We start from the raw sequence: 53,790 nt of genomic DNA, 5'->3' as shown, positions 1-53,790 counted from the left end.
ATGTATTAGGCACGCCGCCAGCGTTCGTCCTGAGCCAGGATCAAACTCTCAATAAAAGTTTGGTTCGCTGACTCGAATCGATCTTCATCTATCACTCGTTTAGTTTTCAAGGATCAATCGTGTCGCTCAGCGGCGACGTCACTTAGACTATCACGAAGCCTGTCCATCTGTCAACACTTATTTTCAAACCGCATCTCGCGGCGACAAGAGCAATCTTAGCATGCCCACTCGCCCAACTCAACAACTTCCCTGAAACAAACCGCGACAAATCAACTCCTCTGCACACCGACTCCCGCTTTTTTCGCCTGTATAAAGGATATTGCTCCTCCATGTTGAATTGGGAGTTATAACCATATAAACGAAGGAGCAACTTTCTCTATGAAAAAAGTTCTGCCCGGCCTCCTCCTCGGCTCTCTGCTGCTTGCCACCACGCCGAATCTCAACGTCTACGCCGCTGCTCCAGATGCGATCGGCCTGACGATTAACAACAAAATCGTGCACCTCAACACCATGCCCGTTCAACAAAACGGCCGCGTCCTCGTCCCGCTTCGTGCAATCTGCGAAGCGATCGGCGCCACCGTCGAATGGGATGCCGCCATGCAAACGGCCACAATCACCCGCGACCGCGACAAAGTCCAAATGACCCTCGACAGCACCACCGCCAAGAAAAACGACCAAGCCATCCTCCTCGACATCGCCCCGCAACTGATCAACGACGTCACCATGATCCCGGTGCGCGCCCTGGTCGAAGGCCTCAACCTGCAAGCCAAGTGGGACGAAACCACCCAAACGGTCTCCATCGATACCCACCCGGCGATCGACCACACCCTGCCGCCGACTCCCAAACCGGAACCGTCTCTCTCCATTAAGGAGATCGCCAAAAACTTCGACCGCGTCGTCATGATCAACATCTATGACAAAAAAGGCGAACTGCTCGGCTCCGGCTCCGGCATGGTCGTCACCGCCGACGGCAAGATCCTCACCAACCACCACGTGCTCGCAGAAGGCACGACGGCAAAGGTTGTATTTGACGACGGCACGATGTTCCCGGCAACCAAAGTTCTGCTCGACGATCCGGACCGCGACCTCGCGCTGATGCAAATCAACGTCTCCAACCTGCAAACCGTCACATTCGGCAACTCCGACGCGCTCGAAATCGGAGACAACGTCGTCGCCATCGGGTCGCCGCTCGGCATGCAAAACACCCTGTCCGCCGGCCTCATCTCCGGACTTCATCGCAAACTCTCCACCAAAAAGGAAGACACCAAAAACATTGAGTTCCTCCAAACCAACGCTCCCTACACATTCGGCTCTTCCGGCGGCGCTCTGTTCGACATGCACGGCGATGTCATCGGCGTCACCTCCAACGCGGCGTCCTACATGGGCGGCGAACTGAACTTCGCCATCCCTTCCAAAGACGTCACCGTATTCCTGCAACAACCGCAAACTCCAATGACCTTCACCGAGTTCACGAAGTATATCGCCGACTCCAAAACGCACAAGCCAAACCCGAATCCGAACCCGGATGACGAAGACCAAAACGACATGGCCGCTTACGACGCTGCCGACCAAGTTGCAGAAACTCTCACCCAGAACCACCCGGAACTCACCGACCCGGCCACGGGCAAAAAAGTCACCGTCCGCTACGTGGGATTCCCGTCCTTCGAAGGTCCGGGCCAAGACATCGAAGTCCGCCTGAAAGACTTCAACCCCTACAAAGCAAACGGCGAAATCGACGCCCAATCCATGAGCGATCTTCTTCAGCAACTCACCCGTTGGGCACACGAAGCCGGCGCCGTCGATCCGCTGATCAACGTATCCGTCACGTTCGATGCGAAAACCTACAACGAGAACATCCTCGCCAAGAACCAATACTACTCTCCGCGAGAGGACTCCTACAGCGTTGATCTCGACATGGGCTGGGCCCTGCTCGACGACGCAACCGGCACGATCACCTACCAAGTCGACCCGGACCACAACCACACCAAACAAACGGCGAAACTGAACTAGTAAACACCCGTTTAGAAAAACTCCTCCCTGTGCATGCTGTTGAGAGAATCGCAGCACAAGGAGGAGTTTTTTCATGCTTCACAAAAAAGCGACGGCCCTGTTCGCCGTCCTCGCACTGAGCACCGCGCTTCTGGGATGCTCCAAAGACTCATCCCCGCAAAACCGAGATGACATGGGCAACATCGACGACATGGCGGGCATGGACATGCAGAACCACGAAGCGTCGGCCACCACCGCGAAACCGGCCGACGTCGATTCGGTCGCCGCAACCCCCAAACCGACGCTCGACTTGAACGTCGACGTCAACGGCCACAACGCCACCATCCACTTCAACGTCACCAACTTCAAGATTTCGCCGGAGCACTACTCCCAAGCAGCGGTCCCGGGCGAAGGCCACATCCACCTGTTCGTCGACGGCTCCCCGACCAAAGTCGCGGTCAAGGACAAAGTCTACCAACTGGACAACCTCACCCCCGGCCACCACACGCTCAAAGCCTCGCTCCACACGAACAATCACCAACCCTACAACGTCGAAGACACCACCGAATTCGACGTCAAGTAAAAAAAGAACCCGACCACCTCAAGTGGCCGGGTTCTTTTTTTGAACGCCTGTAAAAAGCCGTACTTCTGTCACGACAATCCCGAGCAGAATCAGCAAGATCCCGACCCATTGCACGCCGACCACTTCCTCGTGCAAGATCAAGAACGCCGACACCACCGCCACCGGCAACTCGATCGCTCCGAGCACCGCGGCGAGGGCACCGCCGATTTTCGGAATCCCGATGTTGAAGAAAATCGGCGGGATGACTTGTCCCAAGCCGCCGATGATCAGCGCCCAGTACCACAGCCCCTCGCCCAAACTCCCGTTCCAGAGGAACTTCGGCGGGAAGATCAAGAACGCCACAGCCGTCGACGCCACCGCGATCACCGCCGAGTTGGCAAACGGCGAACTGCCCTGCCGCACATACCCCGTGAAATACAGAAACGCCCCGTATGTAATCGAAGACAGGAACCCAAGTCCCAGCCCCAGCATCGACACGTCCCCCCACTGGGCATGAAGCAAATCGACCGCCAACAGCGTGCCCAAGAAAATCATCCCAAGCGCCACCCACTTCACGCGCGATGGCTTGGCACGCGCGACGAGGAAGTCGATCACCATCACAATCCACGTAAATTGAAACAGCAAGACAATCGCCAAAGAAGCGGGCAAATACGAGAGCGAAAGATAATAAAACACAGAAGTTCCCGTCGAAAGCACCCCGAGGAACACCAACAGCCCGAGGTCGCGCCCCGTCATCCCGCGCAGATGGCGCACTTGGAACAGCGCAATCAGCACGAGGACGGCCATCGCGGCAAAATACTGCGAGCTCGTCACGTCCGCCGGAGTAAAACCGGCGTCATACGCCATCTTCACCGCCGGGGAAATCAAGCCATACGAGGCGCCCCCGAGCAGGACGAAGAGAATTGCGAGTGTGCGGTTCATGGTTCGACCACCTTTACTTGTCTTTTGAGAACACGCATGCGACAATCGGTAGTATACCCACCTAGAGAGGAGACGCACGCCGTGCCTTGGGTTGTACTTTGGATGGCCCTGATTTTCCTGATGTCGGCCACGCCGGACCTCATAATCACGCAACTTTTCGACTACTTCGATACGCCGCACCATTATTTGATCGACCTGCACAAAATCAACTGGCATCTGGTCTGGTCCACGAACAATCCCTTTTTCCATCTCCCCACGATCTTCAACGCAGACTTCTGGCTGCACAAAGTGGGGCATTGCATCGTCTATTCCGTGCTCGGCATCCTCTGCTACCGATGGACCCGCCGCGTGCTGCCCTCGTTTTGGATCTGCTTTGCCTATGCGTGCTTCGACGAACTGCACCAAGCGTTTACGCCCGGACGCAGTTCGCGTTGGACCGACGTCGTGCTCGATTCGGTCATGGCCTTGCTCTTCATCTGGCTCTACCATCGACTGCAGAAACCCAAACGCTCCTGATGCAAAAAAAGGAAACCCGTTCCTCCAAGGAGGTCGGGTTTCTTTTTCATAAAAGACCCAGATTGGCGGCGGCGTGGTTGCCGATGCGACGTTTGATGTACAATTCCGCGAGATCGTACGGGTCATCGACCCAGACGGACTGGTTGTTTTGTTTGACAGCGACTCGTCGGCGATGCTGTCCGCTTCCGAGTGATTCTAGCACAGCATGCATGGTATTGCCAACCGGAACCCAGATGTGTACGACTTTTTTGCCCCCGACGGTGACGACGCGCATCTCGGGAAACGGCGAGAGCAGCGGGTAGATGCGGTTGTGCAACAGGGACGCAATCGCCAGCAGATATTTGTCTTCGTTGCCGTAGCGGGCCACCTCGTGGGCGATGCCGACGATTTTTTTGTCGTTGGAGACGCCGAGATAGAGGTTGCCGTTGTTGGTGTTGGCGAAGGCGACGACCGATTTGAGGATTTTTTCCTTGGAGTTGAGAAAGTCTTGCTTGAATTCGATCTCGTGGTTCTCATCCACGGAGATGGCGCGAAACACGTTGTCCTCCCGACCCAAGTACAGATAACGGGAGATCGCTTGCAAGCGGTACGTGTACGCTTCAAACACATCTTCGTCGAGCATCAAAGCTTCAATCCGAACGTTGCTCTCCTGCCAAAACGCTTCCAACTTGGTGTGGAAACACAGGTCAAACTGGACGCGACGACCGAGTGAATGGATGTCAAACCCGACGACGCACGGGGCGTCACCCGGTTCATACCCCACCATCTGCGGATCTTCAAGCGTCAGCACCCCGGTGCGGATCAGGTGGTCGAAACATGGGCGCGGCAGGGAGCATCTCTTGCGAATGCGCTCTCGAAACAGAGGCAGGTCCTCCCGTTCCACTTCATGAAAGAGACGGATCTGAACTTCCTCGTCCTCGAAGCGCTGAACTGCGGCGACAAATCGACAATCGATCAGCCGGTTCATGAGCGCCCTCCTTGTTCCTCCTGACTCTTCCCCTTTATGATACGCCGCACCTCCGCAATTGGGAAGCAAAAAAAGACCTCTCCGCCCGTGCGGTCGAGGTCTCTTTTTCTGAAAAAAGGGACGTCCTACTTCGAAGGTTTTCCGAGCAGGCGGAACATGTTTTTCTTGTACGCTTCGACGCCCGGTTGGTCGAACGGGTTGACGTCGAGCAAGTAGCCGGAGATTGCGCAGGCTTTTTCAAAGAAATAGAACAGGTGGCCGACGTTGTGGGCGGTGAGTTCCGGGATGTGCAGGACGAAGTTCGGCACTTCGCCGTCTTGGTGCGCTTCGAGCGTCCCGAGCATCGCTTGTTGGTTCACGAAGTTCACCGATTTGCCCGTCAGGTAGTTCAAGCCGTCGAGGTCGCCCTCTTGGTGCGGAACTTTCAGTTCATCGTGACCCGCTTCGTCTACCCACAGCACCGTTTCAAACAGGTGGCGCGGGCCTTCTTGGATGTATTGGCCCATCGAGTGCAGGTCGGTGGTGAATTGCACGGACGCCGGGTAGATGCCCTTGTGTTCCTTGCCTTCCGATTCACCGAACAGCTGTTTCCACCACTCGGCAAACGTGATGAAGCGCGGGTCGTAGGAGACCAGCAGTTCAATTCCTTTGCCCTTGCGGTAGAGGTCGTTGCGGTAGGCCGCGTATTGGTAGCAGGAGTTCTCCGCGAGGTTCCCGTTGGAGTAGACTTCCTTGGCTTCGTGCGCACCTCGAAGCATCGCTTCGATGTCGATGCCCGCCGCCGCCATCGGGAGCAGACCGACCGGCGTCAGGACGGAGTAGCGGCCGCCGACATCGTCCGGGATGACGAATGTGGTGTAGCCTTCGGAGTCGGAGAGCGTGCGCAGCGCGCCTTTCTTCTCATCGGTGGTCGCGTAGATGCGCTCGCCGGCTTTGACTCCGTACTTGTTCACCATCCAGTCGCGCACGAGTCGGAACGCCAGCGCCGGTTCGGTGGTCGTCCCCGACTTCGAGATCACGTTGACGGAGACGTCCTTGCCTTCGATCAGTTGGAACAGTTGGGTTATGTACGTCGCGCTCAAGTTGTGGCCGATGAAATACACTTCCGGGCCTTGACGCTCTGCCGCAAATTGATTGCGGAACGCGTGGGTCAACATCTCGATGCCCGCACGCGCGCCCGCATACGAACCGCCGATACCGATCACCAGCAGAACATCCGAATTCGCGCGGATGCGTTTGGCTGCGGCGAGGACGTTCTGGACGATCTCGCCGTCCACGTCCAGCGGTTCGACCCAGCCGAGGAAGTCACTGCCACGGCCTGTCCCGTTGTGGACGGTCTCATGAGCTCGTTTCACTTCGAGTGCCCAGTCCGTTTGTTCTCCTTCGTTCAACCATTTGTCTGCTGCTTTTGTATCCAGTTGGAAGTGCGACATGTGGTTCTCTCCTTTTTTTCTACTGTTTAAAAGTAGTCTGCCCAGTCCTTCCCAAATTGTACCCTCTTTCCTTATACGTCACAACTGGCATTCATATGAACAGTCTTATGATTACCATAGCAAAAAATAGTCAGTTAAATCGTAGTTTTGGCTTGACTTTAATACATATTGTTGGGAAAATTTGAATGGGGAGAAGTAACTTGTTAGGGGGCAATCAGAATGAGGAAAAAAGGTTGGATGCTGGCTCTGACCTCGTTCGTCGTCGGCGGGTTCCTGCTGTTCTCGGGCAGCACGAACGCATTTGCCGGGAACGGGAACAGCGAGTACAGCAACGGAGTACCGGGGGACATTGCAACGTTGGCCGCTTCTGTACAAGCGTTGACCAACACTGTGAATTCCATGCAAACGAACAACACGTCTTTGCAAAAAACGGTGGATGAGTTGACGACCAAAGTCAACGCACAGGCTGTCACGATCACGAAATTGCAAGCGGACAACGCAGCTCTGCAAACGCAAGTGAACGCACACGAACAGAAATTCGTAACGCTTGGCGCAAGCATCACCGACCACGCGGCGAAATTAGAAAAATTAGCGGCTGCCGACGCAGCGGCTGCCGGCACGGTGAAAACTCTCTCCGATTCGGTCACCGCTCTGCAAACGCAAGTCCAAGTCAACACGGACAAGTTCACGTCGCTTGGCGGCACTCTCGCCGATCATACCGCGAAGTTGGAGAAACTGGCGGCCGACAACGAAACCAACAAATCCAAGTTGGCGACCGTTGACACCCTGAGCGCGTCGGTTGCCACGATGAACGCTACCATCGAGGCAGGCAAGATCACGGCAGAAGCTGTGGCAACGAAGCTCAATGACAAAATCAACGCGCTCGACGCTCGCGTCACCGCTCTCCAAGGCGGCGCGAATTCTCTCGTCGCAGCTCCGGCCGCACCGGCGACCCCGGAACCGACTCCGACCGCGAACAGCTCGCAATCGTCTGCAGAAGTCGCCGCTCTCAACGCGACCATCGCGGCACTGAAAGCGGATGTCGCTTCGATCAAGACCGCGATTGCAGACCTGCAAACGAAAACGGTCGCCGCATCGAGCGGCACGACTCCCGCTCCGGCTGCTACTGCTCCGGCTGCCCCGATCACGGGCGGCGCAACAGTCGAAGAAAACAACGCCGCCATCACCTACACCGGCACTTGGTCGGACGGCGCGAACGCCGCTTTCTCGTCCGGCAAAGCGAAGTACTCCGGAACGGCAAACGCCTCGCTTTCGTTCACGTTCAAAGGCACTTCGATCCAAGTCGGCGGCTACAAGTCGGCGTACATGGGCATCGCAGACGTGATGATCGACGGGCAGAAGGTCGGCACGATCGACTACTACAACAGCGCCAACCTGTACAAGCAAATCTTGTTCTCCGCAAGCGGACTGGCTGCAGGCGATCACACGATCTCCATCGTGCGCACCGGCACCAAGAACGCGGCGGCTCTGGGCACGAACATCAACATCGACTACGTCATCACGAAGTAAGCAGATAGAAAAAGAAGAACCGACCTCTCGCGAGGCCGGTTCTTTTTTTTATAATTTCATGAGTTCGGGAATCAAGCGTTCGATCTGCACACGCTTGTCGGCGTCACACTTGTAGGTCGGAACCAACACGCCGAGGTAGTAGCGAATGTAGAGATCGTTGCGCTCCTGTTCGTTCTCCGCGAAGGAGAGTTCCTTCAACTGCTCCATGCGCTGGTGCAGGTTGTGTACGTCGAAGTCGACAGGATTGCCGTAGAAGATCCGATCATGACGGGTCGGGTTCAAGCCCTCCTCGTTCATCAACAGCTCTTCGAACAGTTTCTCACCCGGACGAATGCCTGTGAACTCCACCGGGATGTCGACGTCCGGCTTGAGTCCGGACAGTTGGATGACGGCGCGTGCCAAATCGACGATCTTGACCGGCTGGCCCATGTCGAGGATGAAAATCTCACCGCCCTCGGCAAAAGCGCCCGCTTGGATGACCAATTGCGAAGCTTCCGGAATCGTCATGAAGTAGCGCACCATCTCCGGATGCGTGACGGTGACCGGGCCGCCCTCGCGAATCTGGCGTTGGAAGATCGGGATGACCGACCCCCGGCTGCCCAACACGTTGCCGAAGCGGACGGCGACGAACTTCGTGTCGCTGACACGATCCAAGCTTTGGATGATCATCTCGGCGACACGCTTGGTGACGCCCATGACCGACGTCGGGTTGACCGCTTTGTCGGACGAGATCAGGACGAATTTCGAGACGCCGAACAGATGCGAGCACTCGGCGACATTTTGCGTGCCGAGGACGTTGTTCTTGATCGCTTCGGCCGGGTTGCGCTCCATCAGCGGAACGTGCTTGTGAGCGGCGGCATGGAAGACGACCGAGGGTTCGAACGTTTGGAACACTTGCTCGATGCGCTTGCGGTCTTGGATGTCGGCGATCAACGTCTCCAGGTGAATCTCGGGATGGTTGTTGCGCAGCTCCAACTCGATCTCGTAGATCGAATTCTCGCCATGTCCGAGCAAGAGCAGTTTCGCCGGAGCAAACTTCACGATCTGCCGGCAGAGCTCCGACCCGATGGAGCCGCCCGCGCCGGTGACCAGCACGACTTGCCCGCGCAAGTATTCCGCGATGCCGGCGAGATCGACTTTGACCGGTTCGCGGCCCAAGAGGTCCTCCAAGCGAATGTCGCGCACTTGGTGAATCGGCGCTTTGTCGCTCAGGAAGTCGGAGATGCGCGGCAAGGTCTTCACTTTTGCCGACGTCTCGCGGCAGATGTTGATGATCTTCGCGATCTCCTCCGAGTGCAGAGACGGCATCGCGATGATAATCTGCTGGATGTTGCGCTTCTCCACAACCGCCGGAATCGAGTGGCGGTCGCCGACGACCGGCACGCCCATGACGTGCAAGCCGTGTTTGGAACGATCATCGTCGATGAACGCGACCGGATGGCCCTTGACATGGTGAACCTGTTTCAATTCGCGTGCCAACAACGCCCCACCGCTGCCGGCCCCCACGATCAAGATCCGGTCGCCTTCGTTTGTTTTGAGCAAAGACGTGCGCAGCAGACGCCAGCCGATGCGCATCCCAAGCAAGGCAATCGTCGCCAAGACCCAAATGAACAGGTAGATCGGACGGGGCACCACGTAGAGTGCCCACAAGTTGGAGATGATGCTGTTGATCGCAAAGACCACCGCTCCGACGACGGTCGTCGCCGAGAACAGCAGGTAGAACTCCCCGATCGAGGCATACTCCCAAATTTTTCGGTAGACTCCAAACGCAGAGAAGGCTACCAGCGTGACGAGAATGTACAAGCCGCACACATACGGCAGACTGCGCAGCAGTTCGTGATCCGACTCCGCGACCGAAAAATCAAGCAAGTTGAAATACACCAATACGATAACGGTTGATACGACAAAGGCGTCCAACACCCCCAGCAGACACCACCGCATTCTGTAGCTCATGTCCGGACTCCCCCCCACCCTACACGGGACTTTCGATATCTATCTACTTAAAGTACGTGTCTCTTCAACGCTTCCACGACGCCGTCGACTTGCGCTTCCGTCATGTTGGTGAAGAACGGAATGGCAAGCGTTCCTTTGGCGACATGCTCCGTTACCGGGAAGTCCCCTTCTTGGAACCCGAACTGTTCCTTGTAGAACGGTTGCAGGTGGATCGGCGTGAAGTACGGACGGCACCCGATGCCTTCCTTGGACAGCGAAACCATGATCTCATCGCGGTTGAGATGCTCCGCGAAACGAATGACATACACGAACCACGACACGTCGGCGTCCGCCACCGACTGCGGCAAGATGATGCCCGGCACCTCGCGCAATTTCTCAAAGTAGAGATCCGCGACTTTGGCACGGCGGCTCAGAATTTCATCCACACGTTCCATTTGCGCCACGCCGAGCGCGGCACTCAATTCGTCCATGCGGTAGTTGTAGCCCAGACGAACATGATCCAGCCAAAGACCGTTTTCACCGCGACCTTGGTTGCGCAACGAGAAGCAAAGGTTGGCCAACTCCTCGTCATCGGTGACGACGATTCCGCCCTCGCCGGTCGTCAGTTGCTTGTTCGGATAAAAAGCGAAGACACCCGCGTCGCCCAGAGAACCGGCCGACTTGCCCTTCCACTTGGCCCCGATTGCTTCACAAGAGTCCTCGATGATCCGCAGATTGTACTTGTCGGCGATGCGGCGAATTTCCGTCATGTTCGCCGGTTGACCAAATACATGAACCGGCAAAATCGCCTTGGTGCGTTCCGTGATCTTCGCTTCAATCTGCGAGACGTCCATGTTGTACGTCGCTTCGTCAATGTCGACAAAAACGGGCTTCGCACGCTCGAACAACACGCAGTTCGACGAAGCAACGAAGGAGAACGGAGTCGTGATGACTTCATCTCCGTCCGAAATGCCCATCGCACGAACCAGCATGTGCAGACCGCTCGTCCCGCTGTTGCAGGAAATCGCGTACTTCGTCCCCGCGTACGCTGCCATCATGCGCTCGAACTCGACCGCTTTCGGACCTAAGCCCAAGTGACCGGATTGCAAAACTTCCAGCACCAATTCTTTCTCACGTTCCCCAATATCAGGTCCCGACAACGGAATCATATGTGTACCCCACCCTCAGATGTTGTTTTTGACTTTCTTGACCACAGCCGGCACCCCGACCGCTGTCGTCGAATCCGGAATCTCGCCGATCACCGTCGCACCGGCCCCGATCGTCACCCACGATCCGACGCGAACGCCAGGAATCGCGAGAGCTCCCGTTCCAAAGTGCGTGCCCTCGCCCACCGTCACGGTGCCCGCCAGATGGACGCCCGGCGACAGATGCGCATAGTCGCCGATTCGGCAGTCATGATCGACCGTCGCCGCCGTGTTGACGATCGCATGTCGTCCGACCTTCGCATCGGCGTTGAGAATGGCGCCCGGCATGATGACCGTGCCGACTCCAATCTCCACGTGCGACCCGAGGATGACGCTTGGATCGATCAGGGTCGCGAATTGAATTCCCCCCTGCTGTTCCAACGACTCTGCAAGTTTGCGGCGCACTTCGTTCACGCCGATCGCGATGACCAGTTGACGATCTTCACCTTGACAAAACTCGGCAGCCTGTCCGACCCGCCCCAGATAGAGCGGATTCGGCACCGCAGGCTCGCGGTCGTCGAGAAATCCCACGACGCGATGCCCGCACCGTCGCGCGATGTCGGCGACCACTTTGCTGTGACCGCCCATGCCGATCAGAATCACATTCGCCATGCTTACAGCCCCTTCGAATGCTGGCGACCCGTCGGCGCAGTTGAGCCTGTGAATCGCGTAACCGTCGCTTGACCGTCTTGGTTGATGTCAACGGGACGAACCACGCGCAAGACCGTCATGTAGAGAATCTTCATGTCCAACCAAAACGAGCGGTTGTCCACATACCAAACATCGAGCGAGAACTTGTCTTCCCAAGAGATGTTGTTGCGCCCGTTCACCTGCGCCCATCCCGTGATGCCGGGACGCACGTCGTGTCGGCGGGCTTGCTCCGGGGTGTAGAGTTCCAAGTATTCCGGCAGCAACGGTCGCGGGCCGACCAAGGAAATGTCGCCTCTGAGCACGTTGAACAACTGCGGGAGTTCATCCAAGCTCCAATTGCGAAGCCATTTGCCAAACGGAGTCAACCGGACATCATCGGGCAACAAGTAGCCTTGCTCATCGCGCTTGTCGGTCATCGTCCGAAACTTCATCACGTTAAAAATTTTGCCGTGCAAGCCCGGACGCGCCTGTGTGAAAAGTACCGGGCTCCCCAAAAACACGCGTACCAGTACAAACAAGACCAAGATCAAAGGCAAGAACACAAGTAAAAGTGCAAGTGCAACCGAAACATCAAACAATCGCTTCATGAAGAAAGTCCCCCTCTCCCCACTGCTGCTTCCCCTTGGGTGTGGCTCTGCTTTTTGCGCAACACGTCGGCGTAGATGCCTTGCAACTCCCGCACGACGTTCTCCGTTCGATACGGTGCGACCCGCTCGCGAATCGTACGGCCCATCTCGCCCCGCAATTCCTCATCGGCGAGCAACCTCTCCAACGCGTTCGCCGTCGCCAACGAATCTCCCACCGGCACCAGATACCCCGTCTCTCCGTCCTGCACGAGATCGCGGCTCCCGCGAATGTTCGTCGCGAGAATCGGACGCCCCGTCGCCATCGCTTCTAATAAAAAGCGGGGCAACCCTTCGCGCTTCGAAAGCAACGTGCAGACATCGGACGCCGCAATCAAATCCGGCACATCCAACCGGTATCCCAGCAGGTGAAGAGAATCCGCGACACCGAGCTCCTCGGCTCTTTTTTTCAAAAGGACGTCGTGCTCGCCCACGCCGACCAGCAGACAGCGGACTTTGAGGTGAGACGGCAGGTGCGGCAGTGCTTCGATCAGTTGCATCTGGTTTTTGTTGTCGTTGAGTTCGGCCACGCAGACGACGAGGTGCTCGTCCTCGGCGATGTTCAACTCGGCACGGATGCGGGCTTTCGCAACGCTTGTGTTCTCCGGGGCGAAGCGTTCGATGTCCACGCCGACACCCGGTACGTAGAGAACTTCGTCGGCCGAGAATTCATTCGACGCGCGGTCGAAGTCTTCGCGGTTGATCGTAATCAACGCATCAGTCCACGACGACATCACGCGCTCCACCGGATAGTAGAGCATCCAAAACGGCAGAGGTGCTCCCTTGTAAAAGTGAAATCCGTGCGCCGTATACAACACGGCCGGCACGTTTGCCACGCGGCCGGCGATTCTCCCCAGAATCGACGCAACCGGCGTGTGGACGTGGAGAAGTTGGAACTGCTCTCGTTTGAAGTGCGAGATCAAAAGCCGAGCGGCGCTGATGTTCGACCACTTCAACGGAGAGCGGGCAATCGGGATGTCGTGGCAGATGATGCCGCGCTCTTGGAGGCGTACTTTGGCATAGTCGTCCTCGGCAAAGGCGTGAACTTCGTAGCCTTCGCGCTGCAACATCTCCATGACGGGCACGTGGAACAAATCAAAGTGTCTGTAGACAGACGCGACGAACGCGGCTTTACGGGTCATCTGAACTCCCTCGCTCTCTACAGTCTCCACAGCGTGACGCCGGTCGGGCAGTCCTGCGGAGGAAGTTGATGCTTGATGTCCACGAGAATTCCGCGACCGTTCTTGAGCAGACCCGAGAGTCCGTTCCAGCCCAGTTCGCGGTAAAACGCATGCGGCACCGCGTAGACGATCGCGTCTGCGGGCGGGAGGTCTTGAAGCGCCGTGAGTTTCACGCCGTACTCATGCTCGGCAATCGACGGGTCGCCCAGCGGATCATGGACGGTGACGTTGACGCCGAACTCTTGCAGTTCGTCGATGATGTCGACGACTTTGGAGTTGCGCAGGTCGGTGACGTTCTCTTTGAACGTCAGGCCGAGCACCGTGACGTTGGCGTTTTGCAGCGTCATGCCTTGCAACGCCATCTGCTTGACGAGCGAAGTCGCGATAAAATGGCCCATGTTGTCATTGATCCGACGGCCCGCGAGGATGACTTGCGGGTGGTAGCCGATGCTCTCCGCTTTGTGCGTGAGATAGTACGGATCAACCCCGATGCAGTGCCCGCCGACCAAACCCGGTGTGAAGGGCAGGAAGTTCCATTTCGTGCCCGCCGCTTCCAGCACGTCTTTTGTGTCGATGCCCATGCGGTCGAAGATCATCGCCAACTCGTTCATCAGGGCGATGTTCAAGTCGCGCTGGGTGTTCTCGATGACTTTCGCCGCTTCGGCGACTTTGATCGAACCTGCACGAAAAACTCCGGCGTCCACGACGCTTCCGTACATGTCGGCGACGAGGTTCAGCGTGTTCTCATCTTGACCGGAGACGACTTTCACGATGTTCTTGAACGTGTGCTCGTGGTCGCCCGGATTGATGCGCTCCGGCGAATACCCGACGAAAAAGTCGACGCCGCAGCGCAGTCCCGACGTTCGCTCCAGAACCGGCACGCAGTATTCCTCCGTCGCGCCCGGATACACGGTCGATTCGTACACGATGACCGTGCCTTTCGCCATGTTTTGGCCGACCGTTTCCGACGACTTGCGAAGTGCGGTCAAGTCCGGTTTCTTCGCGTCGTCAATCGGAGTCGGCACCGCCACGATGATGAAGTGGCACTCGCCGAGTCGCGCTCCGTCGGTGGTGTATTCCAAAAGCGCCGATTGACGCAACTCCTCGGCACTCAGTTCGCCCGTTTCGTCGACGGCGTTCTGCAGTGCGTTCACCCGACGCTCGTTGATGTCAAAGCCGATCGTCGGCCATTTTTCCCCAAAAGCAAGTGCAACCGGCAGTCCTACGTACCCTAACCCTACGACCCCTACTTTTTTCTCTGTCACTGTCTACACCCCATAATAGTTTCTGTACCACGCCACGAAATTGCCAATGCCCGTCTTCAAGCTCGTTGACGGTTTGAAATCAACATCGCGCCAGAGATCGTCCACGTCTGCAAACGTCGCCGGGACATCGCCCGGTTGCATCGGCAGGTATTCTTTGATCGCTTTGATCCCCAGTGCATCCTCCAGCGTCGAAACGTACTCGCCCAGTTTGACCGGGTTGTGGGAGCCAATGTTGTACAGACGGTACGGTGCGTAACTCGTCCCCGGGTCCGGGTTGTTGCCGTCCCACGTCGGGTCGGGCACGGCCGGTTTCTCCGCGAGACGCACGATTCCTTCGACGATATCGTCCACGTACGTGAAGTCGCGTTGCATATCGCCGTTGTTGAACAGTTGAATCGGCTTGCCTTCGAGAATCGCTTTGGTGAACAAGAACAACGCCATATCCGGCCGCCCCCAAGGACCGTACACGGTGAAAAATCGCAACCCCGTCGTCGGCAATCCGAACAGATGGCTGTAGGTATGGGCCATCATCTCGTTGGATTTCTTGGACGCCGCGTACAAACTCAGCGGATGGTTGACGCCCCGGTGAACGGAGAACGGCATGTCGGTGTTGGCTCCGTACACCGACGAGGACGATGCGTAGAGCAGATGCTTCACCCCGCCGTGACGGCAGCCTTCCAAAATGTTGAGAAACCCGACAATGTTCGAATCGATGTACGCGCGGGGGTTGGTCAAGGAGTAGCGCACGCCCGCTTGTGCCGCGAGATGGATCACCGTGTGGAACTCATGCTCGGCGAACATCGCATCCATCGCCGCCGTGTCTTGCAGCGAAATTTTGCAGTGCGTGAAGTTCTCGTGCGGCGTCAGTTGCGCGAGGCGGGCTTCTTTTAACGTCGGGTCGTAGTAGTCGTTGACCTCGTCGAGGCCGACGACGGTGACACCCGCTTCCAACAGGCGTTGCGAGACATGAAAGCCGATAAAACCGGCCGCGCCGGTGACCAGCACTTTTTTCATCATGAGTTACAGAGCTCCCTTCAGAACATCGCCGTAGAGGTTCTCATAGCGATTGACGATGAATTCCAGCGAAAAATTGTCCTGCACGCGTTGCCGAGACAAACGACCCATCTCTTGCAACTTCGCCGGATTCATATTGAGCACAGACTGCCACGCGACCGCCAGCGACGCCGGGTCGCGCGGCGGTACGACGAGTCCGTGCTTGCCGACGATCCACGCCGAGTCTCCCACATCGGTCACGACACAAGGCGTGCCGCAAGCCATCGCCTCGCCGATCACGTTCGAGAAACCCTCGCTGTACGAAGACGAGGTCAAGATATCGAACGCAGACATCAATCTCGGCGTGTCATTGCGCTCGCCCAGCAGATGCACATGATCTTGCAAGCCGAACTCTTGCACCCATCCGGCAAAGTCCGGATTCTCCATCGTCACCCCGCGACCCGCGCAGACGAAATGCACGTGCGGATTCGCCTGTACGAAGTGGTGCGCCGCTTCCAGAAACGTCCGATGGTCTTTCATCGGATCATAGCGTCCGATCAGCCCGATCAGAAACGCATCTTCGGGAACGCCGAGTTCCGCCCGAACCGTTTGGTACGCATCGGGAGACGGCGCGAACAGGTCAAGATCAAAACCGTTGGGCAACACGTGGGTATGTTTCGAGCTGTAGCCAAGCCCTTCGTGCTGACCCGCTCCCGTGCGCGTGTTGTAGATGATCGCGCGCGGCTTCTTGGAGAACCAGCGACTGCCTGCGATCAGCAGGGCAGTCGATCTTTTCTCATACTTGAGCGAGTAGACACAATGGCGGATGTTCCACAGCACCGGAACCTTGCCTTTCAAAAAAACGCCTGCCAGCTGCGCCGCGAGGTTGCCGTGATACATCCAGCCTTGCAAGAGGTGAGGCTGAATCTCGCGGACTTTGCGCACGAGGCGGGCCAGAGCGCCCGGCGTCGGGCGGCCCGGACTCATGTTGATCGTGTGAACTTCGACGCCGCTTTTGCGAAGTCGTTCGCCGATCGGTCCGTCGCCCATCAGCGAGAGCACGACCGGTTGAAACTTCGTACGGTCGATGCGGTCACACAGTTTCCACAGCATCATCTCGGCACCGCCGACGTGCAAGCCGGTGATGACGAACAGGATTTTTCTCATGAAGGTTCCTCCTTAGGGTCGCCCACCCGTTTCTGCTCTTTTTTCTCCAGATACTGAATGCCCAGAATCGTGAAGACCAGCAGACCGATGATGAACGCGACCTCCTGCACGAAAGCCGCCGCGTTGATGCGGTTCATGTTCATCGCTTCCGGCGTCAGAACGGCACTGAGCAACATCCCGTTGCTCGAACCGCCCTTCGCCCTCGCCAAGCGGATAAACGCATACGCCAGACCCATGAACACGAGGAACACCCCCGCATAACCCAAGTTGACGTACGCTTCCGACAACGGCGAATATCCCCATCCAATCGCCGAATTGCGGTCGGAGTAATACAAATACTGAATCTGTTTCGCAAACGATTGCGCGACGGTCAGCGGCTTCTCTCCTATATAGAGCATCCGCGGCAAGATCATCGGGACCGCCAGCAAGTACGTCAACCCGTACTGCCAGCCCCCCGGATGTTCCAAGTTGTACAACAAGGTAAAATACGGCCCGGACGCTTCCCCGCCGGCCGGCGAGAACCACTCCACGTCAAAGTTGCGGTTGAGATAGTCCATCATATCGCCGAACGTAAACGTCCCGTCGAACAGAAACGGGATGAAGAAGCGAATCTGGTTGAAGATCTGGAAGAAAATATACACCGGCGCGAGAATCACCGACACCCGCATCATGTTGATCCGCCGCCCCGCAAAGTACACCGTGGAAAAAATGATGACCGAGTACGTCATCATCCGCCGGTCCCCTTGCATCATCATCAGCAGCGACCACATGCCGATCGCCCCCATCGTCAACAGCGGACGAATCTGCAGCGGCGGCACGTTGCGAATCGAGAACGCCAGCATTGCGATGCCGACGAAAACAAACGTGGTATACGGGAGCCCGAGGCCCCCTTGCGCTTGGGCGAGCATTTCGATGCGCACCCCGCGGTCGAGTTTCAACGCATAGAGCAAACCGCCGATGCGCTGGAAGTCGAGCAGCAGCAGGACGAGCCCGAGCAGGAACAGCGACAGCCCGAACCAGAAGTGCCGCATGTTGCCGACGATCTTCTGCACATCTTCCGGATTCAGGACTTTGCCCGACCCTTTTTTCGGTGAAAAAATTGCTTGTCCGGCCACCAAGCCGAGGACGCCGAGCATCCCGCAGTTGCACGCCTTGAGATAGGTGGCGGTGCTGAACTGGATCGGATAGGCGTTGTCCAAAAATCCAAAATCGATAAAGTGCGAGGCGTTGCTGATCAGCAACACCGGGTTGTAACTGAGAAAAAACGCGGCGAACAAAATGCCGAAATCGAACATGTCCTGCGTCTGCCGAAAGCGGGCGCGAATGTACACGCACAGCAGAAACGAATTGAAAATCGAAACGAGGGTGATGACCCGCCAGATGCCGTTCTCTCCGTCGGTCAGCTTCTCGCTGGCGGAGACGGAGTAATAGCCGATCAGGACGGCGACCAAGATGAGCAAGATCATAGAGGGCAGTCGCTTCCCAAGCGTCTGAACCATTCGTCTCCCCCTTTCTATCTGGAACTCTTAGAATCCGAACAGGCGAAGGTACTGCTGCGTCGCATACTCCCAGGTATAGGGCGTCAAGTCGGGCAACTCCTCGCTTGATGTCTCCTTGCGCAACGTTCGCAGAATCGCGTCTGCCAACGCGGGTGAATCGCCGACCGGCACCAATTCCCCGTACCGGCCCTGCTGCAAGATCTCGGCAGGGCCGCTTTTGCAATCGGTGGAGACGGCGGGCGTGCCGCAAGCCAACGCTTCGACGAGCACGGTCGGCAAACCCTCCGTTTTGGAGGAGAGCACGAACAGCGCGGATTGGCGAATGTACGCGTAGGGGTTGCCGACAAAGCCCGGCATCCACACGTCGTCGCCCACGCCCAACTCTTCGACCAACGCTTCCAGATGCGCTCGTTCGTCGCCTTCACCCAAAATCATCAGGCGACTTCGCTCTTGCTTGCGAACCAATGCGAACGCGCGCAGGAGGTTGGAGAAATCCTTGACCCCTGTCAGCCGACCCACGCCGATGAGTACGGGAGGTTCACTCTCCCCAAACCACGAATGAAAGACATTCTCTTGTGCTAATTCAGTCATTCTTTCATTCAAGATCGGATTGTAAATTACCTTTAGGGAGTGTTCTCCAATTTTTATGATGCGGTGCAGATCTTCCGCCACGCCTTCCGAAACGCAGACGACGCGGGCGGCTTTTTTGTATAAAATGCGCATCAGCCCGACCATCACGCGAATCGCGGGGCTTTTGCTACCCATCGTGCGCGAGATCGACGTGTGTTCGGCAACGAAAACTTGGGTGTCCACACGCGCCAATCGAACGGCGAGCAACGCGATGACGTTGGCGTAATTCAAAGCGGAGAGCAGCACGGCGGGCCGCTCCTTTTTCAAAAAGCGCACCAGTGCGGGCAGAGCCCGCGTGACGCGCCCCGCTTGCAAATCGACCAAGGTGACTCCGGCGGGAATCTCATTGCGAAAAGAACCGCTGGCATCCGGGACTACGAGCTTCACCTCATGCCCGGCCTTGGCGAATCCGGCCGCCAAGTTCAGCGTCACTCGTTCTGCGCCGCCCCCTTGGAGCGTGGGAATGAACAGAGCGATGGAGTTGTTCGTCGGTCTGCTCATGAATTTCTCCTCCTGCGAAGTAGTTGGCGAACACCGCCAAGATTCAAACCAAACGCGAGTAACGCGTAGAGCACGCCCCCGATGAGAGCTTGTCCAAGCAGTGCGACGATCCCCGACCAGCCGTTGACGAGCAGCAGCACGAGGGCGAGTATCACGACGGCACCGAGCGTTTTGCCGAATTCAGCGAGCGGCAACGAGATCGGGAACACGCGACGTCCGAGCGTCCAACTCGTCAAGCAGGCGAATCCGTACGCCACACAGGCGGCGTAGGCGGAACCTTGCACGCCCCAGAGCGGAATCCACCAGAGATTGAGCAACAAATTGATCACCAATGCGCCGAGCACCGGCCAAATTTGCTGCGACGTCTTGCGCCCCAGTTGGAAGGCTTGGTCGAGGAAGTACGACTTAAACCCTTGCAAGAACGCAGACAGCGCAATCCACGGCATGATCTGTGTCGCCACACCGCGATACTCGATACCGAACAGCACCGTCGAGATGTTGCCCGCCAAACAGATGAACACCACCGTCAGCGGCAATGCGACCGCCATCAGCAACGACGCCGCACTGCGCAGAGCTTTGCCCGCCTCGTCCACGCCTTGGTTCTCCAACGTTCGAACGACCAGCGGATACGAGGCGAGGTTGACGACGACCATGACCAACACCAACGTCTGCTGGGTGAGATCGTACGCGACCGCATACGTCCCGGTCATGCCTTCTCCGAGGAAGTAGCCGAGCAAGAATCGGTCGGACGAATAGATGAGATAACCGAGCGAAAACGTGAGCGTCAGCGGCAACCCGTACTTCCACAGTTGCAGGAGAATGGCACGGTCTGTCAGCTTCGGCTTGATCTGGCGCAAAATCGTGCGTCCGAAGAAAAGCAACGGCACGACCATCCCGATCATCAACCCGTAGACGAGCCCCTGTCCGCCAAAACCGCCGTACGCAAACAGCACGCCGGAGAGGACGGTGAGCACCGCTTTGGAGATCGAGAGAATTCCGTAGCGCATCGGACTCAACCCCGAGCGCGCCGCTTCTAAAAACAGCTCGAAAAATGCAAAAATCCACAGCGAGCCCAACACCAGTTCCCAAGGCAGATTGTCCGGAAACCACCCCAACAACCCGGCGGACAAGACCCCGACGCCGGTGACTCCCATGATCAACAAGCATCCCGTCCAGACGGTGCTGAGAAACACGTCCTTGCGGTCCTTCTCATACATAGGCAGATAGCGAAGAAGTCCGACACGCAACCATTGAAAACAAACGACATTCAGCAGGCTAGCCGTGGATAGGAGCAACGTGTACCGGCCGTATTCACCGGGCACGAGCAGCCTCGTATAAAATGCGATCGCGATGAAGTTAATGGCTCCAGGCAATGCTCGGGCTAAAAAATAAAAAAGAGTGTGGCGTAGTAGCATTGACTGTTCAGACTCCTCATCTAAATCGAGCAAATTCGACACCTTTCTTCCTATTTTAAATGTGACGGGTCACGTAAGCAATACACAATTTCACAGTCATACGATTGTAGTTCTAGAACGTTTGTAAAAAAAGCTCCTGCCCACGTTATCGTGGGCAGGAGCTTTTTTTCTAGCCTTGCGGTTGAAGTGCTTTGTCTGCAATGTCTCGGCGGTAGTGAGCACCGGCGAACGAGACGCGGTTGACCGCTTCGTATGCGTTTTGCTGTGCGCTACGCAGGTCGGCGCCAAAACCGCTGATGCCGAGCACGCGACCTCCGTTGGTCACGATGCCGGACTCCGTTCGCTTCGTGCCTGCGTGAAAAATCACGCTGTTCTCATCGCCGCTCTCCAAGCCGGAGATCACATCGCCCTTGCGATACGACGCCGGGTAGCCCTCGGCGGCGAGGATGACGCAGACCGCCGCTTTTTCAGACCAAGAAATCTCTTGGAGATGAAGTGTGCCGTCGACAACGCTTGCGAAGACATCCAAGAGGTCGCTTTCCAGCAACGGCAACACGACTTGCGTTTCCGGATCGCCGAAGCGAGCGTTGAATTCGATCACTTTCGGGCCTTGCGCCGTGAGCATCAAGCCCGTGTACAGCACGCCTTTGTACGGAGTGCCTTCGGACGCGAGGCCGTCGACGACCGGACGGATGATCGTGCGCTCGACTTCTTCCAACAATTCCGGCGTGACGACCGGAACCGGGGCATACGTTCCCATGCCGCCGGTGTTCGGGCCTTTGTCACCGTCGTAGGCAGGTTTGTGGTCTTGCGCGGGAACCATCAGTCGAACGGTTTCGCCTGAAACGAACGCCATCACGGTAGCTTCTTGGCCCGTCAGGAACTCTTCGACCACCACTTTGTGACCGGCGTCGCCGAATGCATTCTCGCGCATGATGGTATCGAGCGCGGATTCTGCTTCTTCGAGCGTCATCGCCACGATGACCCCTTTGCCTGCCGCCAAGCCGTCCGCTTTGATGACAATCGGCGCACCCTGTTCACGGACATACGCACGAGCGGCGTCTGCATCGGTGAAATCGCGATACTTCGCCGTCGGAACGCCACGGCGCTCCATGACAGCTTTGGCAAATGCTTTCGACCCTTCGATCAAAGCGGCTGCCCGACGCGGGCCGAACACGCGCAGACCGCGCGCTTCAAATTCATCGACGATTCCCGCCAGAAGCGGGGCTTCCGGCCCGATGATGGTCAAGTCGATGCCTTCACGCTCTGCAAAGTCGGCCAGCGCTGCGACGTCCTCCGTCCCAATGGCCACAGAGGTCGCCCATGTTTCCGTGCCCGGGTTGCCCGGCGCGCAATACAGTTTCGGTTGTTGCGGGGATTGAGCCAGTTTCCACAGGATGGCGTGTTCACGACCCCCCGCTCCTACGACGAGAACCTTCATATAGAATGTACCTCCGAGCTTCTAGTGTTTGAAGTGACGAACGCCGGTGAAGACCATCGCGATGCCCGCTTCATCTGCCGCTGCAATCGACTCTGCGTCTTTGATCGAACCGCCCGGTTGGATGATCGCCGTAATGCCTGCCGCCGCCGCCGCTTGCACGGTGTCGCCCATCGGGAAAAACGCGTCGGATGCGAGGATCGAACCTTTGGACAACTCACCCGCTTGCTCGATGGCGATCTTCGCCGCGCCGACACGATTCATCTGCCCTGCGCCTACGCCAACGGTACGGTCGTCGTTGGCAAGAACAATCGCGTTCGACTTCACGTGCTTGACCACTTTCCAACCGAAGATCAACTGCTTCAACTCGTCGGCCGTCGGTTGACGCTTGGTGACGACTTGGACGTTCTCTTCGGTCAGCGAGAACGTGTCGAGGTCTTGGATCAACAGGCCGCCTTGCACTTTCATCGTGGTGCGCGGTGCGCCCAGCGCTTCGATGCCACCTTGCGGAGTCATCGCGACCGTCATGACACGGAGGTTTTTTTTCTGCGTGAGGATCGAGAGCGCTTCGTCGGTGTAGGACGGAGCGAGGATGATTTCGAGGAACAGTTCGCTCATTTTCGTCGCCGTCTCTGCGTCGACTTCACGATTCAGAGCGATGATTCCGCCGAAGATCGAGACCGGGTCTGCTTCATACGCCTTCATGTAGGCATCGAAAATCGTCGTGGCCACGCCCACGCCGCACGGGTTGGTGTGCTTGATCGCCACCACCGCCGGTTCGGTGAACTCATGAACGATGGAGAGCGCTGCGTTGGCGTCGTTGATGTTGTTGTAGGAAAGTTCCTTGCCGTGCAACTGCTTCGCGCCTGCGATGGTGTGCAGAGCCGCACCGGGCTCTGCGTAGAACGCCGCATGTTGGTGTGGGTTCTCGCCGTAGCGGAGGTCTTGGACTTTTTCGTAGGTCAGCGTGAGTTTTTCCGGGAACTCGTCGCCGGTTGCTTTGGAGAGGTATTGCGAGATCAGCGCGTCATACGCGGCGGTGTGACGGAAGACTTTGGTCGCGAGTTTGAGCTTCTCTTCGCGGGACAGCGCCACGCCGTTGCGAAGCGAGTTGATGACCAACGCATAGTCGGATGCATCGACGACCACGGTGACGTCTTGGTAGTTTTTTGCCGCCGCACGAAGCATCGACGGACCGCCGATGTCGATGTTTTCAATCGCATCTTCGAACTCGACGCCCGGTTTGGAGATCGTTTCTTTGAACGGGTAGAGGTTGACGATCACGTAGTCGATCGGCTGGATGCCAAGGCCCTCAATCGCCCCCACATGTTCGGTGTTCGAGCGAATCGCCAGCAACCCGCCGAAGATGTTCGGATGCAGCGTTTTCAATCGACCGTCCATAATTTCCGGGAATCCCGTCACGTCCGAGATGTTCGTGACCGGGATGCCGGCGTCTTGCAGGAGTTTGTGCGTGCCGCCCGTCGAGACGACTTCCACATCGTGTGCCACCAGTTCTTGCGCCAATTCCACGACGCCCGTTTTGTCCGATACGCTGATCAGTGCGCGTTTCATGCTTGCATTCCTCCGCTCGTAAAAATTGCTTGTCCCTGACTCATCCGCAGTTCGCCGCTCACCAACGCCCTCGTCACCTCAGGCAGAATCTGGTGCTCGACGGCGTGAATTTTTTGGCTCAACGATTCCATCGTGTCGTTCGCTTCCACATGCACCGTTTCTTGGCGAATGATCGGCCCGGTGTCCATGCCTTCGTCAATGAAGTGAACGGTCACGCCCGTATACTTTACGCCCGCGTCAAACGCATCTTGGATCGCCGTCGCTCCCGGAAACATCGGCAAAAGCGACGGATGCACGTTGATCGTGCGACCGCCGTACGCCGCCAGGAACGTCGGTCCGCAAAGTCTCATGTAGCCCGCGAGCACGACAAATTCCACACCTCGTGCTTGCAGGTCGGCGACGACTTGCGCTTCGTAGGCCGCTTTGTCGGCAAATTCACGCGGGCGGTAGACCAGAGCGTCTACGCCCGCTTTTTCGGCGCGTTCGATGACGCCGGCACTCGGGCGGTCACAGACGAGGCAGGCCACCTCGCCCGGGATCGTGCCGTCCGCTACTCGTTCAAACAGGACCTGAGCGTTTGACCCAGATCCTGATGCAAAGATGGCAAACTTGCGGAGTTCGCGACTCATGCGAGAGTTCCTTTCAAGCGCACGTCTTGCGCGCCCTCGACAATCGAACCGATGAGATACGCGCTCTCGCCGAGTTCGACCGCTGCGGCGAGAACTTCGTTTGCTTGCTCGGCCGGTACGACCAGCACCATGCCGATGCCCATGTTGAACGTGCGATAGAGATCCGTTTCGCCGATGTTGCCCAGACGTTGCATCGTGTTAAACACCGGAAGCACCGGCCAGGAGCCGACTTCGATCTCCGCCGCCACGCCTTCGGGCAGAACACGCGGGATGTTTTCCAAAAAACCGCCGCCGGTGATATGCGCCATCGCGCGGATGTCAAATCGGGACAACAGGTTCAAGACCGTTTTCACATAAATACGCGTCGGTGTCAACAGTTCTTCACCAAGCGGTCGACCGATCTCCGGGAAGACGTGATCCAATCCGTAGCCACCGTCTTCGAAAAACAACTTGCGCACCAGCGAGTAGCCGTTCGAATGAATGCCGCTGGACGCCAATCCGATCAATGAATCTCCCACTTTTACGTTCGACGGGTCGATCATTTTGTCTTTGTCTACCACACCGACAGTAAAACCTGCGATGTCGTACTCGCCCGCTTGGTACATGCCCGGCATCTCTGCCGTTTCGCCGCCGATCAATGCGCAACCCGAGAGCTCGCAACCGTCCGCGATGCCCTTGACGACGTCCTCGATGACGCCCGGCTCAACTTTGCCCGTTGCGAAGTAGTCGAGGAAAAACAGCGGTTCTGCGCCCATCACGATGATGTCGTTGACGCACATCGCCACCGCATCGATGCCGATCGTGTCGTGGCGGTTCATCGCAAATGCGACTTTCAACTTCGTGCCGACTCCGTCTGTGCCGGAGACGAGCATCGGGTTTTTGTATTTCGAAACGTCCAACTGAAACCCGCCGCCAAAGCCGCCGAGCATGGTGGCAACTTCCGGGCGCATCGTGCGGGCTACGTGCGACTTCATGCGGCGCACCGCTTCATTTCCTGCATCGATGTCCACGCCCGCTGCTTTGTACAGTTCGCTCATCTTCCGTTCCTCCGTCCTAGTTGCGGTCCAAGATCATCTTGGACAGGTCTTCGTAGATTTCCGTCGGGTACTTGCCGTTGAAGCACGCGTTGCAATGTCCGTGGTCGCTGCTTTCGATGCCAAACGCCCGCATCATGTTGCCTTCGCTGAGATACGCCAGCGAATCGGCGCCGATGTATTCGCGAATTTCTTCAACCGACTTGCGAGACGCGATCAGTTCTTCCTTGGCCGACGTGTCGATGCCATAGAAGCACGAGTGCGTGACAGGCGGCGACGCGATGCGAACGTGAACCGAAACCGCCCCTGCTTCGCGAAGCATCTGGACGATGCGACCGGAAGTCGTGCCGCGCACGATGGAGTCGTCGATGAGCACGACTCGTTTTCCCTCGACGATCTTGCGGACGGCGTTGAGTTTCAGACGCACACCGCGTGCGCGGAGCTCTTGGCTCGGTTGGATGAACGTGCGGCCGATGTAGCGGTTTTTGATCAAGCCGATCTCGTACGGGATGCCCGATTCCTCCGCATAGCCGATCGCCGAGGAGATCGAAGAGTCCGGCACGCCGATGACGACGTCCGCTTCGACCGGATGTTCTTGGTAGAGCAGGCGGCCGAAGTCTTTGCGGACGTGGTGGACGTTGTAGCCGTCGATGTCGGAGTCGGGACGTGCGAAGTAGATGTATTCGAAGGTGCAGAGCGCCTTTTTCGCTTGGCCTGCAAAACGGGTGGACTCGATGCCGTCCTTGGAGATGACGACCATCTCGCCCGGTTCGATGTCGCGGATGAATTCAGCGCCGATCGTGTCGAACGCGCAGGACTCGGACGAAACGCAGTAGGCGTCGCCGACTTTGCCGAGCACCATCGGACGCAAACCGTTCGCGTCGCGCATCGCGTAGAGTTTGTCATCGCTGAGGATGACAAACGCGTACGCGCCTTTGACGATGGAGAGCGCTTCTTTGATGCTTTCCTTGACATCGTTGCTGTCGGCGCGGGCGATCAAGTGCGCGACGACTTCGGTGTCGGACGTCGACTGGAAGATCGCGCCGCGACGCTCCAAGAACTGACGCAGTTGGTGCGCGTTGACGAGGTTTCCGTTGTGAGCCAGCGCGAGGTTGCCGCGAATGAAGTTGAAGACGAGCGGTTGCGCGTTGAGCAGTTGCGAGACGCCGGTGGTCGAGTAACGAACGTGCCCGACCCCTGCGTGACCTTTGCTCAGACGTTCCATGGAGGAAGTCGGAATCGCTTCTGCGACGAGCCCCATGCCTTTTTGGTGGTACAGTTTCATGCCGTCGACGGTCGCGATCCCCGCCGATTCTTGGCCGCGATGTTGCAAGGCGATCAGCGCGAAGTACGTCAATTCGGCTGCGTTCTCATGTCCGAAGATCCCGAACACGCCGCACTCTTCGTTCCATTTATCGAAAATGTCGTCGTCGCGCCATTCGTTGCTTTCTACTTCATGAGACATGGGATTGCCCCTCTCCAAGTCGATTCGAGATGAGTGACGACTTCATCAACGGCCGTCTCCCCATTCACACGAATTTCGAGACGGTCGCCGCCGATGGTGCCAAGTACGGTAGAGGACACGCCTTCTTTTGCAAAAAGCGCCTCTACAGAATTCAGTTGCTCCGGCGTGACTTCCACGAGGATGCGGGAGCCTGCTTCGCCGAACAGCACTTCGTCCAAACGCTGTGCCGATTTGAGATCAAGGGTCGCGCCCAATTTGCCGCCGATGCAAGATTCGGCGATGGCGACGGCGAGACCGCCTTCTGCCAAGTCGTGAGCTGCGCGGACGTAGCCGGTTTGGATGGCGGTGAGGACAGCGGTCTGAACCGCTTTTTCCACTTGCAGGTCGAGCGCCGGTGCATCGCCTGCAACCAAGCCGTGTACGACGCGCAGGTATTCGGTGCCGCCGATGGATGCGGTGTCGGACGGGCCGACGAGCAGGATGTGGTTGCCTGCCGTTTTGAATTCTTGGGTCGTGATGTGATCGATGTCGTCTACGAGACCGACCATCCCGATGATCGGGGTCGGGTAGATGTCGAGGTCGTTCGTTTGGTTGTAGAGCGAGACGTTGCCGGAGATGACCGGAGTTGCGAGAGCAACACACGCTTCGGACATGCCTGCGCAAGATTCTTCGAATTGGTAGAAGATCTCCGGTTTTTCAGGAGACGAGTAGTTCAGGCAGTCGGTGACGGCGAGCGGCTTGCCCCCGGAGCAGACGACGTTGCGGGCTGCTTCGGCGATGGCGTGTTGACCGCCGCGGCGCGGGTTCAAGTAGACATAGCGGCCGTTGCCGTCCGTACACATCGCCAACGCTTTGCGCGTGCCGCGAATCGAGACGATCGCTGCGTCGGAGCCCGGGCGAACGATGGTGGACGTGCGGACCATGTAGTCGTATTGCGAATACACGTACTCCTTGGACGCGATGGTCGGCGTGCGCAGGAGGGTGTGCAGGGTTTCGGTGTAATTCTCCGGTTGCGAGATCGTCGACGGATCGAACGCGAGCGTTTCGTCGAGGTACTTCGGACGAGCGGACGGACGGTGGTAGACCGGCGCGTCGTCGACGAGGGTCGTGACTTCGATCTCGGCAACCGTTTCGTCGCCTTCTTTCAGACGGAGCATGCCATCCTCGGTGACGCGACCGATGACGGTGGCTTCCAAGTTCCATTTTTTGAAGATCTCTTCGGCGATATGCTCTTTGCCTTTTTCCATAACGACGAGCATGCGCTCTTGGGATTCGGAGAGCATCAGTTCATACGGGGTCATGCCTTCTTCGCGACGCGGAACTTTCAGCATGTCGAGTTCGAGGCCGGACCCTGCACGAGCTGCCATTTCTGAGGAAGACGAGGTCAGACCTGCCGCCCCCATGTCTTGAATCCCGACGACCGCCCCGGTGGCGATCAGTTCGAGGCAGGCTTCGAGGAGCAGTTTTTCCATGAACGGGTCGCCGACTTGCACAGCGGAGCGTTCCTTGGTGTGCGGGTCTTCCACCGAGGCGAACGTTGCGCCGTGGATGCCGTCGCGGCCGGTGCGTGCGCCGACGGCGAGAACCGGGTTGCCGACGCCTGACGCGGTGCCCTTCGCGATTTCATCGTGGGTGAGGAGACCGACGCACATGGCGTTGACGAGCGGGTTGTATTTGTAACGGTCGTCGAATACGACTTCGCCGCCGACCGTAGGAATTCCGATGCAATTGCCATAGCCTGCGATGCCTGCTACGACGTTACCGAACAAATAGCGGTTGTGTGCGTTCTCTGCGCCTTCAATTTCGCCGAAACGCAGCGAGTTGAGGAGCGCAATCGGGCGAGCGCCCATTGTGAATACGTCGCGGATGATCCCGCCGACGCCCGTTGCCGCGCCTTGGTACGGTTCGATGGCGGACGGATGGTTGTGCGATTCGATCTTGAAGGAAACGGCGAGGTTGTCGCCGATGTCGATGATCCCTGCATTTTCACCCGGCCCTTGCAGGACGTGCGGAGCTTGAGTCGGGAACTTTTTCAAAACGGGACGGGAGGACTTGTACGAGCAGTGCTCCGACCACATGACGGAGTAGATGCCGGTCTCGACGTAGTTCGGTTGACGGCCCATCAGCGTGACGACTTTGTTGTATTCTTCATCGTTCAGACCGAAAGTACGGTAGATTTTCTCTTCGGCGATCTGTTGCGGAGTCGGTTCGTTACGCACGTTGGCGGCCCTCCCAAGCTTTCAGAATCGAGGTAAAAAGCGCCTTGCCGTCGGCCGAGCCGAGCAAGTCGTGTACAGCGCGTTCCGGGTGCGGCATCATCCCGAGGACGTTGCGAGCTTCGTTGCAAATGCCCGCGATGCGTTCAATCGAGCCGTTCGGGTCGCATTCGTGATAGCGGAATACGACTTGGTTGTTGGCGTTCAGACGAGCGAGCGTTGCTTCGTCGGCGTAGTAGTTGCCTTCGCCGTGCGCGATCGGGATGTTGACGACGTCGCCTTTTTGATAGTCGAGAGTGAACGGCGTGTCCGCATTCTCCACGACGAGCGGCGTTATTTCGCAACGGAATTGCATGGTGTTGTTGTGACGCAGAGCGCCCGGCAGGAGTCCGGTTTCGGTGAGAATTTGGAACCCGTTGCAGATGCCGATGATGAACTTGCCTTTTTCAGCTTCGCGTTTGACAGCTTCCATGACCGGGGAGAGGCTCGCCATCGCGCCGCAGCGCAGGTAGTCGCCGTAGGAGAAGCCCCCCGGCACGATGATGCAATCGTAATCGGACAGGTCATCGGTATGGTGCCAAACGGTATCGACCGGCTGTTGCAGCACGTCTTCTACCGCTTTGACCGCGTCGATGTCGCAGTTGGAACCCGGGAACACCAGAACGGCAAACTTCATGGGTTTTAGGCCTCCACCAGTTGGAATTCGTATTTCTCGATGACGGTGTTCGAGAGCAGTTTTTCGCACATTTCGGTGATGCGTTCCTCGGCGACCGCACGGTCGGTCGTGTCCACTTTGACTTCGAGGAACTTGCCGATGCGCACGTCGGTGACTTCATCGTAGCCCAGTGCGTGCAGAGATTTGGTGACGGCGGTGCCTTGCGGGTCGAGAACGGACGCTTTCAGGGTGACGTGGATGCGTGCGAGAATCATACTTCGACCCCTCCCAGACGTTTCAGCATTTCTTGGTACGCTTCTTCGACCCCGCCCATGTCGCGGCGGAAACGGTCTTTGTCGAGCTTTTCCTTGGTGTCTGCATCCCAGAAACGGCAGGTGTCCGGGGAGATTTCGTCTGCGAGGATGACTTCACCCGACGGCGTGATGCCGAATTCGAGCTTGAAATCGACGAGGATGACGTTGCGTTGCTTCATATAGTCCACGAGGATGTCGTTGATTTGACGGCCGTAGACTTCCAGTTGTTTGACGGTTTCCGGCGTTGCCAGTTCCAGCACTTCGATGTGCGAATCGTTGATCAGCGGATCGCCGAGGGAGTCGTCTTTGTAGTAGAACTCCACGACGGTTTTCGGGAGGACGGTTCCTTCCGGCATGCCAAGGCGTTTCGCGAGCGAGCCTGCCGCGACGTTGCGGACGACGACTTCAAGCAAGATGATCTCAACTTTTTTGACGAGCTGTTCGCGGTCGTTCAGCTTCTCCACGAAGTGGGTCGGGATGCCGCGTTCGTTCAGCATTTCCATGAAGATGGTGGAGATCGCGTTGTTCAGTTGGCCTTTGCCGGTGATTTGGCCTTTTTTGTCGCCGTTGAACGCGGTTGCGTCGTCTTTGTATTCCACGATGTAGAGATCCGCTTGGTCGGTGATGTAGACTTTCTTCGCTTTGCCTTCGTACAGCATTTCGCCTTTGGTTGCCATCATGTGAAAAAACCTCCCTGTGGGTTTCGGTATCGTTGTGTTGAAAAAATTGTGGGACTCTCCTCCCCGTCCTTCCACGGTCAAGTAAGTTAGACGGCAGCAAGGAGAGTCCCGGATGAAGTTGTCCTCTTTATTTGGAGAGATACGCTTCGACGCCGATCTCTTGGAGTTTGTCGTCCTTGGCATTGACTTCCGCCGCGAGGTTTTCGCGGAAGGTGACGAGGCGTTCTGCCAGCGCTTCGTCTGCACCTGCGAGGATTTGCGCGGCGAGCAGGCCGGCGTTGTACGCGCCGTTGACAGCTACTGTTGCAACCGGAATGCCCTTGGGCATCTGCACGATCGCGTAGAGTGCGTCGATCCCGTTGATCGCGCCGCCTTGGATCGGAACGCCGATAACCGGAAGCGTCGTGCAAGCGGCGACGACACCCGGAAGGTGAGCGGCCAGACCTGCGCCTGCGATGATTGCGCCAAACCCGTTGGCTTTTGCCTCGTGTGCAAGCTTCATCGTTTTGTCCGGCACGCGGTGTGCGGACGAGATGCGGACTTCGGTTTCAATTTCCAGTGCAGCGAGTGCTTTCGCCGCGTCGTTCATGATCTTCAGATCAGAGTCACTGCCCATGAGAATCAGTACCTTTTTTGCCATTGTTGTCATTCCTCCCAGAGTATGGTGTGTAAAAGCATGCAAAAAAAGCCCAGCTGGGTAGACTTCTCTCTTACATCACTACGAATAAGAGTGAAACCTACCCGCCTGGGCTTTTGTCCCTTCGGTGTCATGTCCATGTCTAGTGGACATGCGAATCGCTCGGACCTACACAAAGAGAGCAAGGTGCAGGAACCCTAGATTCGCTTTCAACTCGTAGTCCGGCAATTTCCGGTTGCCGGGTAGAGACGCTCGGGCCAGATCCCCAAGCATATACGAGACTATGAAGTTTTTGTTGCACTGTCTACTGTTAGAATACCACTCAGGTAGATGTGAGTCAACAAAAACCGAACATTCCATGTGAGGATTTTGAGATCGTTCGATATTTGGTCATGAACAGAAAACTCCGTCATAGCGCTCCCCGTGAGCTCATAGACTGTAACATTACGCATTCGGAGTGATGATGCATGACGCGCACGTTTCGCATTCGTGACACGCAACGGTTTTTGTTTTTGACGCTGCTGTTCCCTCTCATCCCCATGTTGTTGGCGGTTATCCAACCAGCGTGGACATTCAATTTAATCGTATTGATCATTTTCCTCGTCGTCCTCATGTTCCGCACCGCTCTGCGCACGCGGGAGTTTGCGGTGGGTCGAGACGTGATTCGGATCGACCGCGGGTTGTTGGAGCAGAGCTACTCGCATGAGCAAATCTATGAGTTTTTTCTGATTAAAAACAACGGACTGGCGCTGCGGTTGGAGCAGCGGCATCGGATCGTGCGGCTGCATATCGACGATTACGACATGGCGGTGCGGGCGATTGAAGAGTACGCCAATCGCCACGCCATCCCGATGACAGACCGCCGACCGAGGCAGCGGGTGGAATATTGGAGGTAGCGGGAGTGAAAAAAACGCCCTGTTCACGCACATCGTGCGCGGGAGGGCGTTTTTTTGTGCGACTATTTGCTGTATGCTGGAGAGTATCAGCTACGTTTTTTGAAGGAGTGTTCCTCATGGTCCAGCGCGCTTCGGTCTCTTCGCGCACTTCTGCGCCCGGTTCCGAGAAGCAAGCAACGTCCCCGGTTCAGCAAGCCCATCCCCGCACGCTCACGTCTCAGCTCTTGCAGATGCAACAAATGTACGGCAACCAAGCGGTTTCGCAGATGATGAAGTCGTACGGGAGCCAGAACGCCCAGCCGATTCAGCGCGTGACGAGCTATCATCAGTTTGCGCAGACTTCACGGATCGGCACCAAGCCCGCCAAGATTTTGCTCGATTATTGGGCGCTGTTGGTGCGAATCTCGCAAGCCATGATGGCAAAGTCGGCCAAGGTTCCTTCCGTGTTCAGTCAAGCGAAAGTGGCCAGCATCACCATCCAGAGCAATTACGTCCCCAAAGTCCTGACCCCTACCGATACGCTCTCCCCCGAGCAAGTGAAAGAGTACCGTCAAGCTCTTGAAGATCTGTGGAGCCAGCTCGAATATCTGGAACCTGACGTTGACGAAGCAGAAGCCGGCACGTATGCACCGCCGGAGCCGGTTGATCAGATCGATCCCGAGAAGTCGCCCGCCGTCAACAACAACAAGCCGACGCTCAAACTCTACCGCAAGATGCATGCCAGCGAAGCGCAAAGCATCAAGCAAAACGGCCTGCCCAAAGCCATGACCTTCAACACCAGCGACTCGTACAAAAAATACTTCACCACGTCCCTCTCCCACACCCAAGAGTTCCAAAACGCCAACTCCACCGACGCGAGCAACGAAGTCGTCATGGAGTTCGTGGTGGACTGGGACTCCTATTGGAAATACGTCAGCGACTTCGCCAAGCCCAATCAAAAAACGGGCGTCATGAGCGACCGCAACTCCGCGATCATGAACCAAGAACGGCTGGTCAAAGGCCCGCGTGCGAACTTCCTCGTGCAAGATCAAGTGGATCAAGTGCATTCGGCCAAGGAGCATCACAACATCGGAGTCGGACAGGGCAACGTCGCCGACTTTAACAAATTCATCATCTCACAGCGCGTTATGGACGTCTCCGAATGGCAGACGGCCGACTAATCTCATTTTCAAAAAAAAAGCGGAAGGCCCCCAGGGTCCTTTCGCTTTTTCTTTTTCTCCTACCTCGTTCTGTTGGCACGGGGTTCTCCATACCTTATAGAAATCGACAACGAGGAGGGCGACGGCAGTTGATGCTCGCGGACTATTTGCATACGTTGACGCTGTATCACTTGGCAGATCTGTATGACACCTTGTACCAGCCGGACGTGCCGCACTTCTATACGGAAGATGAGTATCGAGAGTCGGTGCTGGCGTATTGGAGCAACCCGCAGAACTGGGACGCGATGGTCGCGTCGTTGTCCTCGACGGAGCGGCAGATTTTGACGAGGTTGGCGTTGCAGGAGCGCTGTCAGATTGACGCATTTTTGGAGGAATTGAGCAACTTGGGATTGGTGATTTTGCATCGGGAAGTGAACCGATTTGAAGTGCCGGACGACGTGAGAGTTGAGTTGTTGGAGCGTCTGCCGAGTTTGCAAGACCGCCTGTCCGCACTGGAAACAGAGGCAGAAGATGGCGGCGCTCCGGTGTGACATTTTTGGTTCGTGAACGTCTAAACTTATAGAGAGAAATATCAGGAGCTAGAGGAGAGAAAGAGATGAAACGTTTCTTGGTCATCATGGCGTTCTTGGCCGTAATCGGTGTGGCGACGTATATGTACTATACCCCCGTGCAAACCAGTGTTTCAGCCGGCTCATAAAAAAAGCGGCGTGCCCCCGAGTGGGCACGCCGCTTTTTTTGCTATTTCCCTGCCAAGAAGATGAACCGTGCGACTGCGAGGATCGCGATGACCCACATCAGCCAGTGGACGTGGACTTTTTTGTCCTTGGAAACGAGGTTGCGGACGCCGTTCAAGATGACGAAGGCGACGGAACCGACTGCGATGCCGTTTGCGATGGAGTACGTGAACGGCATGATCGCGATGGTCAGGAACGCCGGCATCGCGATGCCGAAATCGTCCCACTCGATGTGACGAACCGAACCCATCATCAGAACCCCGACGATGATCAGCGCCGGAGCGGTCGCCGCATCCGGGATAATCGCCGCGAACGGAGCCAGTACCACAATCGCCAGCAAGAACAGAATCCCCGTGGTCACAGCGGTCAGGCCGGTACGACCGCCCGATTCGATCCCCGCCGCCGACTCGATGTACGCCGTCATCGGAGTTACACCGAGCAACGCACCGATCGAAACGCCCGCGCCGTCAACGAACATCGCACGAGACAGACGCTTTTCTCCATCCGGACGATCCATGAGACCTGCACGTTGCGCCGTCCCGACGAGCGTGCCGAAGGAGTCGAACAGTTCGACGAAGACCATGACGATGACAACTTCCCAGAACAACCCGCTGCCAAGCATCGAGAAGTCCAGTTTGCCGACCGCCAGATCGGAGAAGTTCGGCAAGAACGAAGTCTTGGACCAGTTCTCCACCGGCGTAACACCCATCGGAATCCCGATCAGCGTCGTGAGGATGATCGCAATCAACAGACCGCCGCGCACGCGCAGAGTCGTCAACACACCCGCAATCAGCAGGCCGATGATCGTCAGCGCCGCCGTTTTGTTTTCCACGAAGTTTGCAATGCCGATGTTCCATTCAAAGAACAGCAAGTTCACCGCACCCGTACCCTTGGCAATCGCGCCTGCAGACGGGCCGCCGGTGAACGTAACACCGGAGATTTCACCAAGTTTCAAACCGATAAACGTAATGAAAAGTCCAATCCCTACCGTAATCGCATACTTCAGAGAATCAGGCAACGCTTTGACGAGCATCTGACGGAAGCCGGAAATCGTCAGCAAGATGAAGATAATCCCCGAAACGAATACAGCCCCCAGCGCGATTTGCCAAGTCATCGAGCCACCGTTGGCAGCAGCGACGACCGCAAAGTACGCGTTCAAGCCCATCCCCGGCGCCAAACCAACCGGGAAGTTGACGAACAGACCCATCATCAGTGTGACGAGACCTGCGCCGAGTGCGGTGGCGAAGAACACCGCATTTTGACTCATGCCTGTCCCCGCGAGAATCGTCGGGTTCAAGAACAGAATGTATGCCATCGTAACGAACGTGGTAATCCCGGCGATAATCTCCGTGCGCGGGTTGGTACCGTGTTCACGCAATTTAAAATAACGATCCAACATGTGGATGTCTCCCCCTCAGGTGACTGTCTCTAGGTAGTTGTTCTACTCTATTCCCACTCAATCGTCGCCGGCGGCTTCGAAGTGATGTCGAGCACGACGCGGTTGACGTTGCCGACTTCGTTGACCAATCGGGTCGAGAGTCGTTCGAGCACATCGTACGGAATTCGAGCCCAATCGGCCGTCATCCCGTCGCGCGACGTCACGGCGCGGATGCCGATCGTGTACGCGTAGGTCCGCTCGTCCCCCATGACGCCGACCGATTTGATATCCGGCAGCACGGCGAAGTATTGCCAAATCTCACGGTCCAGACCCGAACGCTTGATTTCGTCACGCACAACCCAGTCTGCATCGCGCAGAATTTCGAGCTTCTCCTCCGTCACATCCCCAATGATGCGGATCGCAAGACCCGGACCCGGGAACGGTTGACGCCAAACGATTTCGTCCTTGATGCCAAGCTCCGAACCGGCTGCGCGCACTTCGTCTTTGAACAGTTCGTTCAGCGGCTCCACCAGTTTAAACTGCATGTCTTCCGGCAAACCGCCGACGTTGTGGTGGGACTTGATCGTCGCCGCCGTCGCCGTGCCCGATTCGATGATGTCGGTGTAGAGCGTGCCTTGTGCGAGGAAGTCGAAGTGTCCGAGGTCTTTGGACTCCTCTTCGAACACGCGGATGAACTCTTCGCCGATGATCTTGCGCTTGGTTTCCGGATCGGTGACGCCTTCGAGACGGCTCAGGAAGCGATCGCGTGCGTCGATTTTCACGACGTTCATTTTAAATTCGCCTGCGAACATCTCCATGACTTGCTCCGCTTCATCCTTGCGAAGCAGGCCGTGGTCGACGAACATGCACGTCAGGTTGTTGCCGATGGCACGGTGAACCAGAACCGCCGCAACGGACGAGTCCACGCCGCCGGAGAGCGCGCAGAGGACTTTTTTATCGCCGACTTGCTCGCGAATTTTTTCAATCGCCATTTCCACGAACGATGCGGACGTCCACTCGCCGGAACATTCGCAAATGTCGTAGAGGAAACGACGCAGTTGGTCGTTGCCGAATTCGGAATGGTTGACTTCGAGATGGTATTGCACCGCGTAGAGCTTGCGAGCGGCGTCACTCATCGAAGCGACCGGGCAGGTTTCGGTCGTCGCATCGACGCGGAAACCGTTCGGGACGGAGACGACTTTGTCCGAGTGGCTCATCCACACTTGCTGGGACGTCGGTTGTTCGGTGAACAGGTTGCTGTCGGACGTCACGTTGATCATCGACTTGCCGTATTCACGAACGGCGGCACGCTCGACTTTCGCGTCAAAGTGATGCGCCATCAACTGCATGCCGTAGCAGATGCCGAGGATCGGCACGCCCAGTTCAAAAACGGCCGGGTCAACCTTCGGCGCCCCTTCGCCGTAGACGCTGTTCGGGCCGCCGGAGAAGACGATGCCCTTGAGGTTGTACTTTTTCAACTCTTCCGCCGTTGTCGAGAACGGCAACAGCTCCGAGTAGACGTTCAGTTCGCGAATGCGTCGCGTAATCAATTGGTTGTATTGTCCGCCAAAGTCTAGTACTACAACGATCTCACGGTTCTCCATGGAAAGTCATCTCCTTCTACTAAAAAAGCACCTGTTCTTCCTCGATCACCCTTAGTATGGAGTACCTCCAAAAGGGTATACGAGGAGAACAGGTGCACGTGTCCAATCTGCATGCACGATGTCGAACCTCGTAGTCGGCACTTTACGGGAGCCGGTAGAAACTACTGGGCCATATCCCCAGCAATATACGAGACTTATTACGTGTTCGACATCATTCTACTTCAAAAGACGAACATTCGTCAATCTTTTTTGTACCATCGTTCGTTATCTGATTATTTTCGGCGTTTGTTGCGTCCTGCTTTGCGGACCAAACGTGTCCACAGGTCACGGAGTTGGTGACGATCTTTGTCCCCGACATTTCCTTGCCCGTAGCGGACGCGCTCAAACAATTTCGCCAACGGCACCATTTCACGACCGCCGATCTCGCGGCTGCCCGACAGATGCAGGGCGTATTCGCGAAGGGTCATGTCGCTCCGGCGACGCCAGCCGAGTTTTTCCAAGACGAAGAACAGGCGGGCGACGGCGTTGATGACCACGTCTCCCTCGCCTTTGTAGGCACGGCGCAAGTAGTAGGCGGTCAGCAGACGGCGGCGGTTGAACAACGCAACGACCAGAGCGGCCAAGAGCGCATATCCGGAGTACATCCCAACCGCTTGCCAGTTGATGTCAAGGGTCGTGGAGGTCTTGGTGGTCTGATCTTGGGTTTCATTTTTGTCGCGCTTCACTTCCGGGGTGGTCGGAGTTGGGATAGCCGCGAGCGTTTCTTGGTCTTGCTTGAAGTTGCGCTGCATGTTGAACGTCGCCGTCGGTTCGAACGCGACCCAGCCGATTTTTTCAAAGTAGATCTCCGGCCAGGAGTGGGCGTTTTTGTTTTTCACGACGTATTTGTACTCGCCTTCGACGTCGCTTTTCCAGGACAAGTCGGGGTCGCCCATCGTGAAGCCCTTGACCCAGCGTGCCGGCATGCCAAGCGATCTGGCCATGACGACCATCGAAGACGAGAAGTGGTCGCAGTACCCGCGCTTGGAATCGAACAGGAACTGGTCGACGAAATCTTGGTTGTCCTTGGGCACCGGGACGGTTTTCGTGTCGTAGATGTAGTTCGAACGCAGGTAGGATTCCAGGGCCTGCGCACGTTCATACGGCGTCTTCGCGTCCTTGGTGATGTCTTTCGCCAAGTCCTTTACCCGCTGGGGCAGGGTGTTCGGCAACGAGACGTACGGTTCCATCCCGCGTGTGATCGTCGGGACGTTCGCGCCTTTTAGCTGCTTCTCGTCGAAGTACGGAACTTGGGAGATGACCGAGTAGGTGTCGCCTTTTTTCAGCGTCGTGAGGTCGAAGCGGGAATCGACGCCGCTGTAGCGGGTTTGATCCGACTGGTTTTGAATGTCGGAGATTCCCGTCATGCGGTATTGGTTGAACACGACCGGCACCATGTCTTGCTCGAACGTGAACGTCTGCTTGACTTCTTTGGTTTCAAGCGTCGTGTCCTGCGCGACGGTCCCGTCCTGAATCCCCATGCCGTTGATCACGGTGAGGTTCAATTCGTCCATGTTGCCCGCTTCGTAATTTTGGTACGGCTTCAAATTCTGCTTCACACCGACCGGGATGCCCATCGAGGCGGACAACCAGCCTTTGCCGGTGTAGACCGTCTTCGCTTCCCCACGAAAGTAGCCTTCCGACGCGGTCGTCACTTCAAACACCACCGAATCGTCCATCTCAAACGGGCCGCCCAGTTGACGGTCGTCGGAGCCGTAGCCGATCTTTTGATGAACCGTGCCGTCGCCCGACTTCCCTTGTAGATAGGCAACCGGGTCCGGCCAAGACGGTTTTTCCTGTTTCGGTGTTGCAGAAGCGGTGCCGACGACGATCAGCGAGAGCACCAGCGTCCAGACCAGCCATTCGACCGGCCAGCCCTTGATCGTAAGCGGCATCCGCGCAATGCGCTCGATCAGCGGCAGTTGCATGAACGCGAGAATCACCAGCCCGATCAGCAAGAACAGCACGATGTGCCACTTTGCATCGTCTACAAAAAACGTATCGAGCACGCCCAAACCGACCGATCCGAGCATCAGAAACACAAACATCCAGATTCGATAGCGCAGGCATTGGCGAAACACGGCTTGCAACAAAATCAACGCCACGAAAAATCCGGTCGTTCGCGCCGCTTCCGACAGCATCGGGAGCGCGACGGAGACGGCCCCGCTGATCGCATAGTACAAATCGAACAGCCACGCTTCGACCCAACCCGGATCGTAGAACGCGACATACGGGTAATACATCGTCTTCACGAACACGACGAGCGCGATCAACTTCCCGATGAAGCGCAACATTCCGTGACTGAACAGCAAATCAAACACAAACAGAAGTCCCAAAAACAAGCCGAACGGGGCGACACTCGGCATCTGGGTCGCTTCACCAAACGGAATCAAGAGCTGAAGCATCCAGAACCAGATCAGTGCAAACAACACCAGTTCGCGAGCGGCGCTGCCCGTGACCCATCTAGCGGTTCGCAGCATAGCCCATCGGCCCCCTTAACACGTCTTCCAATTCATTCTCGTCGCGAATCAGGTGGGTGACCACGCCGAACGTGTTCATTTTCCCGATGCGCGCATGATCGGCTTCGTCCAGTTGGCGACCGCCGACGAAGTAGAACACTTCCGCTTTGATCTTGCGGTGTTCGAGGAAGCCGATCAGTTGCACGAGTTTGTCGTCAATCACAGGAGTGAGCAACACGGCGGTGCTCCCTCGGCTCAAGTAGTTCACTTCGCGCAACAGGGTGTCTTGAAAATCGTCCGCCCCGTCCGGCTGAACGATGGCGAGATGCTCGATGATCCGCATGTACTGCTCCAAGTTGCGACTCTGCGGAATCGTCATCCGTTCACGGCCGTAGGAAACGAGGCCGACGGAGTATTTTTTCCCGATCGCGTACTTGGCGAGCGACGCGCACGTCGTGACCGCCGTTTCAAAAAGTTGGTTGGACGCGCCCCTGTACGCCTGTTCCGAACGGTTGAGGAAAAACATCAGGTCGTTGGTGACGTGCAGTTCAAATTCCTTGGTCTTCAACTCCCCCGTTCTTGCAGAAGCCCGCCAATGGATGCGCGAGAGACGGTCGCCCGGCGCGTAGTCGCGTACGCCGATGACGTTGCTGGAATCCTCCGACATGCGATTTTGCGCATACGAGGAACCGGCGTTGAATTTGTTGACGGTGTGCCAATGCTTGATCGGGACGACCTTCGGGTAGACGGTGACATCGTCGAAGCGGCGATGGACCACTTCCTTTTTGAAAAGTCCGAACAAATCCCCCGTCGTCATGTACGTGTCGCCCAATTGGTACTTCCCGCGCGGCATGTTCGGGAGGGAGTAGGTCAAGCGCAGTTTCTTATTGAAGCCGGGGAAATGCAGTTCGCGGTTGGTGCCGCTTTGCAAAAGCAGACGCGTCGGCAACGAATCCTCGATCACAAGCCACGGCAGCGGCCAACGGCCCACGAGTGTGACCATGATGTCCACCTCGAGCGTTTGACCGGCCGAGAGCTTATGCGACGAAAGTTTTCGCGTCGAATTCGATTGGCGCAAGGCGAACCTTGAGGTTCCGAATTCGTAGAACGACAGCAGCAATACGGTATAGAACAGGAACCACGAAGCGAATCCGCCTTGGAACTTCCCGTAGGCGAAGGTCACAACCAGCAAAGTCAGCCAGAGTACGTAACGTCCGGTCGTCTTCCACACGCTTATCTCACCTTCTCACGGGTCACCGGCACCGGGATGCCCTTCAAGATATCGGACAGCACTTGCTCGACAGACTGACCGCCGAGGCGGGCTTCCGATTTCAAAATGATGCGGTGTCCCAGCGTCACCGGCACCAGTTGTTTGATATCGTCCGGCACGACGTAGTTGCGGCCGAGCACGAATGCCAGCGCTTGTGAAGCTTTGAACAAAGCAAGCGAACCGCGCGGAGAAGCGCCGAGGTAGACTGCTTGGTGCTTGCGGGTTTCGGTTGTGATGTTGACGATGTAGGAGCGCAGAGATTCGTCCACGTGAACTTCGCGGGCTTTGCGCTGCATCTCTTGCAGAGTTTCCAGATCGGTCACCTGCTGAATCGAGTCGATCGGGTGCGCCATCTGCTGACGAGAGAGCATGTCGATCTCATCCTGTTGCGACGGGTAGCCGAGATTCAATTTGAGCAGGAAGCGGTCGAGTTGAGCTTCCGGCAACGGGAACGTGCCTTCGTACTCAATCGGGTTCTGGGTGGCCATGACGAGGAACGGAGACGGCAGTTTGTACGTGACGCCGTCGACGGTGACGTTGGATTCCTCCATCGCTTCGAGCAGCGCAGATTGCGTTTTCGGCGACGTGCGGTTGATTTCGTCGGCGAGCACGACATTTGCCAAGATCGGGCCCGGGCGGAACTCGAAGTCGGACGTTTTTTGGTTGTAGATCGAGATCCCCGTCACGTCGGACGGCAGCAGGTCCGGGGTGAACTGGATGCGCTTGAACGAGCAACCAAGCGATTTCGCAAGCGAGCGGACGAGCATCGTCTTGCCCACGCCGGGTACGTCTTCGAGCAAAACGTGTCCGTCGCAGAGCAGCGCGACCAGACAAAGTTGTACGGCGCGGGACTTGCCTACGATGACTTGTTCCACATTGCTCACGACAGTGTTCAGCACTTCGTGCGGGTTATCAAATTCACGGTTGACCAGTTCTTTTTCGCTATATTGCATCATTCGAACATCCTCCAATTTCGGATTTCGTAAAAACTTCCAATATCATCCTGTTTTACTTCTGCAACCGTGGAGGCAATTCCTTTCCAACCAGCGTATCAGATTTCAAAGCGCTGTGTCGTTGCACAAGTATTGGATACTAGTATGGCCTCAAAAGTTACACGAAAATTCGCGAAAGATTAGCCATAGCTAAAAAGATTATTCGACACGTCGGAAAGTTTTGTATTTTCCTTCCGCAGCTCCCATGTTATACTAATTCGACGTTATAACTTTTATTAATAAGGGGATAAAAAGGCATGAGACCCAAACATAAATGGCTGGCGACGACGCTGGCTTTGACGATGACGATCACTCCGCTGGCGGCATCTGCTTCGACCACGACCTATCGCGACTTGACACAGGCGGGTTCCTGGGCGCAAGACGCGATCCAACAAGCTCTGACGCTCGGCGTGATGAGCGGGGACGGCGACGGAAACTTTCGTCCGCTGGCGACGATTACCCGCCAAGAAGCGGCGGCCGTTTTGGTCCGCACGCTGAACTTGCCGACTCCGGCAACCAATACCTCCTCGTTCCAAGATGTAGCCTTGGGCGACTGGAGCCATACATTTATTGAAGCAGCCGTACATGCCGGGCTGATGTCGGGCGATGGAGACGGAACCTTCCGTCCTAACGACGAAATCACACGCGAAGAGATGGCCGTCCTGCTCGTGAAAGCATCTGGTGGAAAAGTCTCTGCCGGAGACAACTTGACGGTCGCCGACCGCGACAGCATCTCGCCGTGGGCGAAAGGCTTCGTGCAAACCGCGTTGGAAACTTCGCTTCTGCACGGCGACGGCACGAACTTCAACCCGCAAGACCACGCCTCGCGCCAAGAAGTCGCCGTGATGTCGGTCACCCTCGCCAACTCGTTGCAAAAAAAGGACCTCTCCGCCAAAGTGGACAGCCTCGCAGACGGCACGGTCGTCCTCGGGGGCAAGACGTACAAAGTCGCCGAGTCTCTGCAAGGACTGTTCGCCGTGTCCAACCAGAACGTGCTCCAAGGCGCGAACTTGCAAGCCCAAGTTGCGGGCGATACCCTGACGAACGTAACTTCGCTGGAACTGGTCGCCGCCGGCCAACCTGCCCCGTCCGGCAAGTCGGAATTCAGCGGAAACCTCGTGCTCGACGGACACGACAGCACGATCTCCGGCGCCCTCCTCCTGAGCGCCGACTACATCAGCGTGCAAAACCTCCATGTCACGGGCGACCTGAGCCTCAACCCCGCCTTGCAAAATGACTTCTACGCGCACAACCTGCACGTGGCGGGAAAAACGAAAGTCGCCGGTGGCGATGCGAACACCGTCGTTTTTGCCGATTCCGAATTGAAGCAAGTGCAGATCGCCAAGGACGGCGTCCACGTCGAATCCAATGGAACCACGACGCTCTCCGAACTCGTCGTCTCCGCCAATGCCACAATCTCGTCTGACAGCACCGTCTCACTCCCAAAAGTGACCGTCGAATCCGGCGTTACGAAACTCCAACTCGACGCTCCCGTGCAAGCGCTGGAAGTCGGCGACAAAGCAACCAAACTCATCCTTGGCACGAACACCAAAATCGACACGCTGATCTTGCCGACGGGAACTCAAATCACCGACGTGATCCCGAACTACAACGCACAGAAAAATCCAATCCAAAGCGTCCTTGAGAAAAAAGCGGACGGCTCCACCGCGCCGCAGACTCCTCCCACGCCAATCATCATCGGAGGCGGCGGTGGCGGCGGGTATATCCCGACTCCCACGCCCACGCCCACGCCGACCCCGGTTCCGACTTCAGACCTTGTGGTCGAAAGCGTCCGCGCCCTCAACACGACCACGGTAGAGATCACATTCAACAAAAAGCCGGCGAAAGACTGGAGCGAGGGTCTCGAATTCACCGGCGGGTTGAAATGGAACTTCGAATTCACCGGAGAAGGCGCTTTGCCGGAGCCGAACAAGATCTTGATTCAGACAGACCCGCAGCAGAACGCTTCCTATGAAGTGCTGCTCAACGGAGCGCATACGGGCAAGACCTTCCAAGGGGCAGCTCCCCAATTGATCGGGCACATCACGCTCTCCGACGGTTCGCCTGTTGGTGCAGGAAAAAAAGTCATCCTCTATCACCTGGTGGCCCAAGACTACCCTCGTGAAATCTCATTCACCGATGCCAACGGCGACTATGCGGTCAGCGGATTGGTCGACGGGGGCATGTATGTGCTCTATCTCGACATCGATACGGAATCCACAGAAATACCTCCGCATGAAGTCGACTTCTTCTACCATACGGGTGATCCTTTGCCGAAACTCAGCTACGCAGCCCCTCAAGTAGTCGGACGATTGACGATGCCGGACGGTTCGCCGGTCCGAGGTCATTCCATTTCGCTCTTCTCTTCCGATCAAGCGTTTCAAACGCAGACCGATTCGAACGGCTACTACCGATTTGCGTATCTGACACAGTCCCAAACGTACACGATCGAAGTCGATGCCTATGATGACCCGTCGACCCGTCCCTACGTCGCGCCGCCTGCTACAGACTTCACCTATACCGGGACTCCGGTCTCGATTCCGACGTTGAGCATGCAAGTGCCGAACTTGACCGGTTCGATTCTCGATGTGAACGGAACTCCGCTGGAAAGCGCGGTCGTTTTTCTCCGAACCCAATCGGGAGACATTCGCGCGAGGTATTTAGCGCTCTCCGGAGGCACGTACAAGCTCTTTGTACCGGACGGTGCCTACACGTTGGATGTAGGGACCCCAAACGGGCTCTACGGCGACCCGCAATCCGTTGAGATTCAAGTGCAAGACGGAGTCGTAACTCCTGCCGCCTCCTTGGACATTCATGTCCCCAACTTGGAATTGCAAGGTACGATCCACGAGAGCGCGGGCTTCTTCACGTCCGCCTATCAGATCCAACTCCTCGACCAGAACGGTCTTGTCGTCTACAACGGCTGGACACGTCTCGACGCAAGCTACCAAATCGGCGGTTTGCCGAGCGGCACCTATACGTTGCAGATCACAAACAACGTAACGGGCTCGACCTCGACGAGCACGGTGACTCTCGACCCAGACGGTGTCGTCCAGCACGATGTAACGCTCGGCCCCATCAACTAAAAAAAGAGAAGGAGCCCTCGCAGGCTCTTTCTCTTTTTACATTCTTCATCTTGCGCGATCTCTCAAGGTGTACTACAATCGAAAACTAAGCATATATACTTTTCGACATTCACCCAACTTCATAAAAAGAGGATCGTGAAACCAACCATGTCTGAGCGATTAACCCTGATTCGGCTGCTCGGTGTCTCCCTGCTCTGGGGCTGCAACTACGCGATCAGCGCGTACTTGCTGCGCGACTTCTCGCCGATTTTTCTGTCGTTTGTTCGGATCTGCATGACGTCCCTGTTCTTGATCACCGTCGCGTTGGTCAACGGCGGACTTCGCAAGCCTTCCAAGAAAGAATGGGGGTTGTTGGCAGGAGCCGGGATTTTCGGGACGTTGCTCAACCAGACATTTTACTTCACCGGGCTTCATCACTCCACAGCGGGCAATGCCGCGCTGATTCTCGCCCTCGCGCCGATTTGCACGACGATCTTGGCTCGGATTTTTTTGAAGGAACGCTTTAACGTCTTCAAGGTCACCGGCGCAATCGTCGGTTTGGCGGGCGTCATCATCATCGTGTTGTTTGGCGGCAACAGCGAGCTCGGCCTCTCCATCGGCGACCTCTACTTGATGGGCGCCATGCTGACGCTCTCCACGTCGCTTCTGTTTATCCGTCGTCTAACGGAAACTCTCTCCTCCTACGCCGTGACGATTTTCTCCACGGTGTTCGGCTCGGCGCTGATGATCATCCCGTTCTCGGGAGAAGTCGCCACCGGCGGCACCATGATCTCGCACAGCATCTGGCTGTGGGTTTTGCTCGCCACAGCGGGGATTCTCAACCAAGGGCTCGCCGGGTTCTGGTGGAACCAAGGGGTCTCCGTGATCGGAGCTTCGCGTGCGGCGATGTTCATGAACGTCCAACCGTTTATCGCGTTGATCGCGGGGCACTTCCTGCTCGGCGACCCGATTTACGCCTCGCAGATTCTCGGGGGCGTGCTGATCTTAGGCGGCGTCGCCGTCGCCAACAAAAAACCGACTTCCAAACCCGGCGCCGGCACACCTGCCCCCGCCACCGCTTGAGAAAGTGGCAGGAAGCATAAACAGTGGAGACCCGCGGGTCTTCACTTTTTTTTATTTGTAAAAGAGGGAATTGTCCCCTCTATCCAGTAATACTGTTCATGTGTAAATATTTGTACAAAAGGAGGTCTTTTCTCTTGTTTGCAAGACTCACGAACTTTTTCGTCCGTTATGTCCAACGCTTCATGCCGGACCCGTACTTGTTCGCCATCATCCTGACGTTCTTGGTTGTGTTGCTGAACTTCTGGTTGGTGCCGCAAGCTTCGATGTCGGGGCTGGTCAATGCGTGGTACGAAGGCGTCTGGGGCAAGCAGAACATCTTCACGTTTGCGTTGCAGATGACGCTCATCCTCGTCTGCGGCACCACCCTCGCCCAAGCGCCTTTGATCAAAAAGGGCCTCGTCCGACTCGCGGCCCTGCCGAAAAACCAAGCGCAAGCGGCGATCCTCTGCTTTCTCACCGGGGCGGTCGGCTCGCTGGTCAACTGGGGCTTAGGGCTGGTCATCGGCACGATCCTCGCCAAAGAAATCGCGAAACGCTTGGAAAAAATGGACTTCGGCTACGTCGTTGCGGCGGCGTACATGGGCTTCATCGTCTGGACCTCGGGCTTCTCGTCGTCGATCATGCTCGCCAACGCCGACCCGTCCTCGACGTTGAACATCATCTACAAAATGACCAAACAAACGGTCGATATCAAAGACACGCTGTTCACGTCGTACAACTTGGTTCCGGTCTTGCTCACTCTGGTCGCGTTCCCGTTCATTTTGAAATTCATGGCACCGCGCAACATCAAGCCGATCAACCGTGACGTACTTTTGAAAGCGGATGCAGAAGTTGCGGCGTCGGCAGAAGCGATTCAACAAGCTCCGAAGACGTTTGCCACGCGGATTGAGGGCTTGTGGATTCTCAACCTGTTGCTGGCGGCGGCAGGGTTTTATGAATTCTTCGGCCCGTTGAAAGGGCAAGTTTCGATCAACACGATGATTATGCTGTTCACCGTGCTCGGTCTGCTGTTCCACTGGACTCCGATCAACTATGCTCGAGCGTTTGTGGATGCGGCGAAATCGTCGGGGTCGTTGCTCTTGCAATACCCGCTCTACGGCGGCATCATGGCGCTGATGGCGTACATCCCGGCGAAAGGCATCGACCCGTTGCAAACGATTCTCGCCCGCGACCTCGTTTCGGCGGCGACGGTGCACACTTTGCCGTTCTTGAACTTCATCGGGTCGTGCCTGATCACGATGTTCGTCCCGTCCGGCGGCGGACACTGGGCGGTGCAAGGTCCGATCTCCATCGAAGCGGCGATGGCGCTCAAACAAACGTCTCCCGAATACCTCGGCAAAATCTCGATGTCGGTCGCATTTGGCGAAGGAGTCTTCAACATGGTCCAGCCGTTCTGGGCACTCCCCGTCATCGCGCTTGCCGGCCTCACCATCCGCGACATCATGGGCTACTGTCTCATGGCGCTGATCTTCGGCTTCGTCTTCTTCGGCGGCTGCCTCCTGATCTTCTAGGACAAAAAAAAAAGACCTTCGACTGCATGGAGTCGAAGGTCTTTTCTATTCTATTGCAGATACCCCATCGGGTTGATGTAGTTCATGCGGCCGCCGGAGACGCCGTTGGCGATGGCGAAGTGGAGATGCGGGCCCGTGGATTCGCCGTCGTTGCCCGTGGCCCCAATGACTTGGCCTTGCTGGACTCGCTGTCCCGCGCTGACGTAGACGCCGCTGCTGAACATGTGCCCGTAGACCGACATCACGCCGTTGTCGTGCAAGATGACGATCCAATGCCCGAACCCGGACGCCGTCCCCGCCTGCCAGACCGTGCCGTCTGCAACTGCGGTGATCGGAGTCCCCACCGGCGCTCCGATGTCGATGCCCTTGTGGAACTCGCCGCCGCTGCGCATGCCGTAGCCCGAGTTGATCGTATGGGAACTCGGCACCGGCCAAGCAAATGTCCCTCCGCCCGTCGGCGGGATGATCGTCCCCGCTTGCACGCTGCTCGCATAGCTTTGGTACGCCGCCACACCTGCGGCTTCGAGATCGGCGATCTCTTCGTCCTTGACGGCGATCTGGCTCTGCACGTCTTGGTACTGGTCTTGGAGTTTGGTTTCCATCTCGTTCAATTCGGCCTGCTTGCTCTTGCGCAGTTCTTGTTGCGCGCTGAGGTCGGCTTGTTGTTGCTGAAGCTCAGCTTGGGTGGCTTTGTAATCCTCGATGATCGTGTTGTCTTGCTGGACGATCATCGTCAGGAGTTGCATGCGGTCGAGGAAATCGCTGAAGTTCGTCGAGTCGAGCAACACGCTCCAAAACGAAACGTCGCCGCCCTCGTACATCGTTTTCACACGGCCTTTGAGCTTCTGCTTCTGCTCTTCCAACTTCGCTTGGGTGGTGACGATTTGCTTTTGCAGGTCGTCACTTTTTTGCATCGCGGATTGGATGTCGGCCGTCAATTTGTCTATCTCAGCCTGATTGGCTTGAAGTTGTTGGGTGAGTTGGCTCTGCTGATCACGCAATTGGTCCGCCTGTTGCTTGGCGGAATCCAGAGAATCGTCTGCCCACGCACCGTTCGGGATCATCCCCGTCAACAGCAACGCGGCGAGCAGACCGGTCAGGAATTTTCGCTGTGTTTTCTGTTTCACTACAGTTCTCCTCTCCGGTTGTCGAAGTCTGTCGTAAGAATTTCGTCGACATAACATCGAATCCTGCCGGTGGAGACGAGTTGAAACAGTTCTGTCACAATACTGGGTGATCTTGTCGGAATTTAGAGGAAATTGTTGGAGATCTCCAAACAGATTCCTTCCGCGTGTTCGTTCAAGAAGAAGTGCCCGCCCTCATAATGCAAAACGGTGCAAGGGCCGGTCGTGTACGACTTCCACTCGTCCATATGCTCGACGGAGGTCAAAGGATCGCTCAAGCCGTTGAAAATGTAGATCGGGCACGCAAGCGCACGAGGTTTTTCCCGATATTCGTAGGTGTCGACCAGTTTGAAATCGGCGCGAATCATCGGCTCGAAAAATTCGAACAGCTCGTCGTTGTCGAGAATTTCCTCGGCGGTGCCGCCCATCTCGGTGATCGTCCGCTTGAAGTCTGTGCGCGACATATTGTAGCGCGTCACGTCCACCGGACGATGAGGCGGTTTTTTCCCCGAAAGGAACAGGGCTTGGGGGCTTCCGTGGCCGCGCTCGATCAGTCTGTGGGCGAGTTCGTAGCCGAGCAGACACCCCAGGCTGTGACCGAAGATCGCAAACGGCGTGCCGTCGAGATGAGGACAGACCTGCAAGTACAAGTCGGCCAGCATCTCGTCCAAATTCTCCGCCAAGGGGTCCATCAACCGACGACCGCGGCCCGGCGGGTCGATGGGGATCATTTGAATTGAGGACGGCAGGTGTTCTTTCCACCCTTGGTAGGCGATCTGGGCGGAACCTCCCGCAAACGGGAGCATGAATAGTTTCAAAGTGGTCATGACAGGAGACCCTCCAAGTTATATTAGATAAATTATTAACTGTATTTATATCAAGCTTCGTAATTTTGAGTATATGATGGTTGGGTAATGGTGTCAATCGTCGTACTCACAACAAAAAAACCAACTCGCCTCTACAACAGGCAGGTCGGTTTTTTTTACAAATACCTCATCTGGAGAACGGTCGGATCGCCGGAACGAGTCAGGATATACACACGCCCCCCGTCCTGCCGCACTTTCCACCCCTTCGAATTCACCTGCAACCCGTTCGGGGCGAAAAATTTCACTTGCTGCAAGCCTTTGCTTTTCCAGTCGAGCGTGACGAGTTGTCCGCTCTGCTTGACTTCGACCGGCATGTTGGCACGCACGAGATGCGGCGGATCGAGAGGGTGCTTGGGAAGCCCGATGGTGAACGTCGCTTTTTGCCAAACGCCGAAGTAGATCGAATTGCTTCTCCTCATATAGATATCGGCGTCTGTCGTCACGCCCTCGTTGGCGTACCGCTCCCCGAGTTGAACTTGCACGCCCAAGACCTTCAAGTAGTCGCCCAGCCACTTCGAATCTTCCGGCGGCGTAACTTCCAGCGTGTAGATTCGTGCATCGCTGCTCGTATCCGGCACGAGCTCGACGTGCGAGCCTAGCACCGTGTGGAACGTGCGAGACATCTGCTCTTCGGTCATGAAATTGTAGTCGTTGTCGGTGCAGAATTTGTCCACGAATTTCGCGGTCTTCTCCATTTCCGTTCCACCGGGTTCCGGCGAGAACACGCGAATCGGCAAGTCGTGCCGGGCGCTTGCAAGATCGGGCTTGGACACCGGCGTCATCTGTTCTTGGTAGGGAATCGACTGTTTCCCTTCCTTTTTATGATAGGCCAAGGCAGGGCGTCCGTACGTGCCGAGGACTTTTTTTACAACAAAGCCTGTGGATTCGAGGGCGGCGTAAGCGGCGAACTCGTTGCGCAGCAGGTACTTGCCGGATGCCGCAAAAAAAACGGAGCCCTCGCCGACGCGATTCACGGTGAACAGCGAGAGACCGTTGGATTTCGCCAGCGTCTCGGCCGTGGTGGGGATCATGCCCGCGCCGAGGGGTTTTTTTGGGGGGTCGTGGAAGTCTTTCACGACTCCTTGCAACCCGCGCAGGTTCAGGCGTACTTCGGGGAACTCCATCGCGGTTGGTGCGCCGGGGACGGGACGGAACTCCCGCGCCCCGAGGAATTCAGCGGGGAAAGCTTCGCGCACGGCGTCTTCCACGTAGAGGAAGCCTCCGTTTTTTACATACGCCATCAGTTTCTCCACGATCTCGGCGCGGTTGGCATCTTGGAGAAGCGAGGGATCGGGGTAGACCACGCGGTAGAGGGACAGGTTCACATGGTTCCATTCGGAGAGCGGGGTGCTCGTGACGGTCATGTTGGCGATCAGCGACTGCTTGAGGTCTTGAAATGCATCCAGATACCCGGTCGTGCCGGGTTCGTAAAGCACCATCGCTTGCAGTTCATCCCGCGTCTCGCCGTGAGCGGATGAATACAAAAACACACTGCCGACGAGCGCAACGAGGAGCGACAGGAGCCCTATTTTTTTCAAACCGTGCCCAACCTCCCGTATACCAGGATCTTCCTCCTAGGATTTCCCGCACGGAAAAGGGGTATACGGAGAGCGTTTGACGAGGAATTGCTTGCACTTGAACCCAAACGCCACTTAGAATTAAAGAAACGGCTATTTATAAGGGTGACGATACTTTTGAACGTACATTTTTCTTCTCGCAATCAAGAGCTTTTGAAAAAAGGACTCCGCCTCATGCTGGTCAGTGGCTTTTTTGGAGTTTGGGTCGGGGTTTTGAACGCTTTTCTAAATGAGGACGCGATTTTTTGGAACGCGTTGACCGGGGCGCTCACGGGGATGGTGACGAGCATCTCGATCTCCACCGCCGAAACGTACCTGTTCGCCCGCTATCTCCGGCGTGCCCGTTTCTTCGTCGGCGTCTTGGTCCGCACGATCTACTACGCCACGATGGTCACGTTCTGGCTGACGATGTCGTACGGGTTTGAAAAGCTGCTGTCCAAAGGCAGGTTCGACATCGAGATCAACCGCTCGTTCTACGTCGCGGCGCTGCTCATCCTGCTCCTGACCTTCCTGCTCAACGTCTACGTGATGCTCAGCCGCTTGGTCGGACGACAGGTGCTGGGGTATTTCTTGACCGGCAAGTACCATCGCCCCGTCGAGGAAGAGCGCATCTTCATGTTCCTCGACATCCGCGGCTCCACAGAAATCGCCGAAAAACTCGGCGACCTCCGCTATCAGGACTTCCTCAACGACTTCTTCTACGACATCACCAACTCCATCCTCCGAACCAAAGGCGAAATCTACAAGTACGTCGGCGACGCCGTCATCGTCTCGTGGCCGATCAAACTCGGCGTCAAGAACGGCAACTGTCTGCGCTGTTACCAATCGATTCAAGACACCCTCACGCATGTCCGGAACCGCTACCGTCACAAGTACGGATTCGCTCCCGAATTTCGCGTCGGGCTCCACGGCGGCCCCGTCGTCGCGGCGGAGATCGGAGACAACAAACGCGAGATCGCATTCCTCGGCGACACGGTCAACACCGCCGCCCGTCTGCAAGAAGAATGCAAACAGCAAGAGGTCGAATGCCTCATCTCCGGCGACCTCCTCCACCTGATTCGCGCCCAAGGCGACACCCACTTTTTCAAAAGCGAACGCATCGGTGCCGTCCGCCTGCGCGGCAAGGAACAAGGCACCGAACTCATCCGCATCTGGTTTTCATGAAAAAAAGAAGGCCCCCGACGGGAGCCTTCTTTTTTTCATTGCCTATTGTGCATGATTGCCCAATGGGCAACGAATGTGGTAGGGTATTCATTAGCAAGCTACCCTTAGCCTTACAGAAAGGACGGTGTTCGCAGAAGCGACTCACGATGGACAAACAAAGTTTGCGCATTGTCAAAAGGGAAGCCACGGCTCACGCGCTGGCCGATGCGGCGTTCGGACTTGCTCAGGAACGCGGTTTGGACGGTTTCGTCGTCGAGGACGTGGTGCAAATCGCCGGGTATTCCAGACGAACGTTTGCCAACCACTACTCTTGCAAAGAGGAAGCGGTGGCGGCTGCGGTGTTCCCCTACCACGGCCTCGACGAAGTGGCCGAGGTACTTGAAGGGTTGCCCCAAACTTCCACGCCGCTTGACATCATGTACCACTTCATGAAAATGCAGCACTCCGCAGTGATTTTTCGCAAGATGCGCCAACTGACCTCGCTCGCCAAGCAGTACCCAACACTGGAGCCGTTTCTCCTCAGTGTTCACCGCCGGATGCAGACGTCCTCGCAACAGATGTTGAGCGACTTGTTCCAAGACCGGTACCCGTTGGAGTACACCCATTTGCTCGCGGGCGCGGTGTACGCCATCGTCTTGCCCTTGCTTGACGGGAGCTTGAACGTCTTGCTACCGGATCAACCCCCGGAGGAACGGCCCGGAGCGACGCCGTTCGATCAGTTTGTGGACACGACGTTCCAGTACTTGCGCAACGGTTTCTAGAAAAAAGAACTAGAGAAGGTGGAGAAAACTTGAGTAGCACTACGCACGCAGACACCGGTTCGATCAAAAAAGGACCGATTCTGTTCATTATGATCTTGGGCGCATTCGTCGCCATCTTGAACCAAACGATCATGAGCGTCGCCACACCGGAACTCATGAACGACTTTAGCATCAACGCGGCCACCGCCCAGTGGTTGACGACCGGGTACATGCTGGTGAACGGCGTCTTGATTCCGATCACGGCGTATCTCATGCAACGCTTCACCACACGGGAGCTGTTCCAAACTTCCATGGTGATTTTCTTGGTCGGGACGATCGTTTCCGCCCTTGCGACCGGGTTCCCCTCTCTGTTGACGGGACGCTTGATCCAAGCGGCGGGCGCCGGCATCATCATGCCGTTGCTGACAAACGTCATCCTCACGCTGTTCCCGCCCGAAAAACGGGGCGCCGCCATGGGGCTGGTCGG

The 53,790-nt window shown here is 56.8% G+C and carries 45 protein-coding genes and 2 riboswitches (1 of these 47 running past the window's edge); of the genes, 13 read left to right on the top strand and 32 right to left on the bottom strand.

Going from position 1 to position 53,790, the window contains the following annotated elements; all coding sequences use genetic code 11:
- Positions 1 to 378: 378 nt before the first annotated feature.
- Positions 379 to 2,010: a stalk domain-containing protein gene (locus tag JJB07_RS21945; RefSeq protein ID WP_201638255.1), complete on the top strand. Its 1,632-nt coding sequence runs from the start codon at positions 379 to 381 to the stop codon at positions 2,008 to 2,010.
- A 73-nt stretch (positions 2,011 to 2,083) separates the two neighbouring features.
- Positions 2,084 to 2,572 carry a DUF6130 family protein gene (locus JJB07_RS21940; protein WP_201638254.1) on the top strand — a complete coding sequence of 163 codons (489 nt, stop codon included), beginning with the start codon at positions 2,084 to 2,086 and terminating at the stop codon, positions 2,570 to 2,572.
- 18 nt (positions 2,573 to 2,590) lie between these two features.
- On the opposite strand, the gene JJB07_RS21935 is transcribed toward JJB07_RS21940, so the two are convergent.
- Entirely contained in the window at positions 2,591 to 3,493 is a 903-nt protein-coding gene (locus JJB07_RS21935) for an EamA family transporter (protein ID WP_201638253.1), read from the bottom strand.
- A gap of 81 nt (positions 3,494 to 3,574) precedes the next feature.
- On the opposite strand from JJB07_RS21935, the gene JJB07_RS21930 reads away from it, so the two are divergent.
- Entirely contained in the window at positions 3,575 to 4,009 is a 435-nt protein-coding gene (locus tag JJB07_RS21930) for a VanZ family protein (protein ID WP_201638252.1), read from the top strand.
- A gap of 46 nt (positions 4,010 to 4,055) precedes the next feature.
- Here the strand turns inward: JJB07_RS21930 and JJB07_RS21925 are convergent, their stop codons facing one another.
- Entirely contained in the window at positions 4,056 to 4,976 is a 921-nt protein-coding gene (locus JJB07_RS21925; protein WP_201638251.1) for an AlbA family DNA-binding domain-containing protein, read from the bottom strand.
- Positions 4,977 to 5,101: 125 nt separating this feature from the next.
- Positions 5,102 to 6,409, bottom strand: coding sequence for a glucose-6-phosphate isomerase (locus JJB07_RS21920; protein WP_201638250.1), 1,308 nt, complete (start codon positions 6,407 to 6,409; stop codon positions 5,102 to 5,104).
- 219 nt (positions 6,410 to 6,628) lie between these two features.
- On the opposite strand from JJB07_RS21920, the gene JJB07_RS21915 reads away from it, so the two are divergent.
- Positions 6,629 to 7,939 carry a DUF2046 domain-containing protein gene (locus tag JJB07_RS21915; protein ID WP_201638249.1) on the top strand — a complete coding sequence of 437 codons (1,311 nt, stop codon included), beginning with the start codon at positions 6,629 to 6,631 and terminating at the stop codon, positions 7,937 to 7,939.
- Between the two features lie 48 nt (positions 7,940 to 7,987).
- Here the strand turns inward: JJB07_RS21915 and JJB07_RS21910 are convergent, their stop codons facing one another.
- From JJB07_RS21910 to purE, 21 genes are all read right to left on the bottom strand, one after another.
- Positions 7,988 to 9,892: a polysaccharide biosynthesis protein gene (locus tag JJB07_RS21910; RefSeq protein ID WP_201638248.1), complete on the bottom strand. Its 1,905-nt coding sequence runs from the start codon at positions 9,890 to 9,892 to the stop codon at positions 7,988 to 7,990.
- A gap of 47 nt (positions 9,893 to 9,939) precedes the next feature.
- Positions 9,940 to 11,040, bottom strand: a complete 1,101-nt coding sequence (locus JJB07_RS21905; protein WP_201638247.1) for a DegT/DnrJ/EryC1/StrS family aminotransferase — start codon at positions 11,038 to 11,040, stop codon at positions 9,940 to 9,942.
- 15 nt (positions 11,041 to 11,055) lie between these two features.
- Positions 11,056 to 11,688 carry an acetyltransferase gene (locus tag JJB07_RS21900; RefSeq protein WP_201638246.1) on the bottom strand — a complete coding sequence of 211 codons (633 nt, stop codon included), beginning with the start codon at positions 11,686 to 11,688 and terminating at the stop codon, positions 11,056 to 11,058.
- A gap of 2 nt (positions 11,689 to 11,690) precedes the next feature.
- Positions 11,691 to 12,314 (bottom strand): sugar transferase, encoded by a 624-nt coding sequence (locus JJB07_RS21895; RefSeq protein WP_201638245.1) that lies wholly within the window; start codon positions 12,312 to 12,314, stop codon positions 11,691 to 11,693.
- A complete protein-coding gene (locus tag JJB07_RS21890) occupies positions 12,311 to 13,492 on the bottom strand; it encodes a glycosyltransferase family 4 protein (RefSeq protein ID WP_201638244.1) in 1,182 nt (393 codons plus the stop codon). The genes JJB07_RS21895 and JJB07_RS21890 overlap by 4 nt, the downstream gene beginning before the upstream one ends.
- Before the next feature lie 17 nt (positions 13,493 to 13,509).
- Positions 13,510 to 14,796, bottom strand: coding sequence for a nucleotide sugar dehydrogenase (locus JJB07_RS21885; RefSeq protein ID WP_201638243.1), 1,287 nt, complete (start codon positions 14,794 to 14,796; stop codon positions 13,510 to 13,512).
- Between the two features lie 3 nt (positions 14,797 to 14,799).
- Positions 14,800 to 15,810 (bottom strand): NAD-dependent epimerase, encoded by a 1,011-nt coding sequence (locus tag JJB07_RS21880; protein ID WP_201638262.1) that lies wholly within the window; start codon positions 15,808 to 15,810, stop codon positions 14,800 to 14,802.
- 6 nt (positions 15,811 to 15,816) lie between these two features.
- Positions 15,817 to 16,956, bottom strand: a complete 1,140-nt coding sequence (locus JJB07_RS21875; RefSeq protein ID WP_201638242.1) for a glycosyltransferase family 4 protein — start codon at positions 16,954 to 16,956, stop codon at positions 15,817 to 15,819.
- Positions 16,953 to 18,455: an O-antigen polysaccharide polymerase Wzy gene (gene wzy / locus JJB07_RS21870; protein ID WP_201638241.1), complete on the bottom strand. Its 1,503-nt coding sequence runs from the start codon at positions 18,453 to 18,455 to the stop codon at positions 16,953 to 16,955. The genes JJB07_RS21875 and wzy overlap by 4 nt, the downstream gene beginning before the upstream one ends.
- Before the next feature lie 27 nt (positions 18,456 to 18,482).
- On the bottom strand, positions 18,483 to 19,586 hold the full coding sequence (locus JJB07_RS21865; protein ID WP_201638240.1) for a glycosyltransferase: 1,104 nt from the start codon (positions 19,584 to 19,586) through the stop codon (positions 18,483 to 18,485).
- On the bottom strand, positions 19,583 to 21,001 hold the full coding sequence (locus tag JJB07_RS21860; RefSeq protein WP_236588302.1) for a lipopolysaccharide biosynthesis protein: 1,419 nt from the start codon (positions 20,999 to 21,001) through the stop codon (positions 19,583 to 19,585). Before JJB07_RS21860 ends, JJB07_RS21865 begins: the two co-directional genes overlap by 4 nt.
- Before the next feature lie 169 nt (positions 21,002 to 21,170).
- Positions 21,171 to 22,442, bottom strand: a complete 1,272-nt coding sequence (gene purD, locus JJB07_RS21855; protein ID WP_201638238.1) for a phosphoribosylamine--glycine ligase — start codon at positions 22,440 to 22,442, stop codon at positions 21,171 to 21,173.
- Between the two features lie 21 nt (positions 22,443 to 22,463).
- A complete protein-coding gene (gene purH, locus JJB07_RS21850) occupies positions 22,464 to 24,011 on the bottom strand; it encodes a bifunctional phosphoribosylaminoimidazolecarboxamide formyltransferase/IMP cyclohydrolase (RefSeq protein WP_201638237.1) in 1,548 nt (515 codons plus the stop codon).
- Positions 24,008 to 24,640 (bottom strand): phosphoribosylglycinamide formyltransferase, encoded by a 633-nt coding sequence (gene purN, locus JJB07_RS21845; protein WP_201638236.1) that lies wholly within the window; start codon positions 24,638 to 24,640, stop codon positions 24,008 to 24,010. Before purN ends, purH begins: the two co-directional genes overlap by 4 nt.
- The gene (gene purM, locus JJB07_RS21840) at positions 24,637 to 25,677 is read right to left on the bottom strand and encodes a phosphoribosylformylglycinamidine cyclo-ligase (RefSeq protein ID WP_201638235.1); all 1,041 of its coding nucleotides are present in this window, start codon (positions 25,675 to 25,677) and stop codon (positions 24,637 to 24,639) included. The genes purN and purM overlap by 4 nt, the downstream gene beginning before the upstream one ends.
- Positions 25,678 to 25,693: 16 nt before the next feature.
- Positions 25,694 to 27,139 carry an amidophosphoribosyltransferase gene (purF, locus tag JJB07_RS21835; RefSeq protein ID WP_201638234.1) on the bottom strand — a complete coding sequence of 482 codons (1,446 nt, stop codon included), beginning with the start codon at positions 27,137 to 27,139 and terminating at the stop codon, positions 25,694 to 25,696.
- A complete protein-coding gene (gene purL, locus JJB07_RS21830) occupies positions 27,124 to 29,358 on the bottom strand; it encodes a phosphoribosylformylglycinamidine synthase subunit PurL (RefSeq protein ID WP_201638233.1) in 2,235 nt (744 codons plus the stop codon). Before purL ends, purF begins: the two co-directional genes overlap by 16 nt.
- Positions 29,351 to 30,031 (bottom strand): phosphoribosylformylglycinamidine synthase subunit PurQ, encoded by a 681-nt coding sequence (gene purQ / locus JJB07_RS21825; protein ID WP_201638232.1) that lies wholly within the window; start codon positions 30,029 to 30,031, stop codon positions 29,351 to 29,353. Before purQ ends, purL begins: the two co-directional genes overlap by 8 nt.
- A 5-nt stretch (positions 30,032 to 30,036) precedes the next feature.
- Positions 30,037 to 30,285 (bottom strand): phosphoribosylformylglycinamidine synthase subunit PurS, encoded by a 249-nt coding sequence (purS, locus tag JJB07_RS21820; protein WP_201638231.1) that lies wholly within the window; start codon positions 30,283 to 30,285, stop codon positions 30,037 to 30,039.
- On the bottom strand, positions 30,282 to 31,001 hold the full coding sequence (gene purC / locus JJB07_RS21815) for a phosphoribosylaminoimidazolesuccinocarboxamide synthase (RefSeq protein WP_201638261.1): 720 nt from the start codon (positions 30,999 to 31,001) through the stop codon (positions 30,282 to 30,284). The genes purS and purC overlap by 4 nt, the downstream gene beginning before the upstream one ends.
- Positions 31,002 to 31,131: 130 nt before the next feature.
- A complete protein-coding gene (gene purE / locus JJB07_RS21810) occupies positions 31,132 to 31,644 on the bottom strand; it encodes a 5-(carboxyamino)imidazole ribonucleotide mutase (RefSeq protein ID WP_201638230.1) in 513 nt (170 codons plus the stop codon).
- A 194-nt stretch (positions 31,645 to 31,838) separates the two neighbouring features.
- A riboswitch (purine riboswitch) is annotated at positions 31,839 to 31,940 on the bottom strand.
- Positions 31,941 to 32,108: 168 nt separating this feature from the next.
- Here purE and JJB07_RS21805 point away from each other — a divergent pair.
- The 3 genes from JJB07_RS21805 (at position 32,109) to JJB07_RS21795 (ending at position 34,227) form a co-directional block, all read left to right on the top strand.
- Positions 32,109 to 32,537 carry a hypothetical protein gene (locus JJB07_RS21805; protein ID WP_201638229.1) on the top strand — a complete coding sequence of 143 codons (429 nt, stop codon included), beginning with the start codon at positions 32,109 to 32,111 and terminating at the stop codon, positions 32,535 to 32,537.
- A gap of 116 nt (positions 32,538 to 32,653) precedes the next feature.
- A complete protein-coding gene (locus JJB07_RS21800) occupies positions 32,654 to 33,697 on the top strand; it encodes a hypothetical protein (protein WP_201638228.1) in 1,044 nt (347 codons plus the stop codon).
- A gap of 128 nt (positions 33,698 to 33,825) precedes the next feature.
- Positions 33,826 to 34,227: a hypothetical protein gene (locus JJB07_RS21795; RefSeq protein ID WP_201638227.1), complete on the top strand. Its 402-nt coding sequence runs from the start codon at positions 33,826 to 33,828 to the stop codon at positions 34,225 to 34,227.
- Positions 34,228 to 34,435: 208 nt separating this feature from the next.
- Here JJB07_RS21795 and JJB07_RS21790 read toward each other — a convergent pair whose 3' ends face one another.
- The 5 genes from JJB07_RS21790 to JJB07_RS21770 all read right to left on the bottom strand — a co-directional run bounded on the left by JJB07_RS21790 (position 34,436) and on the right by JJB07_RS21770 (position 42,137).
- Positions 34,436 to 35,827 carry an NCS2 family permease gene (locus tag JJB07_RS21790; RefSeq protein ID WP_201638260.1) on the bottom strand — a complete coding sequence of 464 codons (1,392 nt, stop codon included), beginning with the start codon at positions 35,825 to 35,827 and terminating at the stop codon, positions 34,436 to 34,438.
- A gap of 50 nt (positions 35,828 to 35,877) precedes the next feature.
- Positions 35,878 to 37,413: a glutamine-hydrolyzing GMP synthase gene (guaA, locus tag JJB07_RS21785; protein ID WP_201638226.1), complete on the bottom strand. Its 1,536-nt coding sequence runs from the start codon at positions 37,411 to 37,413 to the stop codon at positions 35,878 to 35,880.
- Positions 37,414 to 37,524: 111 nt separating this feature from the next.
- Positions 37,525 to 37,624: riboswitch (purine riboswitch) on the bottom strand.
- A gap of 61 nt (positions 37,625 to 37,685) precedes the next feature.
- Positions 37,686 to 39,932, bottom strand: coding sequence for a transglutaminase TgpA family protein (locus JJB07_RS21780; RefSeq protein ID WP_201638225.1), 2,247 nt, complete (start codon positions 39,930 to 39,932; stop codon positions 37,686 to 37,688).
- Entirely contained in the window at positions 39,916 to 41,142 is a 1,227-nt protein-coding gene (locus tag JJB07_RS24455; RefSeq protein ID WP_201638224.1) for a DUF58 domain-containing protein, read from the bottom strand. The genes JJB07_RS21780 and JJB07_RS24455 overlap by 17 nt, the downstream gene beginning before the upstream one ends.
- 2 nt (positions 41,143 to 41,144) lie before the next feature.
- Complete coding sequence (locus tag JJB07_RS21770) at positions 41,145 to 42,137, bottom strand: AAA family ATPase (protein WP_201638223.1); 993 nt, start codon at positions 42,135 to 42,137, stop codon at positions 41,145 to 41,147.
- A gap of 293 nt (positions 42,138 to 42,430) precedes the next feature.
- On the opposite strand from JJB07_RS21770, the gene JJB07_RS21765 reads away from it, so the two are divergent.
- The 3 genes from JJB07_RS21765 (at position 42,431) to JJB07_RS21755 (ending at position 47,832) form a co-directional block, all read left to right on the top strand.
- A complete protein-coding gene (locus JJB07_RS21765; protein WP_201638222.1) occupies positions 42,431 to 45,259 on the top strand; it encodes an S-layer homology domain-containing protein in 2,829 nt (942 codons plus the stop codon).
- 147 nt (positions 45,260 to 45,406) lie between these two features.
- A complete protein-coding gene (locus JJB07_RS21760) occupies positions 45,407 to 46,321 on the top strand; it encodes a DMT family transporter (RefSeq protein WP_201638221.1) in 915 nt (304 codons plus the stop codon).
- A 134-nt stretch (positions 46,322 to 46,455) separates the two neighbouring features.
- Complete coding sequence (locus tag JJB07_RS21755) at positions 46,456 to 47,832, top strand: TIGR00366 family protein (protein WP_201638220.1); 1,377 nt, start codon at positions 46,456 to 46,458, stop codon at positions 47,830 to 47,832.
- A gap of 50 nt (positions 47,833 to 47,882) precedes the next feature.
- Here JJB07_RS21755 and JJB07_RS24450 read toward each other — a convergent pair whose 3' ends face one another.
- From JJB07_RS24450 to JJB07_RS21740, 3 genes are all read right to left on the bottom strand, one after another.
- Entirely contained in the window at positions 47,883 to 48,959 is a 1,077-nt protein-coding gene (locus tag JJB07_RS24450; protein WP_201638219.1) for a peptidoglycan DD-metalloendopeptidase family protein, read from the bottom strand.
- 122 nt (positions 48,960 to 49,081) lie between these two features.
- On the bottom strand, positions 49,082 to 49,783 hold the full coding sequence (locus tag JJB07_RS21745) for a thioesterase II family protein (protein WP_201638218.1): 702 nt from the start codon (positions 49,781 to 49,783) through the stop codon (positions 49,082 to 49,084).
- A 155-nt stretch (positions 49,784 to 49,938) separates the two neighbouring features.
- On the bottom strand, positions 49,939 to 51,360 hold the full coding sequence (locus JJB07_RS21740) for a type 1 glutamine amidotransferase family protein (protein WP_201638217.1): 1,422 nt from the start codon (positions 51,358 to 51,360) through the stop codon (positions 49,939 to 49,941).
- 156 nt (positions 51,361 to 51,516) lie between these two features.
- On the opposite strand from JJB07_RS21740, the gene JJB07_RS21735 reads away from it, so the two are divergent.
- The 3 genes from JJB07_RS21735 to JJB07_RS21725 form a co-directional block, all read left to right on the top strand.
- Entirely contained in the window at positions 51,517 to 52,563 is a 1,047-nt protein-coding gene (locus JJB07_RS21735) for an adenylate/guanylate cyclase domain-containing protein (RefSeq protein WP_236588301.1), read from the top strand.
- 146 nt (positions 52,564 to 52,709) lie between these two features.
- The gene (locus tag JJB07_RS21730; RefSeq protein WP_201638215.1) at positions 52,710 to 53,324 is read left to right on the top strand and encodes a TetR/AcrR family transcriptional regulator; all 615 of its coding nucleotides are present in this window, start codon (positions 52,710 to 52,712) and stop codon (positions 53,322 to 53,324) included.
- Between the two features lie 89 nt (positions 53,325 to 53,413).
- Positions 53,414 to 53,790, top strand: the 5' end (the start) of a protein-coding gene (locus JJB07_RS21725) for a DHA2 family efflux MFS transporter permease subunit (protein WP_201638259.1). It continues 1,039 nt past the right edge of the window; only the first 377 of its 1,416 coding nucleotides appear in the window; it begins with the start codon at positions 53,414 to 53,416; its stop codon lies off the right edge, out of view.

Source organism: Tumebacillus amylolyticus, from assembly GCF_016722965.1.
Taxonomy (GTDB): Bacteria; Bacillota; Bacilli; order Tumebacillales; family Tumebacillaceae; genus Tumebacillus; species Tumebacillus amylolyticus.
This window is presented reverse-complemented; position numbering and strand designations above follow the sequence as displayed.

Excerpts from the sequence above, each read along its gene's own strand:
- JJB07_RS21935 (WP_201638253.1), bottom strand. The coding sequence starts at position 3,493 with ATGAACCGCACACTCGCAATTCTCTTCGTCCTGCTCGGGGGCGCCTCG.
- JJB07_RS21875 (WP_201638242.1), bottom strand. The coding sequence starts at position 16,956 with ATGAGAAAAATCCTGTTCGTCATCACCGGCTTGCACGTCGGCGGTGCC.
- JJB07_RS21765 (WP_201638222.1), top strand. The coding sequence starts at position 42,431 with ATGAGACCCAAACATAAATGGCTGGCGACGACGCTGGCTTTGACGATG.
- JJB07_RS21865 (WP_201638240.1), bottom strand. The coding sequence starts at position 19,586 with ATGAGCAGACCGACGAACAACTCCATCGCTCTGTTCATTCCCACGCTC.
- JJB07_RS21780 (WP_201638225.1), bottom strand. The coding sequence starts at position 39,932 with ATGCTGCGAACCGCTAGATGGGTCACGGGCAGCGCCGCTCGCGAACTG.
- JJB07_RS21905 (WP_201638247.1), bottom strand. The coding sequence starts at position 11,040 with ATGATTCCGTTGTCGGGACCTGATATTGGGGAACGTGAGAAAGAATTG.
- JJB07_RS21915 (WP_201638249.1), top strand. The coding sequence starts at position 6,629 with ATGAGGAAAAAAGGTTGGATGCTGGCTCTGACCTCGTTCGTCGTCGGC.
- wzy (WP_201638241.1), bottom strand. The coding sequence starts at position 18,455 with ATGGTTCAGACGCTTGGGAAGCGACTGCCCTCTATGATCTTGCTCATC.
- purH (WP_201638237.1), bottom strand. The coding sequence starts at position 24,011 with ATGAAACGCGCACTGATCAGCGTATCGGACAAAACGGGCGTCGTGGAA.
- JJB07_RS21730 (WP_201638215.1), top strand. The coding sequence starts at position 52,710 with ATGGACAAACAAAGTTTGCGCATTGTCAAAAGGGAAGCCACGGCTCAC.
- JJB07_RS21920 (WP_201638250.1), bottom strand. The coding sequence starts at position 6,409 with ATGTCGCACTTCCAACTGGATACAAAAGCAGCAGACAAATGGTTGAAC.
- purE (WP_201638230.1), bottom strand. The coding sequence starts at position 31,644 with ATGGCAAAAAAGGTACTGATTCTCATGGGCAGTGACTCTGATCTGAAG.
- JJB07_RS21890 (WP_201638244.1), bottom strand. The coding sequence starts at position 13,492 with ATGACCCGTAAAGCCGCGTTCGTCGCGTCTGTCTACAGACACTTTGAT.
- JJB07_RS21895 (WP_201638245.1), bottom strand. The coding sequence starts at position 12,314 with ATGAAGCGATTGTTTGATGTTTCGGTTGCACTTGCACTTTTACTTGTG.
- JJB07_RS21900 (WP_201638246.1), bottom strand. The coding sequence starts at position 11,688 with ATGGCGAATGTGATTCTGATCGGCATGGGCGGTCACAGCAAAGTGGTC.
- JJB07_RS21805 (WP_201638229.1), top strand. The coding sequence starts at position 32,109 with ATGACGCGCACGTTTCGCATTCGTGACACGCAACGGTTTTTGTTTTTG.
- JJB07_RS21940 (WP_201638254.1), top strand. The coding sequence starts at position 2,084 with ATGCTTCACAAAAAAGCGACGGCCCTGTTCGCCGTCCTCGCACTGAGC.
- JJB07_RS21760 (WP_201638221.1), top strand. The coding sequence starts at position 45,407 with ATGTCTGAGCGATTAACCCTGATTCGGCTGCTCGGTGTCTCCCTGCTC.
- JJB07_RS21880 (WP_201638262.1), bottom strand. The coding sequence starts at position 15,810 with ATGAAAAAAGTGCTGGTCACCGGCGCGGCCGGTTTTATCGGCTTTCAT.
- purQ (WP_201638232.1), bottom strand. The coding sequence starts at position 30,031 with ATGAAGTTTGCCGTTCTGGTGTTCCCGGGTTCCAACTGCGACATCGAC.
- JJB07_RS21800 (WP_201638228.1), top strand. The coding sequence starts at position 32,654 with ATGGTCCAGCGCGCTTCGGTCTCTTCGCGCACTTCTGCGCCCGGTTCC.
- purN (WP_201638236.1), bottom strand. The coding sequence starts at position 24,640 with ATGAGTCGCGAACTCCGCAAGTTTGCCATCTTTGCATCAGGATCTGGG.
- JJB07_RS21925 (WP_201638251.1), bottom strand. The coding sequence starts at position 4,976 with ATGAACCGGCTGATCGATTGTCGATTTGTCGCCGCAGTTCAGCGCTTC.
- JJB07_RS21745 (WP_201638218.1), bottom strand. The coding sequence starts at position 49,783 with ATGACCACTTTGAAACTATTCATGCTCCCGTTTGCGGGAGGTTCCGCC.
- guaA (WP_201638226.1), bottom strand. The coding sequence starts at position 37,413 with ATGGAGAACCGTGAGATCGTTGTAGTACTAGACTTTGGCGGACAATAC.
- JJB07_RS21945 (WP_201638255.1), top strand. The coding sequence starts at position 379 with ATGAAAAAAGTTCTGCCCGGCCTCCTCCTCGGCTCTCTGCTGCTTGCC.
- purD (WP_201638238.1), bottom strand. The coding sequence starts at position 22,442 with ATGAAGGTTCTCGTCGTAGGAGCGGGGGGTCGTGAACACGCCATCCTG.
- purS (WP_201638231.1), bottom strand. The coding sequence starts at position 30,285 with ATGATTCTCGCACGCATCCACGTCACCCTGAAAGCGTCCGTTCTCGAC.
- JJB07_RS21860 (WP_236588302.1), bottom strand. The coding sequence starts at position 21,001 with ATGCTACTACGCCACACTCTTTTTTATTTTTTAGCCCGAGCATTGCCT.
- JJB07_RS21770 (WP_201638223.1), bottom strand. The coding sequence starts at position 42,137 with ATGATGCAATATAGCGAAAAAGAACTGGTCAACCGTGAATTTGATAAC.
- purF (WP_201638234.1), bottom strand. The coding sequence starts at position 27,139 with ATGTCTCATGAAGTAGAAAGCAACGAATGGCGCGACGACGACATTTTC.
- purC (WP_201638261.1), bottom strand. The coding sequence starts at position 31,001 with ATGGCAACCAAAGGCGAAATGCTGTACGAAGGCAAAGCGAAGAAAGTC.
- purM (WP_201638235.1), bottom strand. The coding sequence starts at position 25,677 with ATGAGCGAACTGTACAAAGCAGCGGGCGTGGACATCGATGCAGGAAAT.
- JJB07_RS21910 (WP_201638248.1), bottom strand. The coding sequence starts at position 9,892 with ATGAGCTACAGAATGCGGTGGTGTCTGCTGGGGGTGTTGGACGCCTTT.